The sequence below is a fragment of the Polaribacter pacificus genome, from assembly GCF_038024035.1.
GTDB lineage: Bacteria > Bacteroidota > Bacteroidia > Flavobacteriales > Flavobacteriaceae > Polaribacter > Polaribacter pacificus.
Genome location: NZ_CP150664.1, coordinates 2,478,662 through 2,536,332, shown reverse-complemented (window position 1 = coordinate 2,536,332; position 57,671 = coordinate 2,478,662). Strand labels below are relative to the sequence as shown.

General features: G+C 32.6%; 47 protein-coding genes and 1 tRNA gene (2 of these 48 running past the window's edge). 9 read left to right on the top strand and 39 right to left on the bottom strand.

The window, feature by feature from the left end; all coding sequences use genetic code 11:
• The 5 genes from WHC90_RS11515 to WHC90_RS11495 form a co-directional block, all read left to right on the top strand.
• On the top strand, window positions 1-681 hold the 3' portion of the coding sequence (locus WHC90_RS11515) for a methylmalonyl-CoA mutase subunit beta (protein WP_188599217.1). It extends 669 nt beyond the left edge of the window; only the last 681 of its 1,350 coding nucleotides appear in the window; the start codon falls outside the window, past its left edge; it ends in the stop codon at window positions 679-681.
• Entirely contained in the window at window positions 674-997 is a 324-nt protein-coding gene (locus WHC90_RS11510) for a hypothetical protein (protein WP_188599218.1), read from the top strand. The genes WHC90_RS11515 and WHC90_RS11510 overlap by 8 nt, the downstream gene beginning before the upstream one ends.
• Window positions 998-1,009: 12 nt before the next feature.
• Window positions 1,010-3,103 (top strand): methylmalonyl-CoA mutase, encoded by a 2,094-nt coding sequence (gene scpA, locus WHC90_RS11505; RefSeq protein ID WP_188599219.1) that lies wholly within the window; start codon window positions 1,010-1,012, stop codon window positions 3,101-3,103.
• 75 nt (window positions 3,104-3,178) lie between these two features.
• A complete protein-coding gene (gene ccsA / locus WHC90_RS11500) occupies window positions 3,179-6,304 on the top strand; it encodes a cytochrome c biogenesis protein (RefSeq protein ID WP_188599220.1) in 3,126 nt (1,041 codons plus the stop codon).
• 104 nt (window positions 6,305-6,408) lie between these two features.
• Entirely contained in the window at window positions 6,409-6,924 is a 516-nt protein-coding gene (locus WHC90_RS11495; RefSeq protein ID WP_188599221.1) for a DUF2892 domain-containing protein, read from the top strand.
• A 78-nt stretch (window positions 6,925-7,002) separates the two neighbouring features.
• Here WHC90_RS11495 and WHC90_RS11490 read toward each other — a convergent pair whose 3' ends face one another.
• The 7 genes from WHC90_RS11490 to porU all read right to left on the bottom strand — a co-directional run bounded on the left by WHC90_RS11490 (window position 7,003) and on the right by porU (window position 17,003).
• Complete coding sequence (locus tag WHC90_RS11490; protein WP_188599222.1) at window positions 7,003-8,643, bottom strand: LysM peptidoglycan-binding domain-containing protein; 1,641 nt, start codon at window positions 8,641-8,643, stop codon at window positions 7,003-7,005.
• A gap of 92 nt (window positions 8,644-8,735) precedes the next feature.
• A complete protein-coding gene (gene guaA, locus WHC90_RS11485; RefSeq protein ID WP_188599223.1) occupies window positions 8,736-10,271 on the bottom strand; it encodes a glutamine-hydrolyzing GMP synthase in 1,536 nt (511 codons plus the stop codon).
• A gap of 78 nt (window positions 10,272-10,349) precedes the next feature.
• Window positions 10,350-11,414, bottom strand: coding sequence for a 3-oxoacyl-ACP synthase III family protein (locus WHC90_RS11480; protein WP_188599224.1), 1,065 nt, complete (start codon window positions 11,412-11,414; stop codon window positions 10,350-10,352).
• Window positions 11,415-11,561: 147 nt separating this feature from the next.
• Window positions 11,562-11,942, bottom strand: a complete 381-nt coding sequence (locus tag WHC90_RS11475) for a group III truncated hemoglobin (protein ID WP_188599225.1) — start codon at window positions 11,940-11,942, stop codon at window positions 11,562-11,564.
• A 1-nt stretch (window position 11,943) separates the two neighbouring features.
• The gene (cdd, locus tag WHC90_RS11470; protein WP_188599226.1) at window positions 11,944-12,426 is read right to left on the bottom strand and encodes a cytidine deaminase; all 483 of its coding nucleotides are present in this window, start codon (window positions 12,424-12,426) and stop codon (window positions 11,944-11,946) included.
• A 30-nt stretch (window positions 12,427-12,456) separates the two neighbouring features.
• Window positions 12,457-13,572, bottom strand: a complete 1,116-nt coding sequence (porV, locus tag WHC90_RS11465) for a type IX secretion system outer membrane channel protein PorV (protein ID WP_188599227.1) — start codon at window positions 13,570-13,572, stop codon at window positions 12,457-12,459.
• A gap of 41 nt (window positions 13,573-13,613) precedes the next feature.
• The gene (porU, locus tag WHC90_RS11460) at window positions 13,614-17,003 is read right to left on the bottom strand and encodes a type IX secretion system sortase PorU (RefSeq protein ID WP_188599228.1); all 3,390 of its coding nucleotides are present in this window, start codon (window positions 17,001-17,003) and stop codon (window positions 13,614-13,616) included.
• A 183-nt stretch (window positions 17,004-17,186) separates the two neighbouring features.
• Between porU and WHC90_RS11455 the strand changes: the two genes are divergently transcribed.
• Complete coding sequence (locus tag WHC90_RS11455) at window positions 17,187-18,446, top strand: UDP-N-acetylmuramoyl-tripeptide--D-alanyl-D-alanine ligase (protein ID WP_188599229.1); 1,260 nt, start codon at window positions 17,187-17,189, stop codon at window positions 18,444-18,446.
• Here WHC90_RS11455 and WHC90_RS11450 read toward each other — a convergent pair.
• The 31 genes from WHC90_RS11450 to WHC90_RS11300 form a co-directional block, all read right to left on the bottom strand.
• Entirely contained in the window at window positions 18,436-19,290 is an 855-nt protein-coding gene (locus WHC90_RS11450) for an N-acetylglucosamine kinase (protein WP_188599230.1), read from the bottom strand. The genes WHC90_RS11455 and WHC90_RS11450 overlap by 11 nt on opposite strands.
• A 189-nt stretch (window positions 19,291-19,479) precedes the next feature.
• On the bottom strand, window positions 19,480-21,384 hold the full coding sequence (locus tag WHC90_RS11445; protein WP_188599231.1) for a polysaccharide biosynthesis protein: 1,905 nt from the start codon (window positions 21,382-21,384) through the stop codon (window positions 19,480-19,482).
• Between the two features lie 83 nt (window positions 21,385-21,467).
• On the bottom strand, window positions 21,468-22,598 hold the full coding sequence (locus WHC90_RS11440; RefSeq protein WP_188599232.1) for an aminotransferase class I/II-fold pyridoxal phosphate-dependent enzyme: 1,131 nt from the start codon (window positions 22,596-22,598) through the stop codon (window positions 21,468-21,470).
• A gap of 2 nt (window positions 22,599-22,600) precedes the next feature.
• Complete coding sequence (locus WHC90_RS11435) at window positions 22,601-23,185, bottom strand: sugar transferase (protein WP_188599233.1); 585 nt, start codon at window positions 23,183-23,185, stop codon at window positions 22,601-22,603.
• Window positions 23,186-23,190: 5 nt separating this feature from the next.
• A complete protein-coding gene (locus WHC90_RS11430; RefSeq protein WP_188599234.1) occupies window positions 23,191-24,177 on the bottom strand; it encodes a glycosyltransferase family 2 protein in 987 nt (328 codons plus the stop codon).
• A 634-nt stretch (window positions 24,178-24,811) separates the two neighbouring features.
• Window positions 24,812-25,927, bottom strand: a complete 1,116-nt coding sequence (locus WHC90_RS11425; protein WP_229664939.1) for a glycosyltransferase family 4 protein — start codon at window positions 25,925-25,927, stop codon at window positions 24,812-24,814.
• Window positions 25,928-26,050: 123 nt separating this feature from the next.
• Window positions 26,051-27,388: a polysaccharide deacetylase family protein gene (locus WHC90_RS11420; RefSeq protein WP_188599235.1), complete on the bottom strand. Its 1,338-nt coding sequence runs from the start codon at window positions 27,386-27,388 to the stop codon at window positions 26,051-26,053.
• Between the two features lie 21 nt (window positions 27,389-27,409).
• Complete coding sequence (locus WHC90_RS11415) at window positions 27,410-28,699, bottom strand: O-antigen polymerase (RefSeq protein WP_188599236.1); 1,290 nt, start codon at window positions 28,697-28,699, stop codon at window positions 27,410-27,412.
• Between the two features lie 56 nt (window positions 28,700-28,755).
• Window positions 28,756-29,514 (bottom strand): SDR family NAD(P)-dependent oxidoreductase, encoded by a 759-nt coding sequence (locus WHC90_RS11410; protein WP_188599237.1) that lies wholly within the window; start codon window positions 29,512-29,514, stop codon window positions 28,756-28,758.
• Window positions 29,515-29,529: 15 nt separating this feature from the next.
• Window positions 29,530-30,609, bottom strand: coding sequence for an aromatic ring-hydroxylating oxygenase subunit alpha (locus WHC90_RS11405; protein ID WP_188599238.1), 1,080 nt, complete (start codon window positions 30,607-30,609; stop codon window positions 29,530-29,532).
• A 13-nt stretch (window positions 30,610-30,622) separates the two neighbouring features.
• The gene (locus WHC90_RS11400) at window positions 30,623-31,675 is read right to left on the bottom strand and encodes a 3-oxoacyl-ACP synthase III family protein (RefSeq protein ID WP_188599239.1); all 1,053 of its coding nucleotides are present in this window, start codon (window positions 31,673-31,675) and stop codon (window positions 30,623-30,625) included.
• Window positions 31,676-31,685: 10 nt separating this feature from the next.
• A complete protein-coding gene (locus WHC90_RS11395; protein ID WP_188599240.1) occupies window positions 31,686-31,916 on the bottom strand; it encodes an acyl carrier protein in 231 nt (76 codons plus the stop codon).
• Between the two features lie 11 nt (window positions 31,917-31,927).
• Entirely contained in the window at window positions 31,928-32,935 is a 1,008-nt protein-coding gene (locus WHC90_RS11390; protein ID WP_188599241.1) for a 3-oxoacyl-ACP synthase III family protein, read from the bottom strand.
• Entirely contained in the window at window positions 32,910-33,812 is a 903-nt protein-coding gene (locus WHC90_RS11385; protein ID WP_188599242.1) for an AAC(3) family N-acetyltransferase, read from the bottom strand. Before WHC90_RS11385 ends, WHC90_RS11390 begins: the two co-directional genes overlap by 26 nt.
• 2 nt (window positions 33,813-33,814) lie before the next feature.
• The gene (locus WHC90_RS11380) at window positions 33,815-35,098 is read right to left on the bottom strand and encodes an oligosaccharide flippase family protein (protein ID WP_188599243.1); all 1,284 of its coding nucleotides are present in this window, start codon (window positions 35,096-35,098) and stop codon (window positions 33,815-33,817) included.
• An 11-nt stretch (window positions 35,099-35,109) separates the two neighbouring features.
• Window positions 35,110-36,075, bottom strand: coding sequence for a Gfo/Idh/MocA family protein (locus WHC90_RS11375; RefSeq protein ID WP_188599244.1), 966 nt, complete (start codon window positions 36,073-36,075; stop codon window positions 35,110-35,112).
• 4 nt (window positions 36,076-36,079) lie between these two features.
• Window positions 36,080-37,174 carry a DegT/DnrJ/EryC1/StrS family aminotransferase gene (locus tag WHC90_RS11370; protein ID WP_188599245.1) on the bottom strand — a complete coding sequence of 365 codons (1,095 nt, stop codon included), beginning with the start codon at window positions 37,172-37,174 and terminating at the stop codon, window positions 36,080-36,082.
• A 4-nt stretch (window positions 37,175-37,178) separates the two neighbouring features.
• The gene (locus WHC90_RS11365) at window positions 37,179-37,757 is read right to left on the bottom strand and encodes an acyltransferase (protein ID WP_188599246.1); all 579 of its coding nucleotides are present in this window, start codon (window positions 37,755-37,757) and stop codon (window positions 37,179-37,181) included.
• Between the two features lie 3 nt (window positions 37,758-37,760).
• Window positions 37,761-39,086 carry a UDP-glucose dehydrogenase family protein gene (locus WHC90_RS11360; protein WP_188599247.1) on the bottom strand — a complete coding sequence of 442 codons (1,326 nt, stop codon included), beginning with the start codon at window positions 39,084-39,086 and terminating at the stop codon, window positions 37,761-37,763.
• Window positions 39,087-39,093: 7 nt separating this feature from the next.
• Window positions 39,094-40,182, bottom strand: a complete 1,089-nt coding sequence (locus WHC90_RS11355; RefSeq protein ID WP_188599248.1) for a Wzz/FepE/Etk N-terminal domain-containing protein — start codon at window positions 40,180-40,182, stop codon at window positions 39,094-39,096.
• Window positions 40,183-40,222: 40 nt separating this feature from the next.
• Window positions 40,223-42,658: an SLBB domain-containing protein gene (locus WHC90_RS11350; protein WP_188599249.1), complete on the bottom strand. Its 2,436-nt coding sequence runs from the start codon at window positions 42,656-42,658 to the stop codon at window positions 40,223-40,225.
• A gap of 392 nt (window positions 42,659-43,050) precedes the next feature.
• Window positions 43,051-44,334: a nucleotide sugar dehydrogenase gene (locus WHC90_RS11345; protein WP_188599250.1), complete on the bottom strand. Its 1,284-nt coding sequence runs from the start codon at window positions 44,332-44,334 to the stop codon at window positions 43,051-43,053.
• A gap of 11 nt (window positions 44,335-44,345) precedes the next feature.
• A complete protein-coding gene (locus tag WHC90_RS11340; protein WP_188599251.1) occupies window positions 44,346-45,332 on the bottom strand; it encodes an SDR family oxidoreductase in 987 nt (328 codons plus the stop codon).
• Between the two features lie 1,159 nt (window positions 45,333-46,491).
• Window positions 46,492-46,566 (bottom strand) — tRNA-Val (locus tag WHC90_RS11335).
• 59 nt (window positions 46,567-46,625) lie between these two features.
• Window positions 46,626-47,834, bottom strand: a complete 1,209-nt coding sequence (locus tag WHC90_RS11330) for a bifunctional folylpolyglutamate synthase/dihydrofolate synthase (RefSeq protein WP_188599284.1) — start codon at window positions 47,832-47,834, stop codon at window positions 46,626-46,628.
• A gap of 66 nt (window positions 47,835-47,900) precedes the next feature.
• Window positions 47,901-48,680, bottom strand: coding sequence for an energy transducer TonB (locus WHC90_RS11325; protein ID WP_188599252.1), 780 nt, complete (start codon window positions 48,678-48,680; stop codon window positions 47,901-47,903).
• Window position 48,681: 1 nt separating this feature from the next.
• Window positions 48,682-49,074, bottom strand: a complete 393-nt coding sequence (locus tag WHC90_RS11320; protein WP_188599253.1) for an ExbD/TolR family protein — start codon at window positions 49,072-49,074, stop codon at window positions 48,682-48,684.
• A gap of 61 nt (window positions 49,075-49,135) precedes the next feature.
• Window positions 49,136-49,822 (bottom strand): MotA/TolQ/ExbB proton channel family protein, encoded by a 687-nt coding sequence (locus WHC90_RS11315; RefSeq protein ID WP_188599254.1) that lies wholly within the window; start codon window positions 49,820-49,822, stop codon window positions 49,136-49,138.
• A 91-nt stretch (window positions 49,823-49,913) separates the two neighbouring features.
• On the bottom strand, window positions 49,914-51,311 hold the full coding sequence (gene nhaD / locus WHC90_RS11310; protein WP_188599285.1) for a sodium:proton antiporter NhaD: 1,398 nt from the start codon (window positions 51,309-51,311) through the stop codon (window positions 49,914-49,916).
• 15 nt (window positions 51,312-51,326) lie between these two features.
• Complete coding sequence (locus tag WHC90_RS11305; protein WP_188599255.1) at window positions 51,327-52,553, bottom strand: Glu/Leu/Phe/Val dehydrogenase dimerization domain-containing protein; 1,227 nt, start codon at window positions 52,551-52,553, stop codon at window positions 51,327-51,329.
• A gap of 161 nt (window positions 52,554-52,714) precedes the next feature.
• Entirely contained in the window at window positions 52,715-53,785 is a 1,071-nt protein-coding gene (locus tag WHC90_RS11300) for an anhydro-N-acetylmuramic acid kinase (protein WP_188599256.1), read from the bottom strand.
• Between the two features lie 89 nt (window positions 53,786-53,874).
• Here WHC90_RS11300 and WHC90_RS11295 point away from each other — a divergent pair, with 89 nt between their 5' ends.
• Entirely contained in the window at window positions 53,875-55,017 is a 1,143-nt protein-coding gene (locus tag WHC90_RS11295) for an acyl-CoA dehydrogenase (RefSeq protein WP_188599257.1), read from the top strand.
• Between the two features lie 144 nt (window positions 55,018-55,161).
• Here the strand turns inward: WHC90_RS11295 and WHC90_RS11290 are convergent, their stop codons facing one another.
• Window positions 55,162-55,947: a tRNA pseudouridine synthase A gene (locus tag WHC90_RS11290; protein WP_188599258.1), complete on the bottom strand. Its 786-nt coding sequence runs from the start codon at window positions 55,945-55,947 to the stop codon at window positions 55,162-55,164.
• Window positions 55,948-56,230: 283 nt separating this feature from the next.
• Here WHC90_RS11290 and WHC90_RS11285 point away from each other — a divergent pair, with 283 nt between their 5' ends.
• Complete coding sequence (locus WHC90_RS11285) at window positions 56,231-56,569, top strand: P-II family nitrogen regulator (RefSeq protein WP_188599259.1); 339 nt, start codon at window positions 56,231-56,233, stop codon at window positions 56,567-56,569.
• Between the two features lie 12 nt (window positions 56,570-56,581).
• Window positions 56,582-57,671, top strand: partial view of an ammonium transporter gene (locus WHC90_RS11280; protein ID WP_188599260.1) — the 5' portion only. It continues 152 nt past the right edge of the window; the window shows 1,090 of its 1,242 coding nt (coding positions 1-1,090); it begins with the start codon at window positions 56,582-56,584; its stop codon lies beyond the right edge, outside the window.

Here is a 57,671-nt window from a genome sequence, read left to right as displayed (position 1 = left end):
TTTTCTGTTGGTGGAAATTACTTTTTTGAAATCGCAAAATTAAGAGCTTTTAGAATGCTTTGGTCTGCTTTATTAAATGAGCACGAGGCTGAACAAACTGAAGCCCATATTAGCTGCCAACCTAGCCTACGCAACAAAACTATTTATGATTATAATGTTAATATGCTAAGGACTACATCAGAGTGCATGAGCGCCATTTTAGGTGGAGCAAACACAGTACTGAATACGCCTTATGATCTGCTTTTTCACAAATCAAATGAGTTTGGAGAGCGTATTGCTAGAAATCAACTGTTAATTTTACAAAAAGAATGTCAGTTAACAAATGCCAATACAATAGCTGATGGTGCTTATTATATAGAAAGTTTAAGTGTTCAACTAGCAGAAAAAGCCTTGGCTATTTTTAAAACCATAGAAACAGGAGGTGGCTTTTTAAGGCAATTAAAACAAGGTACCATTCAACGTAAGATTGAAGAAAGTGCTTTAAAAGAACAAGATCGATTTAACAATGGTAGTTTGGTTTTAATTGGAAGCAACAAACAAGAAAACAAAACTGATTTAATGAAGCAGGACTTAGCCTTATATCCTTTTGTTAAAACTGCACATAAAAAAACACTGATTGCTCCAATTATTGCTAAAAGATTGGCAGAAACTTACGAAAAAAACAGATTGGACAATGAATAAAGAAGAATCCATTGATGTCGTTCAATTGCAACTTGCACAAAAGCAATTAATAAAAAGCGTTGCACGTCGTAGAAAAAAAATACCTATTACGGTTATTGGTATTGTTTTATGCGTGTCTGCACTCCTGTATTTATTAGAAGAAAAGACTTATCATCTGTTTGGCAGTAGCACTAAGATGGTTTATGTTGTTTTAATTTCTACGAGCATCATCATTATATTTTACCTTGTGTTTTCATTTATTAAACTGAGAAGAATGTCTTCAGAAGTAAAAAAAATTGGAAACAAGCTATACAACATTATGAAACTTAATGAGTAACCATTTTACACCATGAGTAGAAAAAACATCCAAAACATAAAGCTAAGAACAAGTACTAAACGCAACGATATATCTTTTAATCATGAAGGTTTTGTTGCCGGAATTGCTCCTTTTTTACGTGGACCATACAGCACAATGTATGTAAGAAGACCCTGGACAATTAGACAATATGCAGGATTTTCAACTGCCGAAGAAAGCAATGCTTTTTACCGTAGAAATCTTGCTGCTGGGCAAAAAGGCTTGTCGGTTGCTTTTGATTTGGCTACACACAGAGGTTATGATTCTGATCACGATAGAGTTCAAGGAGACGTTGGTAAAGCAGGGGTTGCCATAGATTCTGTAGAAGACATGAAAATTTTATTTGATCAGATTCCGCTAGATCAAATGTCAGTTTCGATGACGATGAATGGTGCTGTTTTACCCATCTTAGCATTTTATATTGTTGCTGCAGAAGAACAAGGAGTTAAACCTAATCAACTAACGGGAACCATTCAGAATGACATTCTAAAAGAGTTTATGGTGAGAAACACCTATATCTACCCACCAAGCCCTTCTATGAAAATTATTGCTGATATCTTTGAGTACACCAGCAATTATATGTCTAAATTTAATTCAATATCTATTTCTGGATATCACATGCAAGAAGCTGGTGCCACAGCAGAGATAGAATTAGCTTATACCTTGGCTGATGGATTGGAATACCTAAGAAAAGGAATAGAAGCAGGTATGGATATAGACAGTTTCGCTCCGCGTTTGTCTTTCTTCTGGGCCATTGGTATGGATCATTTTAGAGAAATTGCAAAAATGAGAGCTGCACGAATGCTTTGGGCTAAAATAGTAAAGCAGTTTAATCCTAAAAACGAAAAATCACTAGCACTAAGGACCCATTGCCAAACAAGTGGTTGGAGTTTAACAGAGCAGGACCCTTTTAACAATGTAGCTAGAACCACCATTGAAGCCATGGCTGCTGCTTTTGGAGGTACTCAGAGTCTGCACACAAATGCCTTGGATGAAGCCATTGCGCTGCCTACAGATTTCTCGGCTAGAATAGCAAGGAATACTCAAATTTACCTTCAAGATGAAACCAACATTACGAAAACAGTCGACCCTTGGGCAGGAAGCTATCAAATTGAAAAACTAACTGAGGACATTGCCAATGCTGCTTGGAAGCTGATAGAAGAAGTCGAAGTGCTTGGTGGAATGACAAAAGCCATCGAAAAAGGAATTCCAAAAATGAGAATTGAAGAAGCCGCAGCAAAAAAACAAGCCAAAATAGATAGTGGTCAAGATGTAATTGTTGGGGTTAATAAATATCAATTAAAAAAGGAAGACCCCTTACACATTTTAGAAGTTGACAATGAGGCTGTCCGCAAATCCCAAATTGAAAGATTACAAGCTTTAAAATCTAAAAGAAATACAGAAGAAGCTCAAAAATCTTTAGTAGCTTTGACTGAAGCCGCTAAACAAAGTTTAAATGCAAAGGGTTCAAATACTCCTGCAGACAAAAACTTATTAGCATTGGCTGTTGAAGCAGCAAGAAAAAGAGCCACTTTGGGTGAAATTTCAGATGCTTTAGAAGAAGTTTTTGGTCGTCATAAGGCCGTTCATAAAACCATCTCTGGCGTGTATAGTAAAGAAATTAAAGACGATGCTTTGTTTAAAAAAGCGATGGACTTGGCGAATACGTTTGCAAAACTCGAAGGTAGACGCCCAAGAATCATGATTGCCAAACTAGGCCAAGATGGGCACGATAGAGGTGCAAAAGTTGTAGCCACTGGTTACGCAGATTTAGGCTTTGATGTTGATATTGGACCTTTATTCCAAACACCAAAAGAAGCTGTAAAACAAGCTGTAGAAAACGATGTACACATTTTAGGGATATCATCCTTAGCTGCTGGGCATAAAACATTAGTCCCACAGGTTATCGCTGGGCTAAAAGAATATGGCAGAGACGATATTATGGTCATCGTTGGAGGTGTGATTCCTGCTCAAGATTATCAGTTTTTATTTGATGCAGGAGCCGTAGGAGTTTTTGGACCAGGCACAAAAATAGCTCAAGCTGCAATTGACTTATTAAACATTCTAATTGAGAGTGTAAACGAGTAAAAAATCGCCTAAAATCGTTCTTGTTTTCCTTTATTTATCCGTAAATTTGTGAACTTTTATGTTAGATTTTTACAGATGAAAAAATTATTCAGTATCCTTTACTCGACCCGTTTAATGGCATTCTTATTTTTTGCCTTTGCTGCATCAATGGGAATTGCAACTTTTATAGAAAATGACTTCGGTACCCAGACTTCAAAAGCCTTAGTTTACAACACATGGTGGTTTGAGGCTATCATGATTTTTTTTGTAATCAATTTTTTTGGAAACATTTTTAGATATCGATTACACAAAAAAGAAAAATGGCCAGTACTTTTATTTCACGCTGCCTTTTTGTTTATTTTAATCGGTGCAGGAGTAACCAGATATGTGGGTTACGAAGGGATAATGATTATCAAAGAAGGTGAAACAACTGATAAATTCTTATCAGAGACCACTTACCTTAATGTAATCATTGATGATGGCAATCAACAAAAACCGACAGTTCACCAGCCTATTCTTTTGTCTGCTTGGGGAACTAATAACTGGGGATTTTCCACTCGATTTATGAATCAGGACATAGATATTAAACTGGTAGATTATATTCCATGGGCCGAGCAAAAATTAGTAGAAGATCCTAATGGAGATGAATATTTATTTTTTGTTGAGTCTAGTAGTGGTTCTAGACATGAACATTATATTAAAAAAGGAACTATAGAAAACATCCACAATATATTAGTAGGTTTTGATGCCCCAGGTGATGCAACCGTAAACTTTTCAAACAAAGACGGTTCTTTAAAAATGACCGCTACTGAAACTGGAGATTGGTTTCGAATGGCAGATCAAAAACGCGGTGTTATCAACAAAGATTCTATTCAAAACTTTCAATACTTAACACTTCACAACATCGGTGGTTTACAATTTGTAATTCCAAAACCTGCTGAAAAAGGGATTATGAAAACAGTACGTGGTGAAAAAGATGATCAAAAATTAGACGTCATCGTTTTAGACGTTACTACCAACAACAAAACAGAGCGAATTCAATTAACTGGAGGAAAATACAACTCCTTAAACTCAGAGCAACTTACTGTAGACAATCTTAATTTTAGAATGTTATATGGTTCTAAAACACTAGAGACTCCTTTTAAAATTAAGCTAAATGATTTTCAGCTAGAAAAATACCCAGGATCAGAAAGCGCTGCATCTTATGCTAGTGAAATTACAGTTATTGACCCTGATGAAACTTTTGATTACCGTATTTACATGAACCATATTTTAGATCACAAAGGATATAAATTCTTTCAGTCGAGTTATGACATCAGCAAAGAAGTAGAAGAAACTCACCTCTCTGTAAACCATGATTTTTGGGGTACATTTTTAACCTATGTTGGCTATTCTATGTTGTATTTTGGACTGATTAGTATTTTATTTGCAAAAAACACTCGTTTTGATGATTTAAAAAAGGGCTTAAAAAAAATCAAACAGAAAAAAGCAGCATTAAGCATATTCTTACTACTATTTATTTCTGTATCATCCGCATCTGCTCAACAGCACCAACAACGATTGATAAGTGAACAGCAAATTGATTCTATTTTAAACGCAAATATTGTTGATAAAAAACATGCCGAATCATTTAATAGCTTGATCATTCAAGATGCTGGGGGTAGAATGAAACCAGCTCACACCTTTGCTTCAGAATTAGTTAGAAAAGTAACTCATCAAGAAACTTTTAAAGGAATGACTCCTAGTCAGGTGTTTCTTTCGATCAAAGAAAACCCAAGATTTTGGGAAGTTGTTCCAATGATCTACTTAGAAGAAGGAAACACAGAAATAAGAGAACTACTTGGACTTCCAAAAGAAGCTACCCACGCAAGCTTAACTGATTTTTTAACACCTCAAGGTGAATATAAAATTAGAGCGCAAGTTGATGAGGCAATAAAAAAGAATGTTAAGAATAAGTTTGAAAAAGATTTAGAGCATATTAACTCTCGTGTTGATTTAGTCTATAGAGCTTTGTATAGAGATATTTTTAAAATATTCCCTATCCCGAATGATGAAAATAACAAATGGGTCTCTCAACCAGAAACCCTACATGCAAACTTTAGCGGTACTGATTCTGTTTTTGTACGACAGGTAGTTCCTGTTTATATTCAGATGCTACAACAAGCAAAAGAAACCAATGACTATACTCAGGCAGAAAAAGTCTTGGAAGGAATCAAAAACTTTCAACGAAAATTTGGTGCAGAAGTAATCCCTAGTCAAGACAGAATACAATTAGAGATTGCCTATAATAAATTTAGTATTTTTAATAGATTAGCTAAGTACTTTGGTTTTGCAGGTGGACTCTTAATATTTGTTGTAATTGCTCAAATCTTTACTGATAAAAAATGGCTAAACTATTTGGTAAAAGGGCTTGTTGGAATCATTGTTATTTTGTTTGTATTCCATACATTAGGCCTAGGAGCTCGCTGGTATATTAGCGGAAATGCACCTTGGAGTAATGCCTACGAGTCCATTATTTATGTTGCATGGGCTACCATGTTGTTTGGACTTGTTTTTGGAAGAAAATCAACGTTGACATTGGCCGCAACAACATTTTTAACTTCAGTTATTCTATTCTTTGCCCATCAAAACTGGTTGGATCCAGAAATTGCGAATCTCCAACCTGTATTAAACTCTTATTGGTTACTGATACACGTTTCAATTATAGTTGCTAGTTATGGCCCATTCTCACTAGCTATGATCTTAGGAATATTCGCTTTGTTTTTAATGGCATTTACCAACGAGAAAAACAAGAAAAAATTAGACTTGGCTATCAAAGAGATAACCATTATTAATGAGATGTCTGTTACAATTGGTTTAATCATGCTAACTGTAGGGAATTTCCTAGGAGGTATGTGGGCCAATGAAAGCTGGGGTAGATATTGGGGCTGGGATCCAAAAGAGACTTGGGCCTTAATCTCTATTATGCTATATGCGTTTATTTTGCATATGCGTTTGATTCCAGGTTTGAGAAGTAAATTTACCTTTAACCTTTGGTCTATTATCACGTATTCATCTATTATGATGACTTATTTTGGAGTAAATTTCTATTTATCAGGCTTACATTCATACGCAAGTGGTGACAAAGTAATCACACCAACTTCAGTATATTATTCCGTTGCTTTTGTTACTGTTTTAGGAATCTTTGCTTGGCGTAAACACAAAAAATATTATAAAAAATAAATCATTTTCTCAAAAAGACACAAACTTAAAATCACTTAAAAGAGGAATCTAAATTTCAAAAAGAAAGCTGTATTTTTGCTTTCCTTAAATAAAAAAACAGATCTATGTTTCATAAAAATTTTAAATTAATCATTGCAGCACTTATCACAGCCTGGTCTGTATATGAATTTTCTCAAGTTCATATTATGAACGGAATTTCAATTTTATTGTTGGCGGGAATTTTTATCTTATTATACTTTAAAAACGAGTTTATATTATTAGCGTTTTTACAACTTCGTAAACAAAACTTTCCAGGAGCTCAAAAATGGTTATCCTATATTAAAAATCCAAGTGCAGCACTGACTAGAAAACAAGAAGGATATTATAATTTTCTACACGGAATTATGCTTTCTCAAACCAATATTTCTCAAGCAGAAAAATACTTAAAGAAAGCTGTTTCTTTAGGCTTATCTATGGGACATGATTTAGCAATGGCAAAATTGCAATTGGCAGGTATCGCAATGACTAAAAGAAGAAAACGCGAAGCAACCATGCTAATGAATGAAGCTAAAAAACTAGACAAAAATGGCATGCTAAATGAGCAAATAAAAATGATGAAACAGCAGATGAAAAAGATCTAAGCTCTTTTTCTGTTTCTTAAAACTAAAAAAACCGATGCGCTTGCATCGGTTTTTTTATATTCAAAATTAACTTAACCCTTAATCATCCAATCGAATAACACTTAAGTCTGGTTGATATTCTAGTAAGTACAAACCTCTATTTTCTGTCAGACCAAACATTCGTTTATGAAAATCAAACTTGGCCTGTAAACGATATGAAATCCCTTTTTTATAAGTACTGTTAAGTTGATCTCCTGATGCCATACGCATCACAACATCATAAGTTACATCAAAACCTCTAATAGCATCATCAGAAGGCAAGGCTTTGTTCTTTTTTAAGTATTGCTTGTTAAACACCCTTGCTCTTATCGCAGACTCATCCATAAACCGATCTGAAACATAGGTAAAACCTATATGTGCTAACTTATTGTGATTAACCATAGAAAATAAGCTCCCATTTTCAAAACTAAAAGCCTTTACAGCATAATTTATTTTTGGAGCCTGCTCCTCTCCATCTTTTGCTTTTTCTGGCTCAGGGAAACTAATCAAACTATTAACCACATCAGATGCAATCACTTTATTTTGACTAGCAATCAAAACCCAATTCTCTATATGAGTGGTATCAACCTTCATAACCTTTAAAAGTCGCTCTTGAGCAATATATCCATTATGAGGAACTATTTCATGCACAACATCAATAGAATCATGCTGCTTTAAAAACGTTGAAAGCTGTTTAACTTTAATCATAGAAGTTGCTGTAGAATCTCCAACAATAATGATGTTTTCATTACGGTAATTTTTTATCATATGAGATAATAATTTTTCCGTGTACAAATTCTTATCTGGCGCTGTCTTTACAATCTTTGATTTGGAGAAAGAAGATTGACTTCCAGAAAATACTGGATACACAACTGGTGCATTAACAGCTCCAGCTACCCTCTCTAACTCATCAGAATATAATGGACCAATAATTACGTCCATTTCTTTAAGACTTCTCTCATTGAGTAAGGTATTGATCTTGGTGTTTCTATCTCCTGTATCAAATACCTGCATCTTAGCCATTACACCTTGTTTTTGCAATGAATCAATGGCAATTTCTGCACCTAAATAAAAATCAGTGATAATATTTGCCAAACGGTCTTTAAAAATATCTGTAGCGCTTAAGGTATCAAAAACCTCTGCTCTAAAAGGCAATAATAAAGCCACTTTAAGCTCTTCAGAAAGCGCAATGGTATCTTTGTATATCTCTTGTATTTTCTCACCAGCAACTCGCTCTTTAATCTTAATAGTAGTACCTAATTTTAAACCGTCTTTTAAGGCTGGATTTAAAACTAGCAAATCGCTTTGTAAAACATTGTAATAACGGGTTAAACTATAAAAAGTATCTCCTTTTGCTACTTTGTGCATTACATAAATCTCACTAAGATCTTCTGTTGGGTCAAGTTGATCAATAATTGAATCTTTTTTTACTGTAGGATTGGTAACCAATACAGATTCTTTAGGATCTGAGCGTAAAATACCTTTCTTATTTGGAATAAAAATCTCAGTATCAGCAGTTAACTCTGATCCGATATTTGGATTTAAACGCAACAAATCTTTAGTAGTCATATCTAACTTACCAGCAATACTAGTAAGAGTCTCACCTTCTTGCACTTTATAAGTGATGTATTTTTTTTGCTGACCACAAGAAACAGCAAAACTTAAAACAAAAAGTGTGACAACGATTTTTAAATGTTTCATTCGAGATATTTTAATCATAAAAGATACTACTAAATTTAGAATATTAAAAACAGGGACTCTATACTAAAACGTATAATTATCAAATTAGTGTATTATTCCCACTCAATTGTCGCTGGAGGTTTTGAACTAATATCATAAACAACTCTGTTTACTCCTTTTACTTTATTTATAATGTCATTAGAGGTTTTTTGTAAAAACTCGTACGGTAAATTCACCCAGTCAGCAGTCATCCCATCTGTGCTTTCTACAGCTCGTAAAGCAACTACTTTTTCATAGGTTCTTTCATCTCCCATAACTCCTACAGAGTTTACAGGCAACAAGATTGCTCCTGCTTGCCAAACCTTATTATACAAACCACTATTTTTTAAGCCGTTTATAAAAATAGCATCGACTTCTTGCAAGATACTTACTTTCTCAGGAGTGATATCTCCTAAAATACGAATAGCCAAACCTGGCCCAGGGAAAGGGTGTCTTCCTAATAATTCTTTATCTATTCCCATAGAAGCACCAACTCTTCTAACCTCATCTTTAAAGATCATTCTTAGAGGCTCTACAATTTTTAGTTTCATAAAGTCTGGCAAACCTCCAACATTGTGATGACTCTTAATGGTTGCTGATGGTCCTCCGTTTACAGAAACAGACTCGATAACATCTGGATAAATGGTTCCTTGTGCTAACCATTTGGCGTCTTCAATTTGATTTGCCTCTTTATCAAAAACTTCAATAAAAGCATTTCCTATGGCTTTTCTTTTTGCTTCTGGATCAGAAAGTCCGGCCAAAGCAGTCATAAAATGAGAAGAAGCATCCACTCCCTTAACATTTAAGCCCATGCCCTCATATTGCTTTAAAACTTCGGTAAACTCATTTTTTCTCAGCAACCCATTATTTACAAAAATACAATGCAAATTAGATCCTATTGCTTTGTGCAACAAAACTGCAGCTACGGTAGAATCAACACCACCAGACAAGCCTAAGACTACTTTATCTGTACCTACTTTTTCTTGAATGTCAGCAACCGTACTTTCTACAAATGAATTAGCTGTCCAAGTTTGAGCTACGCCAGCAATATGAACTAAAAAGTTTTCTAAAAGCTGTTTTCCATCCGTAGAGTGATACACTTCTGGGTGAAATTGAATTGCATAGGTTTGCTCTCCCTCTATTTTATATGCTGCATTTTCTACATCGTGAGTACTGGCCAAGCGAACACCATTGGTAGGCAATTCTTTAATTGTATCTGAGTGACTCATCCATACTTGACTACCCATTTGAATATTTGCAAAAAATGGCTCTTCTTCTTTAACATAAGACAGATTAGCTCTTCCGTATTCTCTTGTATTAGATTGACCAACCAAACCACCAGAAAAATGAGCAAGATATTGAGCGCCATAACAGACTGCCAACATAGGTTTATGCCCTCTAATTAAAGATAAATCTGGATGCGGTGGGTTCTCAGACCTTACAGAATAAGGGCTTCCTGATAAAATTACCGCTTTAAAAGTTTCTAGGTTCTTTGGAGGATTGTTAAAAGGGTGAATTTCACAATAAATGTTTAACTCTCTAACTCTTCTCGCAATCAGCTGTGTGTATTGCGATCCAAAATCTAATATAAGTACGTTGTCTTTTTGCATGCACAAAAATACTATAAGATTTTAGAATTTTTTATATCTAAAATCATTTTTTTTCAATGAAACCTAAAAAATAATGAACTAAAATTTATAGACAATAGCATTGATATTCATACCGGCTCCCACAGATGCAAAAAGGACGATATCTCCTTTATTAACACGGTGATTTTCAATCTTCCCTTGAAGCACTAAATCTAATAAAGTTGGGACAGTAGCCACAGAACTATTACCGAATTTTTGTATGTTCATAGGCATAATTCCCTCTGGAACTCCCATTTTAAAGAGTCGATAAAAACGTTTCACAATGGCTTCATCCATTTTTTCATTGGCCTGATGGATAAATATTTTTTTAATATCATTTATAGAAACACCACTTTTATCCAATGCCGCCTTCATCGCAAGCGGGACATTTACCAAGGCAAATTCATAAATTTTTCGACCATTCATTTTAATATAGCGCACATCTGAATCTTCTTTTTTATCAAATGATTTACCAAAAGATAAATAATAAGCTTCGTCTTTAGAAAAAGTTTGAGTAGAATGACTTAAAATTCCGGCAGTAGAACCCTCTGAAGCTTCTACTACAGAAGCACCAGCCCCATCACTAAAAATCATAGTATCTCTATCGTGCTGATCTACAACCCTAGATAGCGTTTCTGCTCCAATCACCAATACTTTTTTAGCCATACCCGCTTTGATAAAAGCATGGGCTTGAATAACACCTTCTATCCAACCTGGACAACCAAACAAGATATCATAGGCTACACAATTAGGGTTTTTTATTTTTAATTGGTGTTTTACTCTTGTAGCAATACAAGGTAAAATATCACTCTGAATGGCAGCGCTTTGAACATCACCAAAGTTGTGTGCTAAAATAATATAATCCAATTCTTCTGGATTGACCCCTGATTTTTCTATGGCTTTTTGAGCTGCAAAAAAAGCAATATCTGATGTAGCGTATTTAGTATCAACATACCTACGCTCATCAATACCTGTTATATTTTGAAATTTTTGAATAATTTCTTCATTTGAAGCTTCAAAAGGAGTTCCATCTTCATTTAAAAAACGATGCTTCAAAAACTGGTCATTCTTTTGAACAATTGTTGGGACATAACAACCTGTACCTGTAATAATCGTGTTTTGCATTTTTATTTTAACTTTGATTTCTACACAAAATAACACATTTTATGCTTTTAAAAAGTAATTTTAAGAGGCTATTTTTAATTTTTTGAAGAATTGAAAATTTAAGCCCTACTTTTTTGAGGATTTGAAATTTTTCAGTTACTTTTTTGCTTATTGATACAGATTAAATTTAACTTGCATGACGGTAGCAATTGATCGAGCTCTAGCGATCATCTGATCAGCTTTAAGTCCTTCAAAAGAGTCATTTATAGTTGCTAGCAAATAGCCTAACCACAAATCAAAATGCTCTTTCTTAAAAGGTAGTTTTTGGTGAACATCTATATGTTTTTGCAATACATTATTACTATAAGATCTAGTGTCCAACAATAAATCTTCCCAAAAGTCAGTAATAATTTCTAAGTGTTTTTCTAGGTGATTAGATACTACAATCTCATCAAAAAAAGGATACATCTGTTCATCAGCTAACAATTTTTCATAAAACTGAGAAATAATTTGTTTTATATCTTCTCTTGTTGTGATGTCTGGTTTCATTCTAAAGGTTTGAACTATCAAATGAGAACGGCAATAAATCTAGTAAAGAATCCGTTTGAACAACCTTACCAACTTCTCCCATAAAGTAAATTTCTATTGGCTCTTTTTGATTAATCTCATATTCTGAAAGGGTTTGTCTACAAGCGCCACAAGGACCTATCGGCTTGTCTACCAAATGTGTTTTAGAACTAGCAGAAATGGCCAGTTTAAGCACTTTAACTCCAGGGAAATCTGAACCTGCTTTCCAAATAGCAACACGCTCAGCACACATTCCAGATGGATAAGCTGCACTTTCTTGATTGTTTCCAGTAATTATTTGACCGTTTTCTAATAGCAATGCTGCACCTACATAAAACTTAGAATAGGGAGCATAAGCTTTTTCTCTTGCAGCAATCGCCTGCTGCATTAAGTGTTTAATCTCCTTTGAGAGTTCATCAAAATTCTCATATAATGAGGCAGAGGTAATAAGGTCAATTTTCTTCATCTATACAGTATCTCTATACAAACGAAGGTACTAATAATCTTCGTAAATATCTCCTAAATCAAAAGAGAGTGAAAATCGCAAAGTATTTTCTAAAGGATGGTTAATGCTAGAGGTATTAATTAAATACGACATATCTAAAGAGAATGAACGCGCTTTAAAGCCTCCACCCATGGTAAAATACTGTCTACTTCCTTTGTCTTCACTTTCATGATAATAACCTGTTCTCAAAGCAAAGGCTTTATTGTACAGGTATTCTGCACCAAAAGCGTACGTAAACTCTTTTAACTCTTCACTAAATCCATCAGGTGCATCTCCGAAAGATGAAAAAATCCCTTCTGCCCATCCTTTATCTTTATCAGAATTGTCTGGCTGTGGAGTTGGCACTAATAATTTAGTTGTTTCTAAATTTAAGGTAACGGTATTAAAATCATCAAAAATAAAATCAAAACCTCCACCTAGTTTCAAATTAGTAGGAATAAAATCTTCTTTATTTGCAACATATGAAACCTTTGGTCCAATATTCGAAATAGCAAAACCTAAACGATAGCGACCATCAAATTGCGAAAAATAGTGTTCTGATGATTGGTAAAACCCAGAAATATCTACAGAAAAAGAATTTACAGCACTGTTGTCTGGGTCTTGTACACTAAGTTTATAATTAGAGTGGATATAACGTAACCCAACCCCCATAGAAAAGTGCTCACTTAACTTTAAGGCATAGGTTCCAGAAATAGCAAACTCATTAGGATTCTCTGTTCCGATAGGATTTCCTTGATTATCTGTTAACTCAATTTTTCCAAGTGAAAAATATTTAAAATCAACACCCCAAGCTGCATTTTCTTTAAATCGATTTACATACGACACGCCCCCGACAAAAATATCATCAACTAAGTTTCGCAACCAAGGAGTATAATTTGCTCCAATAGAAATTTGATTGGTATTAAAAGCTATTTTAGAAGGATTGTGAAATAACGAAAAAGCATCTGAAGATGTAGCTACACCTATATCTCCCATTCCTCCAGCTCTTGCATCTGGAACGATTAATAAAAATGGTGCTGCCGTTGTAATCGGATTGGCTGTTGTTTGTGCTTTTACCGGAGCTAGAACTCCAATAATCAATAATAATATTAATCCTTTAATTTTCATGTTTTATAGTCTCTTATGGTGTTGCAAATATCCTACTTTTATCAAAGTATTACTAATTTTTCATACTTTTCTGCAGATTGATTGCTCCTAGTTGATCTAACTTTAAGTTTATAAATATATACTCCTTTTCCAATTTTATTTCCAAAATCATCCAAACCATTCCAAGTAATACTTCTAGATAAATTACTAGAAGTTTGCACTGTTTGATTAATCGTTTTTATGAGCTTCCCAGAAATTGTCATTATTTGTACCTGAACCTCTAAGGGTTCATTTGGCATGTTGTGCTCGAACCAAAATTCTGTAAAACTCACAAAAGGATTGGGATAATTCAATACTTTCTCTAGGGTCAATCCACTTTGACTAACCGACACAAAGTTTAACGAGGTTTCAGATGAATTATTATATGTATCCCATGCTTTAATTTTAATGGAATGTGCTCCTGCAGATAAATCTCTTAATTGATAGACTACTTTTCCTTGGGTAAAATCATTCAACTCCGTTTCATAAAAATCATTCAACACTATGGGATTGGCTTGATCACCGTCTACAATGGCAATAATATCATGATCTATAGCTGTGATTGAAGTATTGATCCCGCTTGGATCAGAGAGATGAATAATCAAACTTGGCGAGGTGGTAGTGGTTCCGCCATCCACAAAAGATTCATCATTCATAAAAACTTTGAGCTGTGGTCCATCTTCGTCATCAATTGCATTTGGATTAACTCCCCCAACAACCACTTCAAAATTTGCTCCAGCTTTGTCTTCAACACCGTTTTCTGCATAAAAACTTAACTTTCCTTTTCCATAAGCAACTTTAATATCTTTAGGCACAATAAAATCAAAACTAAATGCTCCGTTTTGAACGGTCGCCTTGCCTTTAAAAAGCTTACTACTTTGAGAGTCAAAGGTCATTTTCACCCCAAAACCATTGTTATCTAGGGTTGTTTTATCAATCGATTTATCATAGACTGTGGTAGACAAAGTTCCATTAAAACTTGTAAGTGGTTGATTCGTTTGATCTGTTACGATCCCCTCAAAACGCACTTTTGACAAAGCTTTTAAGGTATCAATGGATTGTGAAATAGCGACCCCATTCATTTTAGTTAATACCACATTAGGTTTTGGAATCGCCAAATGCATCGCCGGATCTCCGAGGTAATAGATAAAATATTTTTGAAAATTTGTAAAACCATTTTTAGCGAGTCTTAATGATTCAGCAATGCTCACTTGTTGGTTATCGTATTGCAAAAGTATATTGAGTAATCGCTCATTAAAATTTTGACCCACCGAGATAAACACTTCTCTGGTAGTGGTTATTAGGCTTGCAGCACCACCATTGCTGTTCCAGAAAATCAATTCTCCAGCGGTGGTCCTTAAAGGATTGTCAAATCTAGAAAACTCACAGGTTACCGTAATAAACAAAGGCAGTGTTTTTGGATTGTTTAGATTTTGAATCTGAGGTACATCTAAAATTCGCTCACTGGCAAAACCATCTTCTCCCCCGTGCCCAAAATAATCAAACACTAAGGTTCCTTTTTCTATGGCATTGGTAATGGCTGTGTTTACTTGTGGATAGCGTTCACCTCCTGATGAATTTTCTTGTTTGTATGCATCCGCATAAATTTTATTGACATTAAAGATCCCTCTATTTTTTTTGATAGAATCTGCAATACGTTCAACTCCAGATTGAATATAATCCTCTCCAGCTTCATCAGTATCATCAGCTAATAAAGTGATGGTATTTCTCCAATCTCCAAATGAGGATGTGTTGTAATAACTTAGAATCTTGGTAACAACTTCAGCTGCTTGTTGAACTGTAGACACTGGTATTCTACCTGTAGCTACATCTAGCGTATGAGAGGTCTGCATGCCTCCCTCATCTGCATCTAGCATCCCAAAATAATCATCAGTTACGTAAGAAGTTGCCAAGTTAAAACTTTCAAAAGACTGATAAACAGGCACAATATTGGTGTTGTTTCCTATTCGATCTTTATAATCATAAGAACCATCACCAAAAAAACAAACATATTGAAGTTTGGTTGCAGAAGACGAATTACTATCATAGATATTTTTTATAAAATCGCGAATAGCTGTTAAATCTTTTGAACCTGAACTAAATTCATGATAGATTTCATCCAGTAAAACTACTTTGGTTTTTAACCCAGAATTTGTGCTGTGAAAATCAGCAAGTCTCTGCGCTTGACTTTCTAACTCATTATTAGTTATCAAGAGGTAATTGATGTCTTTAAGGGCATGAAGATTTTGATTCGAAACCTTTGGATTGTCTAAGGCCGAGGGAGAATAATAATCAGTATCTACAAGTGCTACATACTCTTTTAAGCTACCTCCTAATGCCTTAAAACCATAGTTAACATCTGTGGTATTGTCTGTTATTGCAAAAGGCTGTAATGGATTGCTTACATCCCATATTTGACGCACTTTCTCTGCATCAGCAATCACATACTGAACAACCCCATTGGTATTAAATGCATCAAAACTTCTAAAAGAAAATTGTTTTGATCCAGCAATCAAGCGCTTTTTTCCGACAATCTCTATAAAATCTAAATAGGCTTTAGCCGCTGGATTTCCGCCGTTATTGTAGTCAATAATCACATCAATCACATTATTAGAATTGTTTATTGTGGTATTGCGTTGAGTTGTATAACCCAAGGTTAATGAACCTGCATTTACAGTTTGAAAAGGAATTATAAATTGATTGGTTGCATTCACAGTAATATTCATAGAAGATGCCAAAGAAGAAATAGCGGCACCACGAACACTAATTGAAATAGGAGAATTGGCAACAGCTTTATCAAAAGGGATAGAAAAACTTTGGGTATTTTGAACACTAAAATCCTCCCCAAACCATTGAGTACCTATGGCAAATAAGTTTCTTGTTTCTTTTTCATGAAAAACAAAATCATCAAAGATTGAAATGTTTTTAATTGCAGGATCAGTGATTTCAGTTGCTTCATTAATTCGCTTACCTACTCCTTCTGTTACTGTGATGTAATAATATGCTTTATCCTCATAAAGATTTTGTTTATGAGTTGCTTTTTGTAGACTCGGGTTTACTGACCAACTATGAGCACCAACCCCATAAAAAAGCACATAATCTGTCTCATGAAAAACTCCGTCTGTCTCTCCTTCTACATAGATGGCAGTTTCTTGCAAATCATCGTATCTAAAATCACTGATTTTTTCTGGCAACATAGCACCTCCATTCCCAAATACTCTAATGTTTTTTGGATCGAGTGTGCTGGTATTAATCCCTAATTTTGTTAAAAACTCTTTATCTAGTTTAAAGACTCCTGTTGTATCTATTGAAAACTGATACCAATCTCCATTTGACAAAACACTCGTGGTTTGAGCATTTGCAGAAACGATAGAAAAAACAAAAATTAAAAGTAATAACAGGTATCTCTTCATAAAATAGTCTCCAGTTTTGATCTGTTTATTTAGCTCTTTAAAGATGAACGCAAGATTACTTATAATAACCTAAAAAAGCAATGTTTATTATCTTCTTCTTTTAAAATTTTGTGCAAATTGTACTACATTTACAAGAACAATCAAAATGCAATTTAAAGAACTTTAGACACTTTTCTTTTTACAATGACCATAGCAAATCTTTACAAACTTTACGCCCAACATTACTTAGTAGATACAGATACGCGTTCAATACGTGAAAATACACTTTATTTTGCATTAAAAGGAGCTAATTTTAATGGCAATACATTTGCCCAAGAAGCCCTTAGTAAAGGTGCATTGTATAGTATTGTTGATGAAAAGGACTATGCAACTTCTGATCAAATAATTTTAGTTGACAATGTATTAGAAACCTTGCAGCAACTAGCTAGCTACCATAGAAATCAACTTGGGTTGCCAATAATTGCCTTAACAGGGAGCAATGGTAAAACAACTACAAAAGAACTGATTCATAGTGTTCTTAAAAAGAAATTCACAACAACAGCAACCAAAGGGAACTTAAACAATCATATTGGAGTTCCACTTACCTTGTTATCCATGACTCCCAAAACAGAAATCGGGATTGTAGAAATGGGTGCTAATCATCCAAAAGAGATTGCTTTTTTATGCCAAATAGCCCAACCAAATTTTGGTTACATCACTAATTTCGGGAAGGCTCACTTAGAAGGATTTGGAAGTCTTGAAGGAGTGATTGAAGCAAAATCAGAATTGTATAACTATCTTAAAGAAAACAATGGAATTGCTTTTGTAAACCCAAAAGATGCGAAACAGGTAGAAAAAACAATAGAATTACAAACTCAAGAAATAAATTTCAATCAAATTAAATTGCTTGAGGTAAATCCTTATGTTAAAGTAGGATTAAACAAGTTACAGATACAAAGTCATTTGATTGGGACCTATAATTTTACAAATATTGCAGCTGCGATTACTATTGGGCATTATTTTAAAGTGTCTAATGCTAACTGCAAAGATGCGCTCGAAAAATATATCCCCGAGAACAATAGGTCACAAGTAATTAAAAGCAATGAAAACACCATTATTTTAGACGCGTACAATGCCAATCCAACAAGCATGTCTGCCGCCTTAGAAAGTTTTAGCAATTTACAAGCTGTAAATAAATTGATTATTCTAGGCGATATGTTTGAGTTGGGGTTAGATAGTGAAATTGAACATCAAAAGATCGTCGAGAAACTAGAGCAATTAAATTTTACAAATTGCTTCTTGGTTGGTAAACTTTTTATGAAGACTAAATCAAGGTTTACAAAATTAAACAGCACCAAAGAGTTAAAAGAATTGTTTACTGTACACCCACCTAAAAACTATTCAATTTTAATCAAGGGATCAAGAGGTATGGCTCTTGAACAAATTGTAGCCCTTATTCCATAATGTTTTTGCTGTGAAAAGCAACCAAATTATCAATAGGTCTTTGTATAACATCTGTAATAACCAATTGATACTTGCTGGCTACTTGCTCTAAAATATCTTTAAAATAATAAGCGATAGAACCAATAAAATAAATAGGAGTTTCTGCTGTTTTATTATAAGGTAAGATTCTATATTTAAAAAAGTGCACAAAGCCTTTTTTGATCATTTTTTTAATGTACTTCTCATCTTTAAACTCAAACATAAATTTAGCAAAACTGGCCAAATACATATTTGGATTAGGCTGCCTGTATAAGTTAAACTTAACCGTATCTACATCCAAATCAAACTGTTTGTTAAACTTTACAGCAATATTCTTCGGCATTTTCTCATAATAATAATCTCGTAGCAACTGTTTCCCGAAAAAATTACCGCTAGCTTCATCCATTAAGGTATATCCTAAAGAAGCTGTTTTCATTTCTAGTTCTTCTCCATTAAAATAACAACTATTAGAGCCCGTCCCTAAGATGCATACTAATGCAGGATTAAGACCTGTAGAAGCATAAACAGCAGCCAACATATCTTCTGCTACTACTACTTTTGCTTTTGGAAATATATCTTCTAAGATCGTTGACAAAATTGCTACAGGTTTTGGTGTACCACAACCTGCTCCATAAAAATAAATAGCAGAAACAGTCTCTTTCACCTCCATGAGCTGAAACATATTTACGATTCTATTTGTAAGTTCTTTTGGAGCTATAACAGCTGGATTCAACCCTAGGGTTGTGACCCTAAATACTTCATTTTTATTGGAGTCTATTGCAATCCAATCTGCTTTGGTTGATCCACCATCTGCTATTAATATCATCTAAGTGTGTTTAACAATCAAATATATCACAAGCATGTCTAATACACAACGTTCTCTGAAAAAGAAACTAAAAATTTCTTAGTTGAATGGAAACAGAAAAAATAAAAAAATTCTACTAAAATTTAAATACAAGCTTTAATAGAAATATTACTATAAACTTACGCTTAAAAGCTTTATTAAAGCAATAAATTAATTGACACTAACAGGTTTATCTAACTTTTCATATATAGAATTATTAGAGATATACTCAGGAACAAGTTGTTTTATGAGAGTAATAACTTGCTGACTATCTTGATTCTCATTGGTTTTACAAATATCACAAATCAGTTGCTTTGTTAATGCAGTATCAATGCAAACTGTTTTAGCAATCATAATTTTATCATGATAGGTTGGGATAGTATTTTCACCGGTAGCTAATAGCTCTTCATACAGTTTTTCACCAGGTCGTAAGCCTGTAATTTCTATATCAATCTCATCTGGGTATTTAAAACCTGAGAGATTGATCATTTTTTTGGCAATTTCATAAATCTTAACAGATTGTCCCATGTCAAAAATGTATATCTCACCACCTTCTCCCATGGTCCCTGCTTCTAATACAAGGCAGCAAGCCTCTGGAATGGTCATAAAATAGCGGGTAATATCTTTATGTGTAACTGTTAATGGCCCCCCTTTTTCTATTTGCTTTTTAAACAAAGGAATCACAGAGCCATTTGAACCAAGAACATTACCAAAACGGGTAATGGTAAACTTAGTTTTAGTGTTTTCTTCACTTACAGAGCTTATATACATTTCTGCTACACGCTTAGTAGCTCCCATTACATTTGTAGGGTTTACAGCCTTATCTGTTGAGACCATCACAAAGCGCTCTACATTATATTTTATAGACAAATCAACAATGGTTTTTGTGCCTCCAATATTTATTTTGACCGCCTCATAAGGGCTCTCCTCCATCAAAGGAACGTGCTTGTATGCTGCAGCATGATATACCTTTTCTGGGCTAAACTCTTTAAAAATGCCCTCCATTCTTTTTATATCACGAACATCTGCTACAATTGAAGTGAAATTTTGAATATTCTTTTGCAACAGCTCTTGCTGTAACTCATACAATGGTGATTCAGCTTGATCTACTAATATCAATTTCTTATATTTATATCGACTTAACTGCCTAGAAATTTCACTCCCGATAGATCCAGCAGCTCCTGTAACTAGAATTATTTTGTCGTTAACATCCCGTTTTAAAATTGGGTTATCAATTAAAATAGGCGCTCTATCTAATAAATCTTCAATTTTAACATCTCTAATTTGGTTTACCTGTAAATCTCCACCAATCCATGTTGATAATGGAGGCACTATTTTTACTTCTACATCATAAGGAGTAAAATAATCTGTGATTTCTAGGAGTCTTGAGGGCTTAATATTCTGAATAGAAATAATGATTTCATCAATATGGTTCTTTTCAATAAACTCATCGGTTACCTTTTCTAAACCGTAAATCTTGATCCGATCTATTTTTTTATTAATCTTACGTTCATCATCATCAATAAACCCGAGAACATCAAAATTATTTTTTGTATCTCTATTTAAAGCTCCATAAGTAATGATTCCTGAATCTCCTGCACCGTATATCAAAACATTTGAAACAACACCCAACTCCGTATTTATAATTTCGTAAAAGGATTTAAATACAAAACGACTTAAAATTAAGATAAAAATAGTGACTAAGTAATGAATAATAATAACTGAAACTGGAATCGTAAATGTAGGAAAGAAGTTAAACGCCCTATTTATAAATACAGAAAAAGAAGTTAAAGTCACTAAAAAAGTTGCCGCTAAAAACACATTAAACACATCTCGTGTACCTGTATGTCTTACAATTCCTTTATAAGATCCCACAACCAAAAAACTAATCAGTGATAATAAGATTATAAAAGGTAACTGAAAAAGCAAATTGCTTACTTCAAAATCAAAACTTGCGTTAAAGCGAATGAAATAAGCAAAAATAAATGATAGGCAAACCAAGAATACATCAATTCCTAAAACCAACCACCTTGATGCATATTTACTTAAATTTTTAAGGATAAATCTTTTAAACATAGTATTTCTTTTCAGAGGCTAATTTACAATAATTAATAATGTATCAATTTACATTAACTAAAAAAAGTATTACTTAAAAAAAATTACAATATTTCTCTAATTGATTTAGAAATTCGTTCTCTATCAATATCAGTCAAATTTGATCCTGATGGCAAACAAAGCCCCGTTTCAAAAAGAGTTTCTGCAACATTTCCTCCAAAATATTGACAATCTTTAAAGACAGGTTGTAAATGCATAGGTTTCCACAATGGACGGGATTCTATATTGTCTTTTTCTAATTTCAACCTCAACTCTTCACTAGTAAACCCTGTAATTTTGGAATCTATAATTATACAACTTAACCAGTGATTTGAGAAAAAATCTCTTGTAGGTTCTTTAAAAACAGTAACACCGGCTACATCATTAAAAAAAGACTCATAAAATTGATGATTCTTTCTTCTTAATTCTACATGCTTGTCTAGCACTTCCATTTGACCTATACCAATCCCTGCAAGCACATTACTCATTCTGTAATTGTAGCCTATTTGTGAATGCTGGTAATGAGGTGCATTATCTCTTGCTTGAGTCGCTAAGAAAACAGCTTTTGCCTTTATTTCTAAATTCTTAGTAACTAAAGCTCCTCCTCCAGAAGTAGTAATAATTTTATTGCCATTAAATGATAAAATTCCAAAATCTCCAAATGTACCACATTTCTGCCCTTTATATGTTGAACCTAAAGCTTCTGCGGAATCTTCTATAAGAACAATCGAATACTTTTTAGCAATTTTTAAAATTTCATCAATTTTTGCAGGCATTCCGTACAAATGCACCACAATAATAGCTTTTGGTTTTTTACCTGCAGCTATTCTAGCTAAAATAGCTTCTTCTAAGGCCACAGGACACATATTCCAGGTATCCTTTTCACTATCAATAAAAATAGGTTTTGCTCCTTGGTAGGTAATTGGGTTAGCTGAAGCAGAAAAAGTAAAAGATTGACATAAAACTTCATCTTTTGATTTAACACCGGCTAAAATTAAGGCTAAGTGCAGGGCTGCAGTCCCAGAAGACAAACAAGCAACTTCAGTATCTTCTTTTAAATATTCTTTTAAATCTAATTCAAATCCATTAACATGAGGCCCCAAAGGTGCGATCCAATTTGTTTCAAATGCTTCTTGAACATATTTTTGTTCTGTCCCACCCATGTGTGGAGAGGAAAGCCATATTTTATCTTGCATAATTAATAATTGGTTCTAAAGACTGTATTTATAATAATTTTAATATCACCTATAAATGTACGATTGTAATAATAATCTAAATTTATTTTCACTTTATCAGGATATATTATTTTGTTATTATATTCTATAGGGTTATCAACAGTCGCTAATATTTCTTCTTCATTTGAATATTTTAAACTTGCAGGCCCAGTAATCCCTGGTTTTAATTTTAAAATCAAACGATCTTCACCATCGAGTTTATCAGCATAACCGGGAACGTCAGGTCTTGGTCCCACTATACTCATATCTCCTTTTAATACATTCCAAAGTGCAGGTAATTCATCTATCTTATACTTTCTTAGTTTTACTCCTAAAGGAGTTATTCTACTTTCGCCTGCTATCGAAACTGACGATCCAGATTGATCTACAATCATTGTTCTAAACTTGATCATTTTAAAAAGTTTACCTTTCTTCCCTATTCTTTCCTGTATAAATAATGGGGAACCACCTGGCATTTTAATGTAAACCAAAAAAAATATCATTATTAATAAAGGTAATAAAACAATCAGTCCTAATAGAGACATAAGTGTATCAAATAACTGTTTCATTTATTTTATTTTAAAAAAGGAAATCTTATAATACCTGCTAGAGACCCAAAACCATATGAAATATGTAAAATTATAAAAGAAACAAATAGATATAAAAATTTAATCTTCTTATTATAATTTATATTTACACACACAGAAATTATTAATCCAAGATAAGTAATTAGTGATATAACTGCTATATAAAAAATAGGCTTCCATAAAAATCCACCTATAACAGGTAATATTAACGAAAGAATAAAAATTAAAGGTATAAAGTGACGTATTGATAATGAGTCAACCATTTTAGTGTAAAATACAGTAAAAATATTCCATTTACCGTTTTCATAGTTGTTTTTAGCTACTCCATTAAATGTCTCTCTAGCATAATATATACAGTTAGTATATGGTAATAAGTATATTTTACCTCCATTACGCTTCAAACGCTTATTAAATTCAATGTCTTGGTTTCTCTTAAGTTTTACGTTATAGTTTCCAAACTTCTCAAAGACTTCTTTTTTATAACATCCAAAAGGCACAGTATCTACTTCTTGAACATCTTTAACTCCTATTCTAAATAAAGAGTTACCTACTCCATATTTATTTGATAAAACTTCTTTTATTGCTAATGTTTTATTGTTTTTATTAAAAACATCTGTGATACACGCAACTCCTACATTATCAGCTCCTAATTTATCAAGATTATAAACTAAGGTTGATACGTAATCAGTTGGGAAATACGAATGTGCATCTATTCTTATAATTATATCTCCTATTGCTTTTTCTATCCCCAAATTCATTGCATACGGAACAATTTTATCTTGGTTATGTAATAACCTGATATGATTGTGTTTTTTTTGATAACTAGTTATAATTTCTTTTGTTTTATCTATACTCCCTCCATCAACAAATAATACTTCTAAATTATTTTTATTATAATCTTGTTTTAAAATAGATTTAATACAATTCTTTATATATTTTTCTTCGTTAAAAACTGGGCAAATTACGCTTACCATCTCCTTAATTTATTAAAGTTATAAACTTTTTAATTTACTACTAATTACATTATTTTTTTCTTATAAAGAATCGTGAAATTTATATCTTCACAAAGGTACTAACTTATTACTTGGTTTTATAAAAGTTTTATTTCTTTTTAATTTTGCTCTACTATATTAAATAATCTTAATCTTATCATTAGGTATATCTTGATAATTTAACAGTACATTGTGTTCAGTAGATAAATATAAAAAATATAATAAAACTAAATAAAATAGGATAATACCTTTCTCTCCTATTCACTCACTTAATAGACCTAAACCCAAGTTCTCAAATAGTTAAGGCGAGTGATCTAAAAGCTTGATTTATAAGATTTGGCAGCCCTATTTATTTTAACGATAGTGATGACCACTATGTCGAATAGTTAAAACATATGTGATTCGTTCATAAACAAGATACAAAGCATCTAAGATGAGATAGTAATTACCTGTCAACAGCACTTATAGTACCAATGAACTCCTAATAACTGGATCTAAAATCATATTTACACTTAAATCTGAAAATGCAAATTTTGTAACATCCTTAAATAACCACATTTTTCATCATCTGTGGTTTTATTAAAACTAAAAATTTCTCCAATTTATCTAAATACAATTACCTCAAAATATTATTGTACAAATTAATAAGCTTTTTCTTTTCTATGTTCCAGTTAAATTTTTCTAAAACTGCTTGCCTACCATTTTTACCCATTCTTTCAGACTCATTTGGGTTTTTGATAACGTAGTCAATTGCATCAGCTATACTTTTAGTGTCAATCGGATTGACACATACACCACACTCATTCTCCTCAATAATAGATTTCCACAGCTTAATATCAGAGGCTATCACTGGAATTCCTGCTGCCATATATTCAAACATCTTTACCGGTAAAGAATCTAAATAATTTATTAATGGATGAAGAGTAACCAACCCTGCTTTTGAATTTTTATATACTAATGCTACTTCTTTTCTATTCAAATATCCCAATTCGTTAACCTTATCCCAAGATTTATTGGTTTTTACTTTTTTTTCAAACTCCAATTCAAAAAACCTTCCTGCTAAAGCAAGTTTAGTGGTATTTAAATAGGATAAACTTTCAACCATTTCCCAGATTCCTCTAGCCTCTGTTAATCCTCCTGTGTAGCAAACTTGGTCTTTCTTATCTTCCCAAACTGATGTTCCAGAAAACTCTTCTACAATTGGGTAATTATTGACATCGACACAATTTTTATTAATTTTTAAAACCTTGTTTCTAATATAAGGAGTTGCTGCGATTATAAAATCAAACTTTTTAAATACCCTTTTTTCATACAATCTAATAAGTAGAGCTAAGATTTTTGCTATATATTTATTTAGATAAGGTTTCCCCAATAATTGTTTTGGAAAATCTTCATGCGCATCAAACACAACAAATTTACCTTTTTTCTTTAGCTTGAGTCCAGCAGGTATCAATTCAGGATCGTGTATGTGATATATATTAGCATCAATTTCTAATGCTTTTTTGTAAACCACTCTGGGAGAAAACACTAGTCTTTTAAGTCTACCCTTTTTTTTTCCTACACTTAAAATTTTAACTCGATTTACTATTTCATCTTCTTTTTCATCTGCAACAATTAGATAAACACTATAATTTTCTATTTCTGCTAATGCAGAACATTCCTTCACAAAAATTCTAGTATCGTATCTTGGATGCACAGAAGTTAAATGAGCAATTTTTATTTTTTTCTTCAAAATTTGTAATATATTTAATTATACAATAATAATTGTTTTAAAACAAGTCTACTATTTTTACTTTCTATAAAAATATTTTATTCAATTTGTTTTATAAAAAATAAATACATTTAGACTGTGTTTTTATTTCGTATACTGATATTTTAATAATTCAATAATTTTTTCATAAGTTTCATTGTGTTCCCTTTTCATAAATGAACTATTGTGCCAGAGCAAAGTGAAGTTTCCATTATATTTTTTCACTTCATTAAGTATTATTTTTAAATCTTCAAGCATTTTTATAGGTCTTTTGTTAAAGTGCTCTGAAGCTACCTCCATAGCCAATAAAGGATTTTCTTTTAATTCTAATTTTTCTCTGTTTATAAAATCAAACACACTGTATTTATAGCAACTTCCTGTTCTAAAACCAAAACATTTATTAAATCCAATAGAACTATCTTCTTTTAACCCAACATCATCCCAAATTTGCCAAGAATTGGGTAGGTTTATTCTTAAATAGTGTTGCCTTCCCTCAACAATTTTTGTAGCTACTTTTGATTCTAATCTCTTTTTTTCTTTTAATACTTGTTCCCTGTCTAAAAAAGAATTGTAGCTTGGATGTAAACCAATTATATGACCTCGTTTTCTTATTTTCTCATATATCTCTATTGCTTTTTTTTCATTATAACTGTATCGAACATCGTACTCATTTTTTTTACCCGGGATAAAATAAAAATGTGATTTTACATCAATAGATTCTGATAAATCCATCAAATAATCAAAAGTATCATAATTGTCATTCATTTTATTAGCTAAAATGTAAATAACATCTTTAACTGTTTTAAAAAATGACTTTATACTTTTTCTTAAAATTAAGTCTCCAACAATTGCCTTTATTACTTTTTTTAGACTATCATATCTAGCAATTAAATCTACATCATGTGTTATAATTGGCGTAAATTCACCAATTTGTTTAGGAGAAATGCCTATTTTATTTAAAAGAACGCAAAGTAATGATGCATATTCATTAACCAAAGGTCTATAATGTAAGTTATTTTGCACAATCCAAGAGTTGTCATCTATAAATCTTTGGTGGTGATCTTTTTCCTTAATAACATACTCTTCCCATCTTGATAAAAAAAAATAACTAGATGCAAATATATCGAAATAGCATTTAAGATTATTCGTCTCAAGTGTAATCTTTGGCTCCCCGTAAGGAAAAGTATATTCTTTTGATAAATAAGTAAAAAACATTGGTTCCTTGGGGAGGTACTTTAGCTTTAAATAATCGTCCTTTATGTTTGTAAAAAAAGAATCTATAAAAGTAATTTTCTTATTATTTTGAGTATTTAAAAAAACATAATCATTATCTTTTGATACTTCAATTTCATAATCATAGAAACATAAAAACTCTTCTAGTAAAACTTCTAGGATATATTTCTTTTCTAAAAAAAAATTTTTATTTACTGAAATTTTAAGCATTATATTAAATCTTAAAGATGACTAAATTTTAAAGTCTTTACCCAAAATACGAATTGTATAAATTTCATCCTCATACAACCACAGTAAAACAATAGCAATTAACAATCCATGTGTTAACAAAGTAGAGAACAAGTCAGAAGCCATAAACAATGCATTTATAGGTAAAAAAACAATTGACAACACCATATATTTTTTACTTTTCTTACCTACAATATTAATAATATTTAAGAAAACTATTGCTAAGAATACATAAAAAAAAATCCCAAAATAACTTGCATGCATAAAACCTGTTGCAATAAAACCAGTATTCGCAGACATTCCTATAACCCCAAGGTAATTACCTATTACAAATGCAGGATCTAAACTATAAGGATAGATGAAAAATTGTTTTAAAATACTATTTGACCAATATACATGTTCATGATTTGAAAAGAATTCGAGATAAGTAAAGTTTAGATGTATTGGCACAAAAAAAAGCCTTCGAATAACAATAGAACCCAAAAGATTAACACCTTCAAGCATAGAAAACACTGTTACAACAAGAAACAATAAAAATAAACTACCAAGTAAAAACAACTTCCTATTTCTTTCTGAAAGTTTAAAAAGAAAATTAAAAAAGAAAATTAAAAAAATACCAGACAAAACTTCCTTATGCCCAGATAAAGCGAAAACAACTAGAATAAAAAAGATAGATACAACTAATCCTATTATATTTTTTTTTGCAAATGCCCAAGCATATATAATTACTAAAAATATTTTCATTACCCAGCTATTTAAATAGCCGAAAAGCCCTGAACCACTTGCTCCTTCAAATTCTTCTCTAAAGTCATAGACCTCAGTTAAGCTTAGAACCACTTTCCCACCTGTAGAAATATAATAGTTAAATATTACAACTAGAATTGCCAGGAGTGAAATTGCAATTACAATTACTTTTCCTTTCGGATAAGGTTTTATTTGTTTTAGAGTTCCTTCAAAAACAAATAATAATATTAAAAAATAGGGTAAAACTAAAGTAAAAAAATCTAACGTGCTTTTACCCGCCAATTCATAAAATACAATTGTTGGTAGTATATAAATAAAAAATAATAAGTAAAAAATCTCATAGATATATATATCCTTTTTAGTTAATAAAAAAACATAACCAAATATGTATACTAACCAGCCAATTATATAATTTGTAAAAGAAAAGTCAAATAGAAAACCTGAATAACCATAGTTTAATGATACAACATTAACATATGCGTATTCTAGAATTAATTTTATTAAAACTAACAAACTAAATTCAAAAAAATTATTTTTTAAAATTATCAAAATAAAAATATTATAAAAAAGTTAGTACCTTAAATAACAGAATTAATGGTTTTTATTTACTGAATAGAATAACCACCATCAATTTTCAAGTTTTGTCCGGTTATCCATTTAGAATCAATAGACAATAGAAATAATACCGCAGGAACTATATCTTTAACACTTCCGACACCTAAAGGGTGCATATTTTCTATTTCCATAATATTAGTTTCTGATAATTGATCAAATAACTGCTGTGTCATTGGCGTTTTTACAACTCCAGGTGATATGGCATTAACCCTTATTTTTCTTTTAGCTAACTCTAAAGCCGCAGCCTTCACAACTCCTAATACAGCTGCTTTTGTTGCGCAGTAACCGACCTTCCCTGGCTGACCCAGTTCTCCCATAACAGACGAGAATAAAATGACACTCGCATCTTCGTTACTATATTTTTTTTTGGAAAAAATCCGCAATAACTCAATACCTGAGAATACATTAATTTCGAAAATTGATCTTATTTTATCAGCTTTATAAACGCTTAAAGGGATTGTTTCTTCTTTTCCTGCACAATGGACAAACCCATCAAGCTTTCCTTTTTCAGATACAAATTGGGTTATTAATTCTTCTAGGCCTACTGTATTTGCTAAATTAAATGAACGAAAAATAAAAAAATTAGATTTAATTAATTCACTATCCTTTATCTTTGATTCATCTCTTCCAACACCAATGACTTCAGCTCCTTGATTTAAAAGACTCAATGCTACAGCTTGACCAATACCGGAAGTGGCTCCAGTAATTATAAATTTTTTATTTTTTAAGTTTAAATACTTCTTTTCCATCTGCTAAAAATATTACTATTTTAAATAATTTTTATACGCTTTTTGAAACTCACATACTCGTTCTTCTTCATCACTCAACTCCCCATCATAATTAGAATATCGAACCCCTATCTGAACCTTTTGACATATCTCTTTATCTTCATCAAAAACTTTTCGATTAAAATCAATTAATGACTGCTCATATACTTTTTGAATTGGTTTTTTATCTTCAATAGGATTTAATATTTTTGTCATAAAAACATAGCTCGTAAAAATAGAAGACTCGGAATCTATAGGTGTTATAGTAGATAAATTAAATGAAATACCATACGTAGATGAAATTAAAGTATTAGGAAATAACATTAAATGTTCATATCCTTCAATTTTGTACGGTCTTTCTTGAAATGGTTTATGAACTCTAAGCAACTTTTTATCATCTTCTCTTAACTTTAAAGGAGCTCTCCAAGTTGAATGATTATTAATAAAATTAAATTCCATTCCTGAAGGTTCTAACCTTTTTAAGGTCTCTTCATGAATTAAATTTACATGATAACTTTCTAAAGTATTCTCAACTAATATTTTCCAATTCGCTTTAATGGTTATTTTATTTACATCAATTAACTCTCCAAAAGCACCAGTAATTTCTTCTACTTCAGTGTATAATTCTCCTAAATACTCTTTTAGACTCAGTAAATCATCTGAAACTTTTACAAAAACAAGCGCCCCACAAGTTTCTAATTGATACTCTTTGAGTTTTAAACACACTAACTCTTCTTTGGTGAAATTAAATAATGGCTTTTTAGGAATTCCTTTAGGAATACCTTTTTTATCATAAGCCCACCCATGATAAGGACACATTAATGACCTATTTCCTTTTTCAACAGTTTGAATTATAGAATGCCTGTGAGAACAAACATTCTTAAAAGCCTTAATAACACCTCTAAGATTTTGGACTACAACTGGAACGCCACCAATTTGGGCCGTGATAAAATCATTTTCTTTTAAAAGATCCTGTTTAAAACAAACAAAGTTCCAAGTACTCCCAAAAAGCTCAATTTGTTCACGATTCAGTGTTTTTTCATCAAAATACTCTTTTGGTTTTATTAATGCTTTCATAACGGGAGTTTATTTATATTTCTATTAGGTCATAATTCTTAAAGTTTGAACCTATGGGAATTATACAATTACCCCAGTTTAAACCTGAACCATAACCACTTAAAAGCAATTTATGGTAGATTTTATCTTTTTTTATATCTGTCACCATTAATAGAGGAATTGTTACACCACTTGTATTGCCAAATTTATCAATATTAAGTAAAAGCTTGTCATTTGAAACACCAAGTCTCGATGCAATCTGTTTAATTATAAACCGATTTGATTGATGGAATAAAAAAGCATCTATATCTTCCTTATCTAAATGATTGGTTTTAAATAAATCTTCTATACTTTTTGGAATTTCTCTCAATGTAAAATCAAACACTCTAGGTCCATCCATTGTTAGATGAATTTTTTGGCTTTTATTCCCTGTATTTTCTTCTTTCCAATTGAGTGTTTCTGAATTAAATGGATTTCGATATCCTCCTTCAGGTATTATAATTGCATCGTAATTTTTACCATCAGAGAAAAAGTTAAAATAAGACTTTTCGTTGGATTCAGAATCTCTACTTATAAGTGCAGCTGAACCTGCATCTCCAAATAACATGGTTGTGCTTCGATCGTTTGGAGATAAAATTTTAGACAATGTTTCTGAAACAATCAACAACACTTTACCGTTTTCAATAGAAGATGCTTGGGCATAGGCTAAACTAAGTCCTTGAACAAATCCAGCACAACCTGCATTAATATCTAAACAAAGTGTTTCTTTAGAGAGTCCAAGTCTATCCTGTAAAATATTTGAGGTAAAAGGTATTTTATAATCAGATGTCTGGCTTAAAAAAATTAAAACTTTAATTTCATTCAAATCTTTTTCTGATTCCAAAATTTTTTTTGCGGCCATGAAACCCAAATCAGATGCTGTTGTATTTTCATCAACATATCTCCTTTCTAGAATACCTGTTGTTTTTTCAAACTTGCGCAGCTCTTTTGAATCTAATAAGTAATCAAAATCTGCTCCAGTAATCTTCTTTTTAGGAACACATGCAGCTATTGATTCTATAAAAATTCCTTGAAATTTTTGATTCATAGACTTTTATTTAACTAAATTTTTCTTCTCCAATTCTCTCTATTAACGACTGAAACGTAGTTAATTTATCAATATCTTCTGCATTAAGAGTTACATCAAAAGTATCAGAAACAAAACCAATAAGTATCATTGCACCCATTGAGTCCCATTCATCCAATTCAGAAAATTCAGTTTCTAACGTTACTGCAATTTCCAACTCTAACTCTTCCGCTAACTCATTTATAAACTCTTGTTTTTTCATTTATTTAATTATTATAATGGTTTACTAATTTCTATCATCCCTCCCGACCAAGATAAGCCTACTCCAAAACCAACCAATATTATTTTTTCTTTTTTTGTTATCGATTGAGAATAATTTTTTAATGCTATCGGAATTGTATTTGATACTGTATTACCCGATTCCATTAAATCTATATAAAAATTTTCTTGAGGAATTTTCAATCGCTTTCTCATAAAATTAAGCATAAATGCATTCGCTTGATGAAAAATAAATTGTTGAATACTCTCTCTTTCTAAATTATTTTGTTTTAATAATTCTTCTGCAAATTTAGGGATAATATTTGAGGTAAAATTAAATATCTCTGGACCATCCATATATAAATGGTTATCAGAATATTTATTTCCTGTACCATATTCCTTAATTCCACAAGTACTATCAAATTTAAACTTACTCCCTCCATTTTTGATAATTAACTTATCATATCCTTGACCATCAGTACCAAATAAAAACTCTCCAATTCTATTTTCATCCGATTCAACAATAAGGGTTGCTGTTGCAGCATCTCCAAAAATAGATCTATTGGTTCTATCCTCTGGGTGTATAAATTTCGAGTAAGTTTCAGCCGTAACTAAGACAATTTTTTTGGCTTGATTAGAATTAATCAATGCTTTCGCAAAACTAACCCCATAAGAAAAACCAGAACACCCTAAATTAAAATCAAAAGCTCCAATGTTTTTTCTCAACCCTAGTTTATCTTGTAAAATACAAGCGGTAGTCGGCAAGATATATTCAGGACTTTGAGTGCAATAGAGTAAATAATCAATTTCATTTCTATCTACTCCCGATGCAAAAAGTTTCTCAACTGCCTGAATAGCAATATCTAAACCTGTTTCATTTTCAGCAACAACATATCTTGATTGAATACCGACTTTCTTTTCAAATTTAGAAAAATCATAGTCTAAAAAAATATTTTGCAACTCATTGTTTGTTAGTTTCTTTTTTGGAAACACATATTCAATAGCTTCTATTCGACATCCCATATTTCTTATTTAATATTTTTTTTATTTGCTCAATAATTTTTCTAATATAAAAAGGAATTACTTTGAATCCATTTTTATAAAAACTTCCATAGCAACTAATACAATATTTATTGTCACATTGAATCAAATTTTTATTATTCTTTAATTCTTTTAGAATAACATTTTTTGAATACTCACCATCCATAATGGCACTAAAAGCGTTTCCAACATAACCAAATTCGATAGCTTTATTTAGAATAAGTGGGCCATATAACTTATATCCTCCTCTGGAGCAACCACCAGAATCTTTTAAGGTAAATAATTTCAATACGTTATTTATATCATAATAATAAGTTTGAATAAAACCTTTACCAAAAAAATGATCATTATGCCCCAATAATTCTTGACAATAATGCATCGCCTGTGGAGTATTTTTATTATCTAAAGTACCTATCATCAAAAACTTAGCCTTTCTGCTTATTAGTTCTTTAAAAACACTATAAGCTTTTGAATGTTCATGATGATTTATTAAAATATTTTCGATATCTCCACCAATACCTATAACAGAATTTGTGGGATGCCTGCTTCTGACAGCCTTTTTATTTTTTATTAAAAAATTGGAAAAAGCCCCGTTACTTGTTTTGGAACATCTAGTGAAAATTAAATCTTTTTTTTTATTAAATGACCAAAAAGTTTCTGTGTATGCTGATAAAATAATACTTCCCTTTTCTCCTAGTATTTCAAAAAATATTTCAAGCCAAGTATTAAGAGTTGTAGATCTATTTTTATTAAAAAAACCAACATTCAATGTGTCAATAGTCAGATATAAAACATCACCTTCTTTTATACCTAAATTGATTAAATCATTCTTAATTGATTCTTTAATTATTATAGACATTTTTAATTCTTCTTAAATATCGTTATTCTCGAGTAGCCTGCTGCCGATCTATATTGTACAATTGAATGACAAATATAATAAATTGAATAAACTAAGGAGTATAACTTTATTGAAATAATAAAATCATCATACTTATAACCAATATAGATAGCTAAGAAAGAAAAACTCGTTCTAAAGAATTGTAAAATAGTATCAATTTGCTGACTCTTATTAAAAACTATAGTATAAGCTAAAGGTGTTGATAAAAATTGAAAAAAAATTGAAAAAGACAAGTATTTTGTTATCGTTCCTGCAATTAACCATTCCTTACCAAAAACAAAACTAAAAAACCACTCACTTAACAAGAATAATCCTCCGAAAAAAACAAAACCAATAACAACTAAACGCTTAAAGGTAGCCACAAATGTATGTTTACAATTGCCAAACTTTTGAAAATCTTCTGAAGCCTTTTGGCGATAAACTTCACCAATAACTTGTCCCAATAAAGCAATAGTACTACCTATAATTCTCTCTGAAAGAGCATAAAAGCCAGTAACTACTAATCCAAAATAAGATGTAAATAAAATTGTTGGTAAATTTACCGCAATTTTTTCCAAAAAGGTTGAAAGCATTAAAAACTGAGGGTATTCTTTATACTTCAGTATTATTACTTTAGCCTTTTTTTTTGTAAAATTAAAATTCTTAAACGAAATATATCTTTTTAGATATATTATGTTCAAAAATTGCCCTAATAAAGTACCTGCTATTAATCCATTAAACTTAAGAAAGTTTACAAATCCAACAAATAATGAAGTTATAGTAATTGTCGAACTTGAAACCACTCTTGAAACTCCCCTTTCTTTAAATAATTTTTTTCGATTAAGCCAATAATAAAGCACTGAAACAGTTGATATTAAAAGTACAGAAATTGGGACCAAATAAAGCCAATTCCCAATTCTAGAGTTCCCTAAGACACTTGTAATTTGTGCATTAAAAAAAACAATTATAATAAAAAGAAAAGTTGAAAATATTAAAGCAAGAAATAAAGAAATATAAACCAAAAATTTAGCTTCATAATCATGCTTAGGCTGCAAAATTGCTAAATCAAATCTCCCGGTAGCAAATACAGAAACTGCCATTGTTACAGCAGTATAAAGTCCTAAAAGGCCAAAATCTTCAGGAGAATAAATACGAGTTAAAATCGGGCTTAATAAGATTGGAATTATTTGCGCTACAGCAACACCTGAAATTAAAGTCAGTATATTCTTTACAAATTCTGATTTAATAATCCTTACCTTTAAATTCATTTTTTATTAAACTATTGAAACGGATGATTTACGGTTTCTATTTTTGCAAAAGGGTGAAATTCACCTTTTAACCCTATTGGTGTTGCATTACGGATATCATGTACAATCTCTATGGCTTGTCTTGCATCTTCCAAACTAAAACCATTTCCATCTAACACACCTTCATACACTCGGGTATGCAAATCAGTGAACCCCCCACTAAATTCTAGTTCTTCACCTTCTATGGTAATAGAACGATAGGTTCGTTGACCAATTGCTTTAATTTCTTCTGGGATAACATCATAGTTGATTGATAAAAACCAACGTACGCGTGCACGTTCAAATTCTAAATAACCAGCAGATCTATCATGTGTTTGCACATGTACAACATTTTGTTTTACATCTCCAAAAATCCATGATAACATATCATAAAAATGCACGCCAATGTTTGTTGCTATACCTCCAGACTTACTAAAATCACCTTTCCAAGAAGTGTAGTACCAATTTCCCCTAGATGTCAAATACGTTAAATCAACATCAAAAACTTTGTCTTTCGGAGCTGCCTCTACCTTCTTTTTTAAATCAATAATACTTTGGTGTAAACGCAATTGTAAAATATTCCATACCCGCTTTCCCGATTCTTGCTCCATCTTTTGAAGAGCATCTAAATTCCAAGGATTTAACACCAATGGTTTTTCACAAATAGCATCAGCACCTCTTCGCAAAGCCATACGGATATGGGAATCGTGTAAATAATTAGGTGTACAGATACTTACATAATCTAATTCTATACCTTTATCATATTTTAATTTTTCTAAATGTCTATCAAACCTTTCAGGTTCTACAAAAAAATCAGCATCTGGAAAATAACTATCCATAATACCCACACTATCAAAACGATCTAGGGCTGCAATTAATTCGTTATTTGTATCTTTAATTGCTTTTAAATGTCTTGGGGCAATATAACCTGCTGCACCAATCAATGCGAAGTTCTTCATCTTTTTATAATAATTTAATTAATTCTTCGACTATATATTTTTGTTCCACATCAAGTAAATATGGATTCATAGGTAAACTTATGATTTCTGCAGACACCTGTTCCGAAATTGGAAAATCTCCAATTTTATACCCAAGATATAAAAAACATTGTTGCAAATGTAAGGGTTTTGGATAATGTACTGCTGTAGGAATTCCTTTTTCTTTTAATTTAGACTGTACAAGGTCTCTATCTAAAACTCTTATGGAATATTGTGCCCAAACCGAAGTACAATTTTCTGCAACAAATGGTGTAGATACTTTACCTTCCAATAGAGTAGAATACCTGTCTGCAGCTTGTTGTCTTCTTTTAATATTATTTTTATAATGCTCCATTTTTACGTTTAAAATTGCTGCTTGTAAAGTATCTAAACGACCTCCCATTCCGATATATTGATGATAATATCTTTGTGATTGTCCGTGAATACGCATACTAATCATTTTATTTGCTAAAGCAGCATCATTCGTAAAGACAGCTCCTCCATCTCCAAAGCATCCCAACGGTTTTGCAGGAAAAAAACTTGTAGTACCAATAGTAGACACATTACAACTTTTCTTCCCTTTATAAGTAGCACCAAAACTTTGTGCTCCATCTTCAATAACTGCTAAATTATATTTCTGAGCAATAGCATTAATAGGATCCATATCAGGCATTTGTCCATACAAAGATACAGGTATAATAGCCTTGGTTTTATTTGTTATTTTTGCTTCAATTTTAGAAGCATCAATATTGTAAGTTTGTTCATCTATATCAACAAAAACTGGAATTGCCTTTAAAAACGCTATGGTTTCTGCTGTGGCAATAAATGTAAAAGGTGTCGTAATAATTTCATCTCCAGGTTGTATTTCCAGAGCCATCATTGCTAAAAGCAATGCATCAGTACCATTAGAACAAGTAATGGCATGTTCGGCTTCAGTAAAATTAGCTAGCTTTTCTTCCAAATTAAAAACTGCTTCTCCCATAATAAATGAAGAATTATCAATAACATTTTTTATAGCAATATCAATCTCCTCTTTTTGCTCTTGATAGGCTAGTTTTAAATTAGCAAAATCGATTTTCATATATTTAATTTATTCTTTTAACTTGATTGTTTTCTATTATATATTCCTGTCCACTCTCTTTGCAGCTAGCCTTGTTGTTCATGTCAAAATGCAATCGATGTCCATATTCACTAACCCAACCTATTTGTTTGGAAGGATTTCCTACCACAAGACCATAATTGGGTATTTCTTTAGTTACTACAGCTCCAGCACCAATAAATGCATATTCTCCAATATCATTTCCACAAACAATGGTAGCATTAGCACCTATACTTGCACCCTTTTTAACTAATGTACTTAAGTATTCATTTTTCCGATTTACGGCACTTCTAGGATTAATCACATTCGTAAAAACCATAGAAGGTCCTAAGAAAACATCATCTTCACAATTAACACCAGAATAAATTGAAACGTTATTTTGTACTTTTACATTGTTTCCTAAAGTTACACCTGGAGAAACAACCACATTCTGTCCAATATTACAATTCTCACCAATGCTACAGTTAGACATTATATGACTAAAATACCAAATTTTAGTTCCTTTTTGTATAATTGCCCCCTCATCTATCTCGGCTGTTTGATGTGCAAAAAAAGCTTTTTCCATAAATTATTTTTTTCCTATTTGATAATACTCAAATTCCATTTCTTTTAAATCAAAGGCATTGTATTGATTTCTGCCGTCAAAAATTATATACCTTTTTAACTGCTTTTTTATTTCAGAGAAATCTGGAGAACGAAATTCTTTCCACTCTGTTAATAAAATCAATGCATCTCCTCTTTGTAAAGCTTCGTATTTAGAATCGAAATATTCAATATTATTTACATTCTTTAAATAAAACTCTTGAGCTTCTTTCATCGCCTTAGGATCATAAGCTCTAATTTTTGCACCTCTTTTAACTAATTCATTTATAATATAAATCGCTGGAGAATCTCTCATATCATCTGTTTCTGGCTTAAAAGATAAACCCCAAATTGTAAAAATATGATCTTCTAAATTTTCCCCAAACCTATTAATAATCTTTTCTAAAAAATAAATCTTTTGTTGCTCATTCACTTCATTTACCGCAGAAATTAATTGTAGATGAAACCCTTTATCATTCCCTAATTTAATTAGAGCAGCAATGTCTTTTGGGAAACAAGTTCCACCATAGCCAACTCCAGGATAAATAAAATGATAACCAATTCTTTTATCTGAACCAATTCCAATTCTGACGTTATTGATATCAGCACCTACTTTTTCACAAATATTAGCCATTTCATTCATAAATGAAATTTTAGTTGCCAACATAGCATTTGCTGCATATTTTGTCATTTCTGAAGAAAGGACGTCCATTGTAATAAAACGATCATGAGTTCTAAAAAAGGGCGCATACAACTGCTTCATTTTGGAAAAAGAATCGATAGTGTCTGCTCCAATAATAATTCTATCTGGCTTCATAAAATCTTCTATTGCTGATCCTTCTTTTAAAAATTCAGGATTAGAAACCACATCAATCTCTAAATCTAGTTTCCTCAAACTCAGCTCTACATTAATTAATTCTTTGATTTTATATGTAGTACCTACTGGAACAGTAGATTTAGTAACGACTAAACTTTTATGGATAATATGCTTTCCGATACTTTTTACGACTGAAAAAACAGCATCTAAATTAGCCGAACCATCAGAATCCATTGGTGTGCCAACAGCTATAAAAACAACTTCACAGTCACAAATACCATTCTTAATTGAATCTGTAAAAAATAAATTTTTACTTTTTATATTTTTGATAAGCAATTCATTGAGCCCAGGTTCATAAATAGGTGAAATGCCTTTTTGTAATTTGGTTAGTTTATTTATATCAATATCTATACAGTTTACAGTATTTCCCATTTCAGAAAAACAAACGGCAGCAACAAGACCAACATAACCTGTACCAATAATAGCAACTTTCATTTTTATATTAAATTTTATTTATCAGATTAATAATGAATATTCTGCTAAAAATAAATACTACACTTATAAAAAAACCTAGGAGTATCCAACCTATAAAAACTGAAAAACGTTTAGGTTCAGATTTTTCTAAAGGAACTGAAACAGGCTTGATAACTGTGAATACCGGAGTATCTTGTTTAACCTGAAGTTGCTGTTTTTCGAGTTGCTTTGCCAACTCAGCATAAACCCCATAAGCTAAATCATAATCTGATTTTAATTGCTCCAAATTAGTTTGTGCCCGAGCCGAGTTAACATTTTGATTTTTATCTCTGTAATCTGCTAATGTTTTTTGAGCTTCTTTAAAGGTTTTTTCCTTTTCTAAATAACGATCATTAATAAAATCGAGCTGAGATTTTGACTTTTTAATTTTGAAGTTAATGATGTATTTTTGTAATAAATTTTGACATACACTTGTTATTTCAGCTGCTGAAATTGCACTCGGCATTAATGCCGATATTTTAATATAGCCCTCTTTCTCATATACATTTAAATTAATCTGTTTATTAATATTTTCAATTAATATTTTCTCAACATTTGTAATTCTAATTAATGTAGAGTCTAAAGTAAAATTATTTGCTTTTTTATCCTTACTACTAATTGCCGTGATAATAACTCCAGGAAGTCCGAGTGTATACTTTTCTAAGGTTTTTAATAAACCTGGTTTATAAACTTCTGTATAGTATTCAAAATAACTAATTTTATCAGAACCTTCTGAAAACTGTATTGGTGTATGCAATAACTCTTTTTGAAAAGGGATACTATTTAATATTTGGGGATAAAGTTTGGGGGTTATACCAGATTCACCACTCATATTCCCAAGGTCAATGCCAGCCATTGCTGCCAAACCACCCAAATTACCTCCAACGCTTGCTTTTTCATTTGTTTGGGGAACCATTGTTGTATATGCTGAGTATTGATTTTCGGTAAAAATGGCTGCAAAAAGTCCCAATAATGCAAAAAGAATAACAATACGTATTACAATTTTTTTATTTTTCCATAAAATTCTAAGAAAATCTAATGGGTCTATTAAGTTACTATCATTTGATGATTCTTTCATTTTTATTTATCTTTTACTAAAAATTTAAAATAGAAATTTATTAATTAGATAAGGTTTTAATCAAAATACCTAAAGTACCAATGCTCGTAGTAATTCCTAAAATTTCTTGAGTAGACATTTTTTGACTTTCTGCTTTAGTTGGTACAAATATGACAGCACCTGGCTCAAGTTTAGGATAACTTTTGAAAAACAAAAAATTTTTTACGGTTTTGATATCTCCATTGCTATACAAAACAAATATTTTATTTCTCTTCGCTTTTTGAGAATATCCTCCAGAATTACTAATGTAATTTTTAAGACTTTTCCCAGGTTTAAATTGAACAAGCGATGGAGACAATACTTCTCCTCTTACCTCAACAGTTTGCTTTTCTGAAGGAATCAACAATTCGTCACCCTCTTCTAAAAACAAATCAATATCTGAACCTGCTCCTCCTTTATTTATAATCTTATCAAGGTCTATACCTATTTTAAAACCATCTTTTTTCTCAATCAATTTATCGCTCTTTGTAATGGAGTCTTTCGCATTAATTTCTTGTAATAACTCTAGCTGTTTTTTGTCAGATTCATTATTTTTTTTTCGAATCAATGTCGCTCCTTTTAAATAGGCATAAATCGTAACTCCACCAGCTCTGTATACAAGATCAGAAATACGTTCATTTTTATCAGATAGCACATAATTTCCTTGATATTTAACCTCTCCCTTTACAACAACCGTTTTTTGAGCTACATATCCTTTTAAATAACGGACATTAATAATATCAAAGGGCTCTAAATGAAAAGGATTTCCATTATTTAATTCTAAATTCTTCTCAGATGAGATTGTAAAATTTTCACTCAAGGTTTTAAAACTACCATCTTTTAATCGTCTCGAGATGCTGACAACATTTGCATCAGCACCTTCAGTTAATCCACCAGACATAGCAATTAAATCTTCAATTTGTAAATTATTTACAAATTCAAAAGTTTGTGGTTTATTCACCGCTCCTTGTATTGTAATTGTTTGCTTCTCCCTCAATTCATCCTTGTTAAAAATACGAATTTTATCTTTTGCTTGTAAAACCTCGTTACTTTTACCACTTAAAATATCGCTTACAGAAAAAGCAATATTAATTTTATTTGTATCATCTTTAGATCGAACTATCAAACCCCTAGACATAAAAGCTTCCTCAGTAATTCCTTCTGCTTTTTCTAATAAGCTTTTCAAGGTCATCCCATCAGTTAGTTCATAATTTCCAGGTCTAAAAACTGCGCCCTCTAAAACTATTCTATTGGAATATTTATCAACAATTTCCTCTACAATCAATTGATCTCCTCCATGTATAAAGAAATTTTTAGCATTCTCTAGTTCTACTTCTTTTACTTCACGCTGTTTTCCATTAACTCTTTCTATGACTAACAACTCTGTATAGGCTTCTGGAGTAAATCCTCCAAAGAAATTCATTAAATTCTCAAGATTTTCTTGATCTTTTAATTCATAGATTCCGGGTCTCTTGACGGCTCCTTTTACTGTTACTAAATTTTTATATGGCCCAATCAATAGTACATCTTGATCCTGTAATTTTAAATTACCTTCTTGTGATCCTGTCAATAAATACTTGTAAATATCAAAATTTGCAATGGTCTTTCCATTTCTAACCAATTTCACATCTCTAAAAGTACCTTTCTTAGTAGGACCTCCAGAAGCATATAATGCATTTAGAACTGTGGATAAAGAAACCAAAGAGTAAGTCCCAGGAACCTTTACTTCTCCAATAATATTCACTTGTACTGTTCTTATTTTTGACAGCGTTACATTAGTATGTATTTTATTGTAACTATTGTTTGAAGCACCAATCCCTCCGTGTTTCTTCTTGAGTTTTGAAATTATTTTTTCACTTGCCTTACCGAGAGTTAATCCACTAACATAGACAAGTCCAATACCCTCAAATTTAACCGCTCCTTGGGAATTAATTGTTGACTCATATGTTACTTCTGTAGCTCCCCACAAATCTATCACTAAACTATCTCCAGGTCCTAATTGATAATTTTGAGGCACAGCAACATTAATATTAGGCGTGAAACTAATATTCGGATTATTAAAAAAATCATAGCCAAACAACAAATCCTCATTTTCTGTAAAATCAGATTTATTTTCTTTACCATTCAACCCAAAAATATCAATTTTATCACTGACTTCAAGATTGTTAGTTCCTTCTTTACCTTTTATGTTTTTTTTAGTTATGTCAGTTGGTAAATCTTGCACACGTCTTTTAAATTCAGACATCTGTGAGGTTGAAACTCCTTGTACTTTGGCCAAAGTTTCTAATTGGGCCATAGAATAACCCTTGCTCTGTATTGATTGCCAATAAGTAGCAATTTGTTCATCTGTTAAATCACTTATGTTTGCCTTTTTTAATTGACTCATATCTTGAGCAAAGATACCTGTAGTCAAAGTAATAAAAAGAATTAATACTATACGTGTAATTTTATTTTTCATCTGTTAATATGGTAGTAAAATGGTGTTTATAAATTAAGCTCTTAAAATTATTTTGATTTATATTGTTATAATTTGATTTCAAAATAACAAAAATATGGTAGCAATGTTTTTTTTAAGTTTCAAATGTACTAATATTAATTAAAAAAACAATTCCATATATAGCTGATTTAAATACAATTATAATGCTGTGACAACTAGTTCTCTTTGTCAAATTTGATGGAAAAATTATTAACACAAAATTAAAAAAAGTTAACATATAACCTGCTTAGAAAAAACGGATTGTTATTATAACAAAAAAAAATCCTCACAATTGTCATTAAAACATTATATCTAAATTGATTTTTCGTTAAATACTTTAAACAAAATACTCGTCAAGATCAAGCAATTTTAAATTATAACGTTTTGTTTTTGACATTTACTGGTAAAATATTCTTTACATCGTAGACCACAGACGTTTCTTTCTTGAGAACTTCTAAATCTAAATTTAGAAATTCATGATGAGAAACTGTTAAAATGATGGCATCAAATTTTTTACTCGGAACTTCCCTAACAGAATCTAGATTATACTCATGCTTAACTTCTTTTATATCCGCCCAAGGATCATAGATAGTAATATTTGTATTATATTCTTTTAATGCAGATACTACGTCAACAACTTTTGTATTACGTACATCTGGGCAATTTTCTTTAAAAGTGATCCCTAAAATTAAAATTTCAGCATCTTTAATTTTAACATCTTTATGAATCATTGTTTTTATAACCTCAGCAGCAACATAACTACCCATACTGTCATTCACTCTTCGACCAGCTAAAATAATCTCAGGGTTATATCCGTATTCTTGAGCCTTTTGAGCAAGGTAATAAGGATCAACACCTATACAATGTCCCCCAACCAAACCCGGTTTAAAAGGTAAAAAATTCCATTTAGTCCCTGCAGCCTCCAATACATCATGTGTGTTGATGTCCATTAAATTAAATATTTTGGCAAGTTCATTTACAAAAGCAATATTGATATCTCGTTGAGAATTCTCAATCACTTTTGCAGCTTCAGCAACTTTGATTGTCGGTGCTAAATGAGTTCCTGCCGTTATAACAGAATTGTACAAAGCATCTACCTTTAAACCAATTTCTGGGGTTGACCCAGAAGTTACTTTTAAAATCTTTTCTACAGTGTGTTCTTTGTCTCCTGGATTAATTCGTTCTGGTGAATAGCCTGCAAAAAAATCTTTATTGAATTTTAAACCAGATATTTTTTCCAAAACAGGAATACATTCTTCTTCAGTTGCACCTGGATACACTGTTGATTCATAAATCACAATATCACCTTTAGAAAGTACTCTTCCTACTGTTTCACTAGCTTTTATTAACGGCGTTAAAACAGGGCGATTATTTTTATCAACTGGTGTTGGAACCGTTACTATATAATAATTGCAATCAGCAATATCATTAATATTGGCAGAACAATACAAACCATCACTATCTGAAACATTATCAACTAAAACAGCTTGTAAAGTTTCATCAGAAACTTCTAGAGTACTATCTGTTCCGGTCATTAACCCTTCTACTCTATCTTTATTTATATCAAAACCTACTACAGCATATTTTGTAGCAAATAATCTTGCTAAAGGCAACCCAACATAGCCTAAACCTATAATCGAAATCTTTGGTTGGTTCATTTTTTATTTCTTTACGATTTACCCCAATACCACTTTACAGCTTCTTTTAAACCTTGCTGAAGTGAGTATTGAGGGTTATAATTTAAATTTTTAATTGCTTTTTCTATACTTGCCTGTGAATGAGAAATATCTCCAACCCTATTGGGTCCAAATATTATTTCTACATCGTTTATACTTTTATCAAACTCTGTTAAATACTTTTTCAAATACCTTACTAAATCATTAAGTGAAATACGATCTCCATAAGCGATATTATACACCGTATTAAGCGCTTCATTAATTTCAGTAGTTAAACATAAGATATTAGCTTGTATAACGTTATCTATATATGTGAAATCTCTGGAATAGGTGCCATCTCCATTAATCACTGGGGATTCACCTTTCATTAACTGACTTACAAATTTTGGAATTACAGCAGCATAAGCACCATTTGGATCTTGTCTCCTTCCAAAAACATTAAAATATCGCAAACCTATTGTCTCTAATCCATAGGTTTTAGAAAAGACATCTGCATACAACTCATTAACATATTTAGTTATAGCGTATGGAGACAAGGGCTTACCTATAACATCTTCTACCTTAGGCATTGAAGTTGAATCACCATAAGTTGAAGAACTTGCCGCATATACAAAACGCTTCACTCCGGCATCCCTAGAAGCAACTAACATATTTAAAAAGCCACCTACATTAACGTCATTTGATGTGATAGGGTCTTTGATTGACCTAGGCACAGAACCGAGAGCCGCTTGATGCAATACATAATCAACTCCTTGTACAGCCTTTTTACAGGTTTCAATATCTCTAATATCACCTTCTATAAATAAAAATTTTGGATGATCTTGAAAATCAATTAAATTTTCACTTTTTCCTGTAGAGAGATTGTCTAAACAAACAACATTATTATTAAGATTCAATAATGCTTCACATAGATTAGAGCCAATAAAACCACCACCACCAGTAACTAAAATCGTTTTGTTTATTAATTTTGGAGTATCCATGTAGAATATTAAAAATATTTCTTTTTCAGCTCACGAAAATACGAAAAAGATTTACTAAACTACAACTATCTTAAAAAAAATAAAAGAGGACTACTTCTTCACATACAGATATTCTTATAGAAGAAAAAATTATTTAGCTAGTAAAAATATTTAATCAAGAATAGCAGATCTTATGTTTTAATATTTAAAACCATTTTAACTCATTTTATCCTTATGCACAAAGCTTAATAACTTTTTCTTCTATAACAATATTTATGCATCTGAGAATTAGAAACGACCTACCCCTTAACTAACTCACAGATAAATAGTTAACTACTTACAACAACTTTCAGGCATGGTAGTATATAAAAAAACTTTACATTTTTCTTAGAGTGTTGCTCTGACTCAGGTTTTTGAAAATTCATTAATAGTTATAAAACGGAAATCGCTTTGCTCTTCCTAACGTGTTGCTATGAAGGAGGTTTGTAAGGAACGATACGGGGTACTTGATGGTGACGCTTTGCTTTGAGTGACGGATTCGGGTGGAAAGATTCTGGGTGCAGGATGCGGGGTGCTTGAAGGAGACGCTTTGCTGTCCTTCAAGGAAGGATTCGGGGAGGCTCGGAAATCGCTTTGCTCTTCCTCGGGGGGGGAACGGATGCGGGCGGCAGGATGCGCTTGGGCGAGCAAGGCGCTTTGCTGTTGATCGGGGAGCAGGATTCGCGTGTTCGAAGGAGGCGCTTCGCTGTCCTTCGAGGACGGATTCGAGGAAAACGAGCAAGGCGCTTCGCTGTTGCTCGGGAGTAGGGATTCACTCCTTCCTTCGTCAGTCGTGCATCCCTTGGAGACCACGGCTGCAATTACAATCCTGATGCAAACTTGCCTGCCGTAGGCAGGTACAATCCTGCAGAGCTGGTCGCTCTGCTTGGATTTTTTTGTCCCAAAATGCCAGCATGCCCCTACAAACAGATACAATCAAAAAAAGGAATTCACTCCCTCCTTCGTCAGTAGTGCCTGCCGGCCGCAGGCGGGCATCCCTTGAAGTCCGCTGATGCAAATACAATCCTTCATGCACTAAGGTGCATTGGATTTTTGCTTTAAAAAAAAACTGGAATACATTCCGCTTTTTTTTAAAGCAAAAATCCTGATGAATCGAAATTCATCAGGATTGTGAGTGATGTGGGCAATGAGGGATTCGAACCCCCGACCCCCTCGGTGTAAACGAGGTGCTCTGAACCAACTGAGCTAATTGCCCTTAAGCGGTTGCAAATATAATATACTTTTTGCTTCTAACAATAATTTTTTATTTTTTATTTATAAAACTTCAGCAACAACAAATGTACTACCTCCAACATAGATAAAATCATCAGGTTTAGCCATTGATAAGGCTTCTGAATACGCAGTCTTAACACTCTCAAAAACAGCGCCTTCTAAATGGTAGTTTTGAGCTTCTTTTTGAAGCTCATTAGCAGACATTCCTCTAGGAATATTAGGTTTACAAAAATAATAACGTGCGTTTTTAGGAAATAACGGAAGCACTTCATTTAGTTTTTTATCAGAAACAACGCCTAAAACAATATGCAAAACGGCATAAGGTTCTTTAGCCAGTTGTTGCAGGGTTAGTTGCAAACCATCTTTATTATGTGCTGTATCACAAACAACTTTTGGACTTCCCTGTAATACCTGCCATCTTCCTAAGAGTTTTGTATTTTCTACAACCTTTAGCAATCCTTTAGCAATATGATTATCTGTGACTAGAAAACCAGATAATTGTTTTATCGCAGCAACAGCTGTTTTACTGTTCTTTTTTTGGTATTCACCCAGCAAATCGGTTGCGTATTCAGTCGGATTATCAGAAGCAAAATGAATAGGTGATTGCATTGATTGTGCTTTTTCTAAAAAAACAGCCTCAACCTCAGTTTGACGCTCTCCAATCACTACAGGAACATCTTTCTTTATGATTCCTGCTTTTTCACCAGCAATCTCTACTAAGCTTTCACCTAAAAATTGTGTGTGATCCAAACCAATATTGGTAATTACTGAAACCTCTGGTCTTATAATGTTTGTAGAATCCAATCGCCCGCCCAAGCCAACTTCTATCACGGCAACATCAACTGCTTCTTGTGCAAAAAAATGGAAAGCCATGCCAACAGTCATCTCAAAAAAAGAAAGACCTTGCTGTTCTAAAAAAGTTTTGTTTTTTTGAATAAAATTAAGCACTTTTTCTTCAGAAATCTCGGTTCCATTAATTTTGATGCGCTCCGTAAAACTTTTTAAATGTGGCGAAGTATACAAACCTACCTTATATCCTGCTTCTTGTAAAACTGAAGCAATCATATGACTGGCAGAGCCCTTACCATTTGTGCCACCAACGTGAATAGATTTAAACTGACGTTCAGGAAATCCTAATTCTATTGAAAGTGCAAGAGTAATGCTCAAGTCTTTTTTAAAAGCAACAGCTCCTTGACGTTGAAACATCGGCAATTGAGCAAACATCCAATCCAAGGCTTCCTGATAAGTCAATTGTTTCATAAATATATTCGAAAAAAAAGTAGTGTTTGGATTCTTAAATAAAAAAAAATCGCTGTATTATTTAGCTAAAGAAAACTTGTAAATAATAGTTCCTGTTTGTTTGATTGGAGCATTATTATCAGGGTTCCATGTAGTTCTTAAGGCAGCTTCTTTAGCAGGTTTCAATAAACACTCCGCGGTATTTGTGGTACCTTTAACTCCTGCGATTGCTTTAATTACTTTACCTGTTCTATCAACCTCGATACTAACAACAACAATTCCCTCTTCATTACATTCAGGTTTTTCTATGGGCTTAGACAAAGCATTTCTTCCGGATAAATTGTAATTGCTATCACCATCGTCACCGTTGTTCCCATAATATTTGGTAGATTTTGGATCGCCTTTTAAATCTCCTTTTACTCCAGTATTATCAGAATCTCCCTCGTTTTTTGGTTTCCCATCATTTGAGTTCCCCTTCAATAGATTGTTTAAAGCATCTTGAGTTTCCTTTGATGGTTTTGGCTTTTCAACTTCCTCAGTTTTTTCTATAACCGTGGCATCTTTGGTCTCTTGTGTAACCAGCTCATCAGTTGTGGTCTCTTTTGGTGTATCAACAACTTCCTTAGGCGTTTCTGTTTGTTTTTCTACAGGTTGTTTTTGTATCGGTTGATTTTTGGTGTTTTCAACTGGGTCTCCACTACCTACATTTGCATCTCCAAAATTAATAGCCAGGCCGTATTCTTCTGGTGGATCTAAATACCTTAAGCCATAATTAAAGACAGCAAACAAAATCATCAAAAGCAAAGCACTTGTGATGACCGCAGATTTTCGTTGGTGTTTGGTCTTTAAAATTGTCATATTAATTTGCTTTTACGGCTAAAATCATCTTTAATTTGTTCCTATTTGCAATGTCAATAATTTTCATAACATTTTTATAAGGCACATCTTTATCTCCTCTAATCACCACTGTCTTAGCCTTATCAGAACCTACTTGTTTTAACAACTCTGTCTCTAAATTACCTTCACTAACCTTTGTCTTATCGATATAATACAACGATTGATTTGTTATGGTTACAGCAACAGATTTTTTATTTTCAGTAGTTCCTCCAGCCTTTGGTAGTAATACATCAATTGCACTTACCGTAACCAAAGTAGAAGTGAGCATAAAAAAGATCAACAATAAAAACACGATGTCTGTCATAGACGACATGTTAAAATTGGGATTTACTTTATTTCTTCCTCTTAAATTCATATTATATTTTCAAAGATTTAAAAGATCTTTTAGATTTTATACTTTCGATTATCAAACTCACCTAAGCTGGGTCATTTAATAAATCTAAAAACTCAACAGACTTTGCTTCCATCTGGTAAACAACCTTATCTGTTCTTACTACCAAATGATTGTAAGTAACATAGGCTATAATCCCGACAATCAAGCCAGCTACTGTAGTTGTCATTGCGGTATACAAGCCATCAGACAACAACTTGATATCAATTTGACCTCCTGAGTTGGCTATTTCATGTATGGCAACAATCATACCAATTACAGTCCCTAAAAACCCAATCATTGGAGCTGCTCCGGCTATAGTAGCCAAAACACTAACATTTCTTTCTAATTTATAAACTTCCAATTTTCCTGAGTTCTCAATCGCTTTATTAATATCATCCAAAGGTTTTCCAATTCTTGAAATTCCTTTACCAATCAATCGAGATGTTGGAGAATCAGTAACATTACACAATTCAGTCGCAGCCTCTAACTTTCCATCAGACACAAAATCTTTAATCTGATTCATGAAATTCTCATCAACTTTAGCGGCAGCTTTAATAGCAAAAAATCGCTCAAAATAAATATACAAAGCAATCGCTAACAACACAAAAAGCAAAGCAATGATCATAAGACCACCCGTACCACTTTCCATGATTAGCTTATATATCGACAATGTTTTTTCATCAGATACCGCCGTTATTCCGTCTAAATTTTCTTGTATAAACAACATCATTTTATTTAAGTATAAGTTTATGTAAATGTAAGGTTTTATGTTTCTAAAAAATTGTTAAAAAAAAGCTCGAGTTGTTCTCGAGCTTTTTTATTTAAAATAATGATCTCATAATCATAAAAGCAAACGAGCCAACCAAGAATCCAATCATTGCTAGCCAAGATATTTTTTTCAGATACCAAAAGAAATCGATTTTCTCCATTCCCATTGCTACAACTCCTGCTGCAGATCCTATTATTAACATACTTCCTCCAGTACCAGCAGAAAAAGCAATAAAGTGCCAAAGTTCATCATCAATTGGCTGAGAGAACATACCTAAACTTGCCGCAACTAAAGGTACATTGTCTATCACTGCAGATCCAATACCTAATAATAAAACAACTAAATCTGAAACTCCTTCACCATGAAGTTCTGTTCCCATCATAGGGACTGTCTCTTTTAGAGTTGTTGCAAAATTAAATAGTATACCCAAAGATTCTAAAGCAGCAACTGCCATTAAAATTCCTAAGAAGAACAAAATACTAGGCATTTCAATCTTAGAAAGTGAATGATGCACTGGGCTATGGTGCGCATTACTATCAGACTCTGCGCTGTTAAAATCAGTTAATGAAAACTTGGTTCTACTATAGATTTCTGCGAAAGTTGCCACCACTGCCAAAGAAAGCATCATACCAACATAAGGAGGCAAGTGAGTTACTGTTTTAAAAATAGGCACAAAAACAATAGCACCTAAACCTAAATACAGCATTATTGCACTGTATTTGCTTTTTGGCTTCTCTTCATCGGTTGTTTCATCAGTATCAATATTTCCTTTAAATGCAGGTAAAAAACTTGCGATTAGAGAAGGAACTATCATACACAATAATGATGGAATTAATAAGTATTCTATAAGCTTACCAGCAGTCACCTTTTTACCAATCCAAAGCATGGTTGTGGTAACATCTCCAATTGGAGACCAAGCACCACCTGCATTTGCAGCTACAATGATTAATCCTGCAAACCAAATTCGATCTTCTCGTTTATGGATAATTTTCTGCAAAATAGAAATCAATACAATTGTTGCTGTTAAATTGTCAATAATTGCAGACAAAATAAATGCTAAGAATGAAAAAATCCATAAGATTCTTCTTTTACTCTTTGTTTTTATAAAGCTTTTAATGGTAGAAAAACCATCAAAATAATCAATAATCTCTACAATAGTCATTGCCCCTAGTAAGAAGACAAGAATTTCAGCTGTTTTACCCAGATGATGTAATAGTGTTTCTTCTAGTATATGCACCTTGTCTTCAGCAACTAATGAAGAAAAATTATCTACTAATGCATGTTTAGCTGAATCAAACCAAGTAGGAAACTGGTCGACATTTAACGCAACTAATGCCCAACAGACTGCCATCATAGCTAGTGCTGGTATTAATTTATCTATTTTTAAATTGTGCTCTAATGTAATAGCTAGATACCCTATTACAAAAACGGAAATGATAATCGACTCCATCATAATTATTATTTGTTAAATTAATTCTTTTAAGGCTATTTCAAAAGCTGTTTCGCTAATTCTTGTTTTTGACGCACTTCTTGTAAAAGTTTTTTGAAGGGCTTTTTTAATGGTATTTGAAGTATCTTCAAAAATAGCCTCATCCGTCATCTCTACTCTTCTCTCCATAAAATAAGCAAATACTCTCGCCATTCCACAGTTTGAAATGAAATCAGGGATTAAACTTACCTTTTTATCGGTATCTTCCATAATAGAACCAAAGAAAATTTCTTGATCGGCAAAAGGCACATTTGCTCCACAAGAAATCACTTCCAAACCAGAAGCAATCATTTGGTTAATCTGTTCTTGTTGAACCAATCTTGAAGCTGCACATGGAGCAAAAATTTCACAATTTAAATTCCAAATTGTACTGTTAATCTCCTCAAAAGGGATCATGTTATCAGCCACTAAGGTATTCCCATCTTTGTTTAAAAAGAATTGTTTAATTTCATCAAAAGTAAATCCTTCTTCTTTTACAACTCCTCCATTTCTATCAATAATTCCCACAACCTTTGCTCCCATTTGAGCTAAATAATAGGCAGCTGCAGATCCTACATTTCCAAAACCTTGAACTACGGCTTTTTTACCCACCACAGATCCACCATAAATATCATAATAATGACGAACTGCTTCAGCAACACCAAAACCGGTGATCATATCAGCAACTGTATATTTCCTTAAGACATCAGGAGAAAAGTTACTGTTTTCTAACACCTTAATCACTCCGTGTCTCAATTGTCCAATTCTGTTTATCTTATCAGCTTCAGTCGGCTTAAAATGACCATTAAAGACGCCTTCTTGCGGGTGCCAAACACCACAATCTTCTGTCATTGGAATCACCTCGTGAATTTCATCAACATTAAGATCTCCCCCAGTTCCGTAATAGTTTTTAAGTAAAGGTGCGACTGCTTTATACCAACGTTCCAAAACTCCTTTTTTACGAGGATCTTGTGGGTCAAAGTTGATTCCTGATTTTGCTCCTCCAATAGCTGGACCAGATACGGTAAACTTAACCTCCATCGTTTTGGCCAAAGACATTACTTCGTACATGTCTAGTCCTTTTCTCATTCTTGTTCCTCCACCAGCAGCTCCACCTCTTAATGAGTTGATCACTGTCCAACCTTCGGCTTCTGTTTCAGAATCTTTCCAATTAAATACTATTTCTGGTTTTTTATTTTCGTATATCTTAAGTAAATCTTTCATGCTAAATTTTATAATTTTATTAGGTGTTCTATTTTTTTCTAAGTCTCAATAAGAAAGAAGCTAAAGTTGGTTCATGGTCAATAAAATTATAAGTTTGAATATATGTACTAAAGACAAACTTACTGCAAAAAAATGATTGTCCCAACAAATTAACTTGACTTTTAAGTTAAAATTAATGGCTTAAAAATAACACCAGAACTATGATCTCTTTTAGCTCCGGTAACACTACTCAAGCAATTAACCTGATTATCAAGGCGTAACAAACCTAAAAAAGCAAAAATTAAAGCCTCTTTAAAATGAATCAAAGTTGCATCAACAGCTGCAATTTTAACAGAATTATAACGCTGTAATTCTGCTATCAAAAAGCTATTGAGAACACCCCCTCCCGTTATTAAAACTGTCGAATCTGTCTTTAAATTTTTGGCTATCTGAAAAGCACTATGCGTTGTAAAAGTTCTCAAAACACTAGAAACTTCTATACCTGATGCATCAATTAAGGGAAAAATTGATTGCTGCACCCACTCTAAGCCCAAAGATTTAGGAGCAATCTTACTATAATAACTCATTCTATTTAACGCTGTAAATAAGGACTCGTCAAAAAGCCCTTTCGCTGCTATTTTTCCTTGATCATCATAAGCCAAACCCAACAGATTAGCATACCTATTTAATACGATGTTTACTGGACAAATATCAAAAGCTATTCTACGGTCTTTTGCTTGGTAAGAAATATTGGCAAATCCACCTAAATTAATACAGGCATCATAGTCACTAAACAACAATGCGTCTCCAATAGGCACTAAAGGCGCTCCTTGCCCACCTAGTTGTACGTCTTGGGTTCTAAAATCACAAACTACTTTGCATTGGGTTTTGTTTGCAATTACTTGTCCGCTTCCTATTTGCAAAGTAATCCCTTTATGGGGCTCATGCAGAACAGTGTGTCCATGCGATGCAATAAAATCTATTTTTGTTAACTGGTGTTTTTTTATAAAGTCACAAAGCATTTGAGCCAACAAATCACCATAGATTACATCTAAATTAATGAGCTCTTCCTTTGACAATCCTATTGCTGTTTGCAAGCGTTCTTTCCAAACTGCATCATAAGAAATGGTTTCAGAAAGCAAAATTTTAAAGTTAGTAGGCCGTTGTTTTTCAAAACGAACATAAACAAGATCAACCCCATCTAAAGAAGTTCCGGACATCAATCCAATAGCGTAAGAAAAAGTTCTTTCCATATTGGTAAAAATAAAAAAACTTTATTGATAATTTGCCACGAAAAAAGTATCTTTGGGCACATTTTTTACGAATATAACAATATACTATCATGGATTTTAGTCTTACAGAAGAACATATAATGATTAGAGACGCTGCACGTGATTTTGCTCAAACTGAGCTATTACCTGGAGTAATTGAAAGAGATGAACAACAACACTTTCCTCAAGAATTGGTAAAGAAAATGGGAGATCTTGGTTTCTTAGGAATCATGGTTGATCCAAAATATGGAGGAAGCGGAATGGATGCTATCTCGTATGTGCTTATCATGGAAGAGCTTTCTAAAATTGATGCATCTGCATCTGTAATTGTATCTGTAAACAACTCATTGGTTTGTTATGGTATAGAAGCTTACGCAAATGAAGAGCAAAAACAAAAATATTTAACCAAACTAGCAACAGGAGAGTTTGTTGGAGCCTTTTGTTTGTCAGAACCAGAAGCAGGATCTGATGCAACTTCACAAAAAACAACTGCCATTGACATGGGAGATCACTATGTAATAAACGGTACAAAAAACTGGATTACAAGTGGAGGAAGAGCTGATGTATATTTAGTGATTGCACAAACAGATAAAGAAAAAGGACATCACGGAATCAATGCTTTTATCGTAGAAAAAGGAATGGAAGGTTTCCATGTTGGTCCTAAAGAAAATAAACTAGGTATTAGAGGTTCTGACACCCATACTTTACAGTTTAACGACGTTAAAGTTCCAAAAGAAAATAGAATTGGAGAAGATGGTTTTGGTTTTAAATTTGCAATGAAAACCTTATCAGGAGGACGTATTGGAATTGCTGCACAGGCCTTAGGTATTGCATCTGGCTCTTATGAGTTGGCTTTAAAATACTCTAAAGAGCGCAAGGCTTTTGGAACAGAAATTTGCAACCATCAAGCCATTGCATTTAAATTAGCAGACATGTACACAGACATTACTGCTGCACGTCATTTGGTAATGAAGGCAGCTTGGGATAAAGATCAAGGAAATAACTATGATGTTTCTGGAGCCATGGCTAAATTGTATGCCTCAAAAGTTGCTATGGAACACTCTGTAGAAGCAGTTCAGATTCACGGTGGTAATGGTTTTGTAAAAGAATACCACGTAGAACGATTGATGAGAGATGCCAAAATTACACAGATCTATGAAGGGACTTCTGAGATTCAAAAAATTGTCATTTCTAGAAGCCTTATAAAAGGCTAAAAAGAATTTTATAAAAATTAAAAGTCCATCTCTAATAAGATGGGCTTTTTTTTGGGCGCAACCCTAAGGGTCGGGCTCTCCACATTAGTAGCCAAGCTGCGCGTGGCTAGCTAATTTGCTGTGATTCCTTGCGCAGAGAAGAACTCAATCTTCAAAATCCAGATCGTAAAGTTGCAAACCCGATGAAGGAGCAATACTAGGCAAATGCAATCGATCATTGTCTTCTGCTAATGAGGCCTTGATAAAATCAAGATCTACCTTTCCTCGACCCAGCTCAAAGAGCACACCCATCATCAATCGGATTTGATATCTCAAAAAGCCTTTTCCTTTTACTTTCAAAACATAGCTTTTCTCTGGAAAAAAATTAGCCTGCAAGACTGTGTTTTCAACAATTTCACACAAATCTATTTCTCTTTTAAAAACAGTTTTTTCAGAGGGTTTGGTACAATATTTATGAAAAAAATGTACTCCACTAAACAAACTCGCTCCCTGCATCATAAGATCGACATCTAAAGGCTCTGGCAAACCCACTATAAAAGGAGCTGCAAAAGGATGTGTTTTTTCGCCAAAAGAAAAATAATAATGATACTCTTTGTATTTAGAAGACTGAATAATATTAAATGAAGCCGAAGTTTTAACCACGCTCAGCATTCTAATATCCGGAGGAGCATTGTAATTAAAATCAGCTATAAAATCAGCTTCATTAATACTACTCTTTACAAACAATTGCAAGGCATATTTTGATGCTGACACTTTTGCATCTGTTCGACCGGCTCCAAGCGTTTTATAAACCTGCGTATCGTCAAAAACAAAATCTAGAGTTTTATCAATCATTTCATGAACCGTCTTGGCATTTGTTTGTTTTTGCCAACCGTGAAAACGAAAACCTAAAAACTGAATCGTCATCAAATAACTATGTGCATACTTCATATAAACAAAGCTACGACAAATAAAAAAATGAGTCCAATTGTATTTTTATTAAATTCTTAAAATCTAAGTCTCAGATTCACAACCCCTCAATTTCTACAGACATAAATTCAATTATTTTACATTTTATTGATATATACCCCTTGTTTTTTAAGTGCAACTACCAAAAACTATAACGTTTTAGGTGATTACCCCTTATTTTTATTCAATTTAAATTTTTACTTTTATTTTTTTAACGGGAAAATACAGACCTAAACCTGGCATTTTTTCACAATCTAAAAAACAGATGAAAAAAATCGAAACCATCATTCGAAAATCAAAATTTAAAGATGTCAAAGACGCTTTACACCAAGTAGGGGTTAATTTCTTTTCGTATTGGGACGTTACTGGTCTTGGGAACGAAAAAGAAGGACATGTATATAGAGGCGTTAGTTACAGCACTAGCGATATACAAAGAAGGTATTTATCAATCGTAGTAAACGACGACTTTGAAGAAGCAACCATACAGGCCATTCTAAACGCTGCCTCAACAGGCCAAGTAGGTGATGGAAAAATCTTTGTTTCAGAGGTTCTAGAAACTTACAGAATACGCACAGGAGAAAAAGGAAAATCAACATTATACTAAAAACAAAGAAGAATGGATCAATTAACAATCAATAATGTTTGGATGATGCTTTGTACTGCCTTAGTCTTTTTTATGCATTTGGGCTTTGCACTCTTAGAAATCGGATTAACACGTCAAAAAAACACACTCAATATCTTATTTAAAAATATTTTTATCATCACCTCAGGCTTGTTATTATACTATCTAATAGGATTTAATTTAATGTACCCTGGTTTTGATGAAAATGCTACAGGTTTATTAGGTTTCTCAGGTTTCGGCCTAGATGCTCCATTAAATTCAGATGGACTGTTAAACCTTGATTATAATGTTGGATACACCTATTGGACAGATTTTCTCTTTCAAGGGATGTTTGCTGCTACCGCTGCCACAATTGTTTCTGGAGCGGTGGCTGAACGAATGAAACTTGGATCCTTTATTATTTTTGCAATCCTCTATGTGGGCCTGATCTACCCGATAGCAGGATCTTGGAAATGGGGTGGTGGCTTTTTACAAAACCTAGAAACCCCGTTTTATGATTTTGCAGGTTCTACACTGGTACACTCAGTGGGTGGTTGGGCTGCCTTGGTTGCAGTATGGCTACTCAAACCCAGAATAGGTAAATTTAAAAACGGAAAATTACAGGCAATCCCTGGCCATAACATTCCTTTAGCAACTGCCGGCGTACTAATCTTATGGTTGGGCTGGTTTGGATTTAACGGAGGCTCTGTTTTATCTGCAGATCCAGGCGCAACATCAATAACCCTAGTAACCACGTGTTTAGCTGCCGCATCAGGAGGACTCTTAGCTTTTATCGTATCAACAATACGCTACAAAAACTATGATCTAACCATGTTTCTCAACGGAATACTTGGAGGTCTCGTAGGTATAACTGCAGGAGCTGATCAGATGTCACCTACAGATGCCATTGTCATTGGAGCCATTGCTGGTGTACTTATTGTCTTTGCAATTTCATTTATTGACAAACTTAAGCTTGATGACCCTGTAGGGGCCATTGCAGTGCATTTAATTTGCGGAATTTGGGGCACCTTAGCTGTGGGAATCTTCGGGAACTTAGCTAGTTGGAATCAATTTTACAGTCAATTGATAGGTGTTTTTTGTTATG

Bases quoted from the DNA above. Each gene is read 5' to 3' on its own strand.
- WHC90_RS11510 (WP_188599218.1), top strand. From the start codon at position 674: ATGAATAAAGAAGAATCCATTGATGTCGTTCAATTGCAACTTGCACAA.
- scpA (WP_188599219.1), top strand. From the start codon at position 1,010: ATGAGTAGAAAAAACATCCAAAACATAAAGCTAAGAACAAGTACTAAA.
- ccsA (WP_188599220.1), top strand. From the start codon at position 3,179: ATGAAAAAATTATTCAGTATCCTTTACTCGACCCGTTTAATGGCATTC.
- WHC90_RS11495 (WP_188599221.1), top strand. From the start codon at position 6,409: ATGTTTCATAAAAATTTTAAATTAATCATTGCAGCACTTATCACAGCC.
- WHC90_RS11490 (WP_188599222.1), bottom strand. From the start codon at position 8,643: ATGAAACATTTAAAAATCGTTGTCACACTTTTTGTTTTAAGTTTTGCT.
- guaA (WP_188599223.1), bottom strand. From the start codon at position 10,271: ATGCAAAAAGACAACGTACTTATATTAGATTTTGGATCGCAATACACA.
- WHC90_RS11480 (WP_188599224.1), bottom strand. From the start codon at position 11,414: ATGCAAAACACGATTATTACAGGTACAGGTTGTTATGTCCCAACAATT.
- WHC90_RS11475 (WP_188599225.1), bottom strand. From the start codon at position 11,942: ATGAAACCAGACATCACAACAAGAGAAGATATAAAACAAATTATTTCT.
- cdd (WP_188599226.1), bottom strand. From the start codon at position 12,426: ATGAAGAAAATTGACCTTATTACCTCTGCCTCATTATATGAGAATTTT.
- porV (WP_188599227.1), bottom strand. From the start codon at position 13,572: ATGAAAATTAAAGGATTAATATTATTATTGATTATTGGAGTTCTAGCT.
- porU (WP_188599228.1), bottom strand. From the start codon at position 17,003: ATGAAGAGATACCTGTTATTACTTTTAATTTTTGTTTTTTCTATCGTT.
- WHC90_RS11455 (WP_188599229.1), top strand. From the start codon at position 17,187: ATGACCATAGCAAATCTTTACAAACTTTACGCCCAACATTACTTAGTA.
- WHC90_RS11450 (WP_188599230.1), bottom strand. From the start codon at position 19,290: ATGATATTAATAGCAGATGGTGGATCAACCAAAGCAGATTGGATTGCA.
- WHC90_RS11445 (WP_188599231.1), bottom strand. From the start codon at position 21,384: ATGTTTAAAAGATTTATCCTTAAAAATTTAAGTAAATATGCATCAAGG.
- WHC90_RS11440 (WP_188599232.1), bottom strand. From the start codon at position 22,598: ATGCAAGATAAAATATGGCTTTCCTCTCCACACATGGGTGGGACAGAA.
- WHC90_RS11435 (WP_188599233.1), bottom strand. From the start codon at position 23,185: ATGAAACAGTTATTTGATACACTTATGTCTCTATTAGGACTGATTGTT.
- WHC90_RS11430 (WP_188599234.1), bottom strand. From the start codon at position 24,177: ATGGTAAGCGTAATTTGCCCAGTTTTTAACGAAGAAAAATATATAAAG.
- WHC90_RS11420 (WP_188599235.1), bottom strand. From the start codon at position 27,388: ATGCTTAAAATTTCAGTAAATAAAAATTTTTTTTTAGAAAAGAAATAT.
- WHC90_RS11410 (WP_188599237.1), bottom strand. From the start codon at position 29,514: ATGGAAAAGAAGTATTTAAACTTAAAAAATAAAAAATTTATAATTACT.
- WHC90_RS11405 (WP_188599238.1), bottom strand. From the start codon at position 30,609: ATGAAAGCATTAATAAAACCAAAAGAGTATTTTGATGAAAAAACACTG.
- WHC90_RS11400 (WP_188599239.1), bottom strand. From the start codon at position 31,675: ATGAATCAAAAATTTCAAGGAATTTTTATAGAATCAATAGCTGCATGT.
- WHC90_RS11395 (WP_188599240.1), bottom strand. From the start codon at position 31,916: ATGAAAAAACAAGAGTTTATAAATGAGTTAGCGGAAGAGTTAGAGTTG.
- WHC90_RS11390 (WP_188599241.1), bottom strand. From the start codon at position 32,935: ATGGGATGTCGAATAGAAGCTATTGAATATGTGTTTCCAAAAAAGAAA.
- WHC90_RS11385 (WP_188599242.1), bottom strand. From the start codon at position 33,812: ATGTCTATAATAATTAAAGAATCAATTAAGAATGATTTAATCAATTTA.
- WHC90_RS11380 (WP_188599243.1), bottom strand. From the start codon at position 35,098: ATGAATTTAAAGGTAAGGATTATTAAATCAGAATTTGTAAAGAATATA.
- WHC90_RS11375 (WP_188599244.1), bottom strand. From the start codon at position 36,075: ATGAAGAACTTCGCATTGATTGGTGCAGCAGGTTATATTGCCCCAAGA.
- WHC90_RS11370 (WP_188599245.1), bottom strand. From the start codon at position 37,174: ATGAAAATCGATTTTGCTAATTTAAAACTAGCCTATCAAGAGCAAAAA.
- WHC90_RS11365 (WP_188599246.1), bottom strand. From the start codon at position 37,757: ATGGAAAAAGCTTTTTTTGCACATCAAACAGCCGAGATAGATGAGGGG.
- WHC90_RS11360 (WP_188599247.1), bottom strand. From the start codon at position 39,086: ATGAAAGTTGCTATTATTGGTACAGGTTATGTTGGTCTTGTTGCTGCC.
- WHC90_RS11355 (WP_188599248.1), bottom strand. From the start codon at position 40,182: ATGAAAGAATCATCAAATGATAGTAACTTAATAGACCCATTAGATTTT.
- WHC90_RS11350 (WP_188599249.1), bottom strand. From the start codon at position 42,658: ATGAAAAATAAAATTACACGTATAGTATTAATTCTTTTTATTACTTTG.
- WHC90_RS11345 (WP_188599250.1), bottom strand. From the start codon at position 44,334: ATGAACCAACCAAAGATTTCGATTATAGGTTTAGGCTATGTTGGGTTG.
- WHC90_RS11340 (WP_188599251.1), bottom strand. From the start codon at position 45,332: ATGGATACTCCAAAATTAATAAACAAAACGATTTTAGTTACTGGTGGT.
- WHC90_RS11325 (WP_188599252.1), bottom strand. From the start codon at position 48,680: ATGACAATTTTAAAGACCAAACACCAACGAAAATCTGCGGTCATCACA.
- WHC90_RS11320 (WP_188599253.1), bottom strand. From the start codon at position 49,074: ATGAATTTAAGAGGAAGAAATAAAGTAAATCCCAATTTTAACATGTCG.
- WHC90_RS11315 (WP_188599254.1), bottom strand. From the start codon at position 49,822: ATGATGTTGTTTATACAAGAAAATTTAGACGGAATAACGGCGGTATCT.
- nhaD (WP_188599285.1), bottom strand. From the start codon at position 51,311: ATGGAGTCGATTATCATTTCCGTTTTTGTAATAGGGTATCTAGCTATT.
- WHC90_RS11305 (WP_188599255.1), bottom strand. From the start codon at position 52,553: ATGAAAGATTTACTTAAGATATACGAAAATAAAAAACCAGAAATAGTA.
- WHC90_RS11300 (WP_188599256.1), bottom strand. From the start codon at position 53,785: ATGGAAAGAACTTTTTCTTACGCTATTGGATTGATGTCCGGAACTTCT.
- WHC90_RS11295 (WP_188599257.1), top strand. From the start codon at position 53,875: ATGGATTTTAGTCTTACAGAAGAACATATAATGATTAGAGACGCTGCA.
- WHC90_RS11290 (WP_188599258.1), bottom strand. From the start codon at position 55,947: ATGAAGTATGCACATAGTTATTTGATGACGATTCAGTTTTTAGGTTTT.
- WHC90_RS11285 (WP_188599259.1), top strand. From the start codon at position 56,231: ATGAAAAAAATCGAAACCATCATTCGAAAATCAAAATTTAAAGATGTC.